46 protein-coding genes, 1 tRNA gene and 2 pseudogenes (1 of these 49 running past the window's edge) are annotated in these 57,671 nt (G+C 58.5%); 18 read left to right on the plus strand and 31 right to left on the minus strand.

Going from position 1 to position 57,671, the window contains the following annotated elements; all coding sequences use genetic code 11:
• Nucleotides 1–58: 58 nt before the first annotated feature.
• On the plus strand, nt 59–289 hold the full coding sequence (locus tag QYH43_RS16945; RefSeq protein WP_095056216.1) for a hypothetical protein: 231 nt from the start codon (nt 59–61) through the stop codon (nt 287–289).
• 444 nt (nt 290–733) lie between these two features.
• The gene (locus QYH43_RS16950; RefSeq protein WP_301157508.1) at nt 734–1,348 is read left to right on the plus strand and encodes a LysE family translocator; all 615 of its coding nucleotides are present in this window, start codon (nt 734–736) and stop codon (nt 1,346–1,348) included.
• A gap of 144 nt (nt 1,349–1,492) precedes the next feature.
• Here the strand turns inward: QYH43_RS16950 and QYH43_RS16955 are convergent, their stop codons facing one another.
• A complete protein-coding gene (locus QYH43_RS16955; protein ID WP_301157509.1) occupies nt 1,493–1,822 on the minus strand; it encodes a DHCW motif cupin fold protein in 330 nt (109 codons plus the stop codon).
• A gap of 240 nt (nt 1,823–2,062) precedes the next feature.
• Nucleotides 2,063–2,209: a hypothetical protein gene (locus QYH43_RS16960; RefSeq protein ID WP_301157511.1), complete on the minus strand. Its 147-nt coding sequence runs from the start codon at nt 2,207–2,209 to the stop codon at nt 2,063–2,065.
• Between the two features lie 367 nt (nt 2,210–2,576).
• Between QYH43_RS16960 and QYH43_RS16965 the strand changes: the two genes are divergently transcribed.
• The 3 genes from QYH43_RS16965 (at nt 2,577) to QYH43_RS16975 (ending at nt 6,024) form a co-directional block, all read left to right on the plus strand.
• Nucleotides 2,577–3,911: an MFS transporter gene (locus tag QYH43_RS16965; protein ID WP_095056185.1), complete on the plus strand. Its 1,335-nt coding sequence runs from the start codon at nt 2,577–2,579 to the stop codon at nt 3,909–3,911.
• 66 nt (nt 3,912–3,977) lie between these two features.
• Nucleotides 3,978–5,225 (plus strand): OprD family porin, encoded by a 1,248-nt coding sequence (locus tag QYH43_RS16970; RefSeq protein ID WP_095056184.1) that lies wholly within the window; start codon nt 3,978–3,980, stop codon nt 5,223–5,225.
• A gap of 85 nt (nt 5,226–5,310) precedes the next feature.
• Nucleotides 5,311–6,024 (plus strand): GntR family transcriptional regulator, encoded by a 714-nt coding sequence (locus QYH43_RS16975; RefSeq protein ID WP_007945095.1) that lies wholly within the window; start codon nt 5,311–5,313, stop codon nt 6,022–6,024.
• A 9-nt stretch (nt 6,025–6,033) separates the two neighbouring features.
• Here QYH43_RS16975 and QYH43_RS16980 read toward each other — a convergent pair whose 3' ends face one another.
• Nucleotides 6,034–6,984 carry a PDR/VanB family oxidoreductase gene (locus tag QYH43_RS16980; RefSeq protein WP_095056183.1) on the minus strand — a complete coding sequence of 317 codons (951 nt, stop codon included), beginning with the start codon at nt 6,982–6,984 and terminating at the stop codon, nt 6,034–6,036.
• 87 nt (nt 6,985–7,071) lie between these two features.
• Complete coding sequence (locus QYH43_RS16985; RefSeq protein WP_301157514.1) at nt 7,072–8,130, minus strand: aromatic ring-hydroxylating dioxygenase subunit alpha; 1,059 nt, start codon at nt 8,128–8,130, stop codon at nt 7,072–7,074.
• Between the two features lie 413 nt (nt 8,131–8,543).
• Here QYH43_RS16985 and QYH43_RS16990 point away from each other — a divergent pair, with 413 nt between their 5' ends.
• Together QYH43_RS16990 and QYH43_RS16995 are read left to right on the plus strand one after the other, a co-directional pair.
• On the plus strand, nt 8,544–8,999 hold the full coding sequence (locus tag QYH43_RS16990; protein ID WP_301157516.1) for a hypothetical protein: 456 nt from the start codon (nt 8,544–8,546) through the stop codon (nt 8,997–8,999).
• 81 nt (nt 9,000–9,080) lie between these two features.
• Nucleotides 9,081–9,176 (plus strand): annotated as a pseudogene (locus QYH43_RS16995) (alpha/beta hydrolase); the annotation flags it as partial.
• Between the two features lie 165 nt (nt 9,177–9,341).
• On the opposite strand, the gene QYH43_RS17000 reads toward QYH43_RS16995, so the two are convergent.
• The 5 genes from QYH43_RS17000 to QYH43_RS17020 form a co-directional block, all read right to left on the minus strand.
• Nucleotides 9,342–10,415: an NAD(P)-dependent alcohol dehydrogenase gene (locus QYH43_RS17000; RefSeq protein ID WP_301157517.1), complete on the minus strand. Its 1,074-nt coding sequence runs from the start codon at nt 10,413–10,415 to the stop codon at nt 9,342–9,344.
• Between the two features lie 313 nt (nt 10,416–10,728).
• On the minus strand, nt 10,729–11,667 hold the full coding sequence (locus QYH43_RS17005; RefSeq protein WP_095152204.1) for a sulfonate ABC transporter substrate-binding protein: 939 nt from the start codon (nt 11,665–11,667) through the stop codon (nt 10,729–10,731).
• A 50-nt stretch (nt 11,668–11,717) separates the two neighbouring features.
• A complete protein-coding gene (gene mgrA, locus QYH43_RS17010; protein WP_301157519.1) occupies nt 11,718–12,755 on the minus strand; it encodes an L-glyceraldehyde 3-phosphate reductase in 1,038 nt (345 codons plus the stop codon).
• On the minus strand, nt 12,752–14,113 hold the full coding sequence (locus QYH43_RS17015; RefSeq protein ID WP_095152206.1) for an LLM class flavin-dependent oxidoreductase: 1,362 nt from the start codon (nt 14,111–14,113) through the stop codon (nt 12,752–12,754). The genes mgrA and QYH43_RS17015 overlap by 4 nt, the downstream gene beginning before the upstream one ends.
• Before the next feature lie 2 nt (nt 14,114–14,115).
• Nucleotides 14,116–16,335 (minus strand): TonB-dependent receptor, encoded by a 2,220-nt coding sequence (locus tag QYH43_RS17020; RefSeq protein WP_301157521.1) that lies wholly within the window; start codon nt 16,333–16,335, stop codon nt 14,116–14,118.
• A gap of 205 nt (nt 16,336–16,540) precedes the next feature.
• Here QYH43_RS17020 and QYH43_RS17025 point away from each other — a divergent pair, with 205 nt between their 5' ends.
• Together QYH43_RS17025 and QYH43_RS17030 are read left to right on the plus strand one after the other, a co-directional pair.
• A complete protein-coding gene (locus tag QYH43_RS17025) occupies nt 16,541–17,581 on the plus strand; it encodes a LacI family DNA-binding transcriptional regulator (protein ID WP_301157523.1) in 1,041 nt (346 codons plus the stop codon).
• A gap of 101 nt (nt 17,582–17,682) precedes the next feature.
• A pseudogene (locus tag QYH43_RS17030) lies at nt 17,683–18,054 on the plus strand (oligopeptide/dipeptide ABC transporter ATP-binding protein); the annotation flags it as partial.
• A 104-nt stretch (nt 18,055–18,158) separates the two neighbouring features.
• Here the strand turns inward: QYH43_RS17030 and QYH43_RS17035 are convergent.
• Both QYH43_RS17035 and QYH43_RS17040 read right to left on the minus strand, forming a co-directional pair.
• The gene (locus tag QYH43_RS17035; protein ID WP_095056174.1) at nt 18,159–18,599 is read right to left on the minus strand and encodes a CBS domain-containing protein; all 441 of its coding nucleotides are present in this window, start codon (nt 18,597–18,599) and stop codon (nt 18,159–18,161) included.
• Between the two features lie 439 nt (nt 18,600–19,038).
• A complete protein-coding gene (locus QYH43_RS17040; protein WP_301157675.1) occupies nt 19,039–20,598 on the minus strand; it encodes a diguanylate cyclase in 1,560 nt (519 codons plus the stop codon).
• Between the two features lie 458 nt (nt 20,599–21,056).
• Here QYH43_RS17040 and QYH43_RS17045 point away from each other — a divergent pair, with 458 nt between their 5' ends.
• Nucleotides 21,057–25,109, plus strand: a complete 4,053-nt coding sequence (locus QYH43_RS17045; RefSeq protein WP_301157525.1) for a glycosyl hydrolase family 28-related protein — start codon at nt 21,057–21,059, stop codon at nt 25,107–25,109.
• Nucleotides 25,110–25,245: 136 nt separating this feature from the next.
• Here QYH43_RS17045 and QYH43_RS17050 read toward each other — a convergent pair whose 3' ends face one another.
• From QYH43_RS17050 to QYH43_RS17060, 3 genes are all read right to left on the minus strand, one after another.
• The gene (locus QYH43_RS17050; protein WP_301157526.1) at nt 25,246–25,521 is read right to left on the minus strand and encodes a type II toxin-antitoxin system RelE/ParE family toxin; all 276 of its coding nucleotides are present in this window, start codon (nt 25,519–25,521) and stop codon (nt 25,246–25,248) included.
• Entirely contained in the window at nt 25,521–25,793 is a 273-nt protein-coding gene (locus QYH43_RS17055) for a CopG family ribbon-helix-helix protein (protein ID WP_095056248.1), read from the minus strand. Before QYH43_RS17055 ends, QYH43_RS17050 begins: the two co-directional genes overlap by 1 nt.
• A gap of 262 nt (nt 25,794–26,055) precedes the next feature.
• Complete coding sequence (locus tag QYH43_RS17060; protein ID WP_301157527.1) at nt 26,056–27,666, minus strand: mechanosensitive ion channel family protein; 1,611 nt, start codon at nt 27,664–27,666, stop codon at nt 26,056–26,058.
• 290 nt (nt 27,667–27,956) lie between these two features.
• Between QYH43_RS17060 and gltS the strand changes: the two genes are divergently transcribed.
• Nucleotides 27,957–29,171: a sodium/glutamate symporter gene (gene gltS / locus QYH43_RS17065; RefSeq protein WP_095152211.1), complete on the plus strand. Its 1,215-nt coding sequence runs from the start codon at nt 27,957–27,959 to the stop codon at nt 29,169–29,171.
• Between the two features lie 63 nt (nt 29,172–29,234).
• Here the strand turns inward: gltS and QYH43_RS17070 are convergent, their stop codons facing one another.
• From QYH43_RS17070 to fdnG, 8 genes are all read right to left on the minus strand, one after another.
• Nucleotides 29,235–29,450 carry a hypothetical protein gene (locus QYH43_RS17070; RefSeq protein ID WP_095056168.1) on the minus strand — a complete coding sequence of 72 codons (216 nt, stop codon included), beginning with the start codon at nt 29,448–29,450 and terminating at the stop codon, nt 29,235–29,237.
• A gap of 152 nt (nt 29,451–29,602) precedes the next feature.
• Nucleotides 29,603–29,698 (minus strand) — tRNA-Sec (locus tag QYH43_RS17075).
• A gap of 6 nt (nt 29,699–29,704) precedes the next feature.
• Nucleotides 29,705–31,612 carry a selenocysteine-specific translation elongation factor gene (gene selB, locus QYH43_RS17080; protein ID WP_301157531.1) on the minus strand — a complete coding sequence of 636 codons (1,908 nt, stop codon included), beginning with the start codon at nt 31,610–31,612 and terminating at the stop codon, nt 29,705–29,707.
• On the minus strand, nt 31,609–33,039 hold the full coding sequence (gene selA, locus QYH43_RS17085; RefSeq protein WP_301157533.1) for an L-seryl-tRNA(Sec) selenium transferase: 1,431 nt from the start codon (nt 33,037–33,039) through the stop codon (nt 31,609–31,611). The genes selB and selA overlap by 4 nt, the downstream gene beginning before the upstream one ends.
• Before the next feature lie 51 nt (nt 33,040–33,090).
• A complete protein-coding gene (gene fdhE, locus QYH43_RS17090) occupies nt 33,091–34,017 on the minus strand; it encodes a formate dehydrogenase accessory protein FdhE (protein WP_301157534.1) in 927 nt (308 codons plus the stop codon).
• A 3-nt stretch (nt 34,018–34,020) separates the two neighbouring features.
• The gene (locus tag QYH43_RS17095) at nt 34,021–34,674 is read right to left on the minus strand and encodes a formate dehydrogenase subunit gamma (protein WP_095152215.1); all 654 of its coding nucleotides are present in this window, start codon (nt 34,672–34,674) and stop codon (nt 34,021–34,023) included.
• Complete coding sequence (gene fdxH / locus QYH43_RS17100) at nt 34,671–35,606, minus strand: formate dehydrogenase subunit beta (RefSeq protein ID WP_301157536.1); 936 nt, start codon at nt 35,604–35,606, stop codon at nt 34,671–34,673. Before fdxH ends, QYH43_RS17095 begins: the two co-directional genes overlap by 4 nt.
• Entirely contained in the window at nt 35,607–38,672 is a 3,066-nt protein-coding gene (gene fdnG / locus QYH43_RS17105; protein ID WP_143498433.1) for a formate dehydrogenase-N subunit alpha, read from the minus strand.
• 295 nt (nt 38,673–38,967) lie between these two features.
• Between fdnG and QYH43_RS17110 the strand changes: the two genes are divergently transcribed.
• The 3 genes from QYH43_RS17110 (at nt 38,968) to QYH43_RS17120 (ending at nt 41,894) form a co-directional block, all read left to right on the plus strand.
• A complete protein-coding gene (locus QYH43_RS17110) occupies nt 38,968–40,122 on the plus strand; it encodes a MalY/PatB family protein (protein ID WP_301157538.1) in 1,155 nt (384 codons plus the stop codon).
• Nucleotides 40,123–40,347: 225 nt separating this feature from the next.
• Complete coding sequence (locus QYH43_RS17115; RefSeq protein ID WP_301157540.1) at nt 40,348–40,533, plus strand: hypothetical protein; 186 nt, start codon at nt 40,348–40,350, stop codon at nt 40,531–40,533.
• Entirely contained in the window at nt 40,533–41,894 is a 1,362-nt protein-coding gene (locus QYH43_RS17120; RefSeq protein WP_301157541.1) for a sodium:proton antiporter, read from the plus strand. Before QYH43_RS17115 ends, QYH43_RS17120 begins: the two co-directional genes overlap by 1 nt.
• On the opposite strand, the gene QYH43_RS17125 is transcribed toward QYH43_RS17120, so the two are convergent.
• From QYH43_RS17125 to QYH43_RS17135, 3 genes are all read right to left on the minus strand, one after another.
• On the minus strand, nt 41,872–43,791 hold the full coding sequence (locus tag QYH43_RS17125; protein ID WP_301157542.1) for a PAS domain-containing sensor histidine kinase: 1,920 nt from the start codon (nt 43,789–43,791) through the stop codon (nt 41,872–41,874). The genes QYH43_RS17120 and QYH43_RS17125 overlap by 23 nt on opposite strands.
• Nucleotides 43,792–43,933: 142 nt before the next feature.
• Nucleotides 43,934–46,213 carry an ATP-dependent DNA helicase gene (locus QYH43_RS17130; protein ID WP_301157544.1) on the minus strand — a complete coding sequence of 760 codons (2,280 nt, stop codon included), beginning with the start codon at nt 46,211–46,213 and terminating at the stop codon, nt 43,934–43,936.
• Nucleotides 46,210–47,862 (minus strand): VRR-NUC domain-containing protein, encoded by a 1,653-nt coding sequence (locus QYH43_RS17135; RefSeq protein WP_301157545.1) that lies wholly within the window; start codon nt 47,860–47,862, stop codon nt 46,210–46,212. Before QYH43_RS17135 ends, QYH43_RS17130 begins: the two co-directional genes overlap by 4 nt.
• A 209-nt stretch (nt 47,863–48,071) precedes the next feature.
• Between QYH43_RS17135 and QYH43_RS17140 the strand changes: the two genes are divergently transcribed.
• Complete coding sequence (locus QYH43_RS17140) at nt 48,072–48,296, plus strand: YgdI/YgdR family lipoprotein (RefSeq protein WP_095056155.1); 225 nt, start codon at nt 48,072–48,074, stop codon at nt 48,294–48,296.
• A gap of 26 nt (nt 48,297–48,322) precedes the next feature.
• On the plus strand, nt 48,323–48,982 hold the full coding sequence (locus QYH43_RS17145) for an MliC family protein (RefSeq protein WP_301157547.1): 660 nt from the start codon (nt 48,323–48,325) through the stop codon (nt 48,980–48,982).
• A gap of 60 nt (nt 48,983–49,042) precedes the next feature.
• On the opposite strand, the gene QYH43_RS17150 is transcribed toward QYH43_RS17145, so the two are convergent.
• From QYH43_RS17150 to QYH43_RS17165, 4 genes are all read right to left on the minus strand, one after another.
• Nucleotides 49,043–50,128, minus strand: coding sequence for a polyamine ABC transporter substrate-binding protein (locus QYH43_RS17150; protein ID WP_301157549.1), 1,086 nt, complete (start codon nt 50,126–50,128; stop codon nt 49,043–49,045).
• 61 nt (nt 50,129–50,189) lie between these two features.
• Nucleotides 50,190–50,531, minus strand: coding sequence for a cupin domain-containing protein (locus QYH43_RS17155; protein WP_095152225.1), 342 nt, complete (start codon nt 50,529–50,531; stop codon nt 50,190–50,192).
• 27 nt (nt 50,532–50,558) lie between these two features.
• Nucleotides 50,559–51,965: an FAD-binding oxidoreductase gene (locus tag QYH43_RS17160; protein ID WP_301157551.1), complete on the minus strand. Its 1,407-nt coding sequence runs from the start codon at nt 51,963–51,965 to the stop codon at nt 50,559–50,561.
• Between the two features lie 51 nt (nt 51,966–52,016).
• Nucleotides 52,017–52,832: an AraC family transcriptional regulator gene (locus QYH43_RS17165; RefSeq protein ID WP_095056150.1), complete on the minus strand. Its 816-nt coding sequence runs from the start codon at nt 52,830–52,832 to the stop codon at nt 52,017–52,019.
• A 262-nt stretch (nt 52,833–53,094) separates the two neighbouring features.
• On the opposite strand from QYH43_RS17165, the gene QYH43_RS17170 reads away from it, so the two are divergent.
• Nucleotides 53,095–53,367, plus strand: coding sequence for a DUF1652 domain-containing protein (locus QYH43_RS17170; protein ID WP_034148820.1), 273 nt, complete (start codon nt 53,095–53,097; stop codon nt 53,365–53,367).
• A 117-nt stretch (nt 53,368–53,484) separates the two neighbouring features.
• Here QYH43_RS17170 and QYH43_RS17175 read toward each other — a convergent pair whose 3' ends face one another.
• A complete protein-coding gene (locus tag QYH43_RS17175; RefSeq protein ID WP_301157553.1) occupies nt 53,485–55,959 on the minus strand; it encodes a UvrD-helicase domain-containing protein in 2,475 nt (824 codons plus the stop codon).
• 278 nt (nt 55,960–56,237) lie between these two features.
• Between QYH43_RS17175 and QYH43_RS17180 the strand changes: the two genes are divergently transcribed.
• A complete protein-coding gene (locus tag QYH43_RS17180) occupies nt 56,238–56,933 on the plus strand; it encodes a pirin family protein (RefSeq protein WP_095056148.1) in 696 nt (231 codons plus the stop codon).
• Nucleotides 56,934–57,142: 209 nt separating this feature from the next.
• Here QYH43_RS17180 and pgm read toward each other — a convergent pair whose 3' ends face one another.
• Nucleotides 57,143–57,671: the end of a phosphoglucomutase (alpha-D-glucose-1,6-bisphosphate-dependent) gene (gene pgm / locus QYH43_RS17185; RefSeq protein WP_301157555.1), read on the minus strand. The gene runs 1,118 nt beyond the window's last position; 529 of the gene's 1,647 nt are visible here — the last part of the coding sequence; its start codon lies beyond the right edge, outside the window; its stop codon occupies nt 57,143–57,145.

Here is a 57,671-nt window from a genome sequence, read left to right on the forward strand (position 1 = left end):
CTGGCGGGCATACACTGAAAATAGATAATTTTGAGAGCGCGCGTAGCGTGGTGACGATATGAATCGTAAAACTGTGAAAACCAAACATGCCGAAGGCGTGACCTTCGACTCCCATGTGATCGCGAACCCGACCAACCCCAAGGAGTGGATTGTGTTCTTCAAGAAGGACGCGGGCAGGAGTTTCTTCTTGGTTGATGACAACGAGGAGGTCGAGTCTTTCGGGCATCTGGATGACTTGATTGCCGAGCTTCGAGACCTAGGCCTCAAAACCGCTGAAATCCACTTTTAACCCTTGGCTCACACCTAGGAGACATGATCATGTCAGTGAAGGTCGAGTATGTTGGCGCCAACGTCGAATTGAGCCAATTGCCGAGATGTCACTGAACCAGTCTGTTCCTCTCGAACCAATTGCCTACGCGAGATTTTTACAGATTTATAGGTGGGGCAATCTTGCTTCACCACGTGGGGATGCGGCGGAAATCTTGGACTACCTGGAGGCAGCACACATCCGCCCTTATCGCGAAGTATTCCTCGCCTGGCCATAGCGATCCCTGACCGCCTCATCGCCGGGCAGGACTTACTCAGCATAAAAGGTCACTGTATCGGAGTTTATTGTGGAATCTGTGTCTGACTGTCGGCCCCTTCGGCCGCTAGCATTGATGCTCTCGCGGCGAAAAACGTGATGAAATCTTCAACCAGACGCTGATACCGATCAGCGCTAAGAGGGATCGAAATGTTCGACAGTTCCGCGGTGCTCACTGTTTTCTGGGTTTATCTGGCAGGCGTAGTGGTTCCGGGGCCGAATTTCGTCGCCGTTGTTCACAAGGCAGTAGCCGCGACACGTGCCGAGGCGCTGGCCTTAGTCGCCGGTATAGTGATCGTGAACCTGCTCTGGTCTGGTTGTGCGATCACAGGCCTAGGCCTTGTGTTTGCAGCCTTCCCATGGGCGGTACTGGTTGTGAAGATAATGGGTGCGGCGTACCTGATGTGGTTTGGCATACGCCTGATCATTAAAGCAGGCAAGCATCCCGCCTTACGGCCTTGCGAGGGCCCGGCTGGCAGCGTCCGGAAATCTTTCTTTCAGGGTGTCGTCACCAACATCGGCAATCCTAAATCCATAGCCTTCTACGCCGCCGTCTTTTCAGCAGCAGCCCCCACCCACCCCTCGGTCAGCACCTTCGTCTCAATGCTGGCGGTTGTGGTGGTCGTTTCGCTGACCTGGTATGGACTGGTTGCGGTGGCTTTGTCGCAACCAACGATTTCCTCTGAGTATCAGAAGGCTCGGAAAGTGATTGATCGCCTGTGCGGTAGTCTGATTCTGGGCCTGGGAGTACGACAGCTGACCTGAGTATTGAATCGACCGCGAGACGTGGGGTGACTCCGCTATCGGCCAGGAGCAGTCATCCGCACAGGAGTATTTCAGACCCCAGATTGCGGACGCATCAGCTGCCAACGGATTGGGGGGGGGGCGTTTTACAGGTCGCCCCCACGACTAATCCACAATGAACAACTTCGCCCCGATCGTAGTGAATGACCGATGTCCCTCAGCATTATTGCCCACCTGATAGCTCATGCCTGGCGTCAGTGTGAACTGACGACCATCTTCCAGTTCTGTATGCAACTGACCCTCCAGGCACAACAGGATGTGCCCCCTCCAACACCAGTGATCGGCCAGATATCCAGGGCTGTATTCGACCATCCGCACACGCGCTGAACCAAACTGGCAGGTACGCCAATAGGCTGTGCCTGTCTGACCGGCATGTGCCACCGGCTCTATCGTTGACCAATCGGTGGTACCAAATGGGATTGCAGTGAGATCCATTGTTGCCTCATCGAAATGCAATAAATGCAGACCGTATCATTCGGGCGATGGTACCGATAGACACAGAGGGCCCGCATTTATGGGATACAGGCGCGGTGAGAGAAACTGCCTTCACCCTGCCACTGGATAACCACTCGGTGCTGCTATCGCGGGTAACTCATTGACCGCTTTGGGTCGACTTCTGCCGGTCACGACATACTGAAACTGGCCAAGCAAGAAACATCGCTAAGGCCCAATGTTTTACGCTGAAAGGTCTGCTACCGATCGCGCGTTGGCCGCCGTTGCAATCTCAATCAATGTGTTGCGCTCTGATCTATCAATAATCCCTCGGCATCGATAATCGTCAGCAACCTTCAGCAACTCATCATAACGCGCTTCCGTATCCATCAGGATTTCGGTATCTACATAGCCCCCTACTAGCCGACTCAGCCGATAGCAATGGATCCTTTATTTGACCACCCCTCATCCATGTTCGATTATCGAACAATTTAAAAAATGTTAACGTATTGTTTTTAAAGGTTTTATTACTTTTATAAAAAAATCAGACAAAAATACATGTAATGACTCTTCACAGTGGATCCATAAATTGATTGACTGGCCCCGCACGGTGTCAGGTACTGCGCCTGTCCCGCTCATAAAAATAATAGGGTGTCGTGATGAATCACTTCTCAATCGGGCACAAGCTTCGGCTTGCACCCACCTTCGTGTGCCTCCCTCGCTTTAACTTTACGCAGCCTCATCTCGAGGGGCAGCCATGAGTGTCGATCTGAAGAGCGTGGTAGATGAGCGTCCCATGGCGCGGTTCCAATGGTTGGCCGTGGGCATCTGTATTGTTCTGAACATGATCGATGGTTTCGACGTGCTGGTAATGGCCTTCACGGCTTCCTCGGTGTCTGCCGAATGGAGCTTGAATGGCGCGCAGATCGGGCTGCTGTTGAGTGCCGGGCTGTTTGGCATGGCAGCAGGTTCTTTGTTTATTGCGCCGTGGGCGGATCGCTATGGTCGTCGGCCATTGATCCTGTTTTGCCTGCTGCTCTCCGGGGCCGGCATGCTGTTGTCGGCACTGAGCCAGACACCGGTGCAGCTGGCGTTGTTGCGTGGGTTGACTGGCTTGGGTATCGGCGGAATCCTGGCCAGCAGCAACGTGATTGCCAGTGAATATGCCAACAAACGCTGGCGAGGCCTGGCGGTGAGCCTGCAATCCACCGGTTATGCCTTGGGTGCGACCTTGGGCGGGCTGTTGTCGGTGTGGCTGCTGACGCACTTTGGCTGGCGTTCGGTTTTCCTATTCGGTGGAGCCGTGACCCTGGCGGTGATTCCACTGGTATTGATGTACTTGCCTGAGTCGTTGGACTTTCTGATCGCCCGCCGCCCCGAGAATGCCTTGGCACGCATCAATCGACTGGCCGCCCGCCTCGGCCAGCCAGCACTGCGCGAACTGCCCGTCGCCATCTCCGCGCCGATTTCAGGCCGTGGGCGCCTGGCGCAGTTGCTCTCGCCTGATTCACGGCGCACCACCCTGCTGATCTGGCTGCTGTTCTTCCTGGTGATGTTCGGCTTCTACTTCGTGATGAGCTGGACGCCGAAACTGCTGGTTTCAGCAGGGCTATCGGCACAGCAAGGCATCAGCGGCGGCGTGCTGTTGAGCGTCGGCGGTATCTTCGGCGCGGCGCTGATTGGTGGCATGGCCTCGCGCTGGCGGCTGACCCGGGTGCTGTCGCTGTTCATGCTGATTACCGCGGGCCTGCTGGTACTGTTCGTCGGTTCCGCTTCATCCGTATCAATGGCTCTCGGCCTGGGCCTGTTGATCGGGCTCTTTGCCAACGGTTGCGTGGCTGGCTTGTACGCGCTTTCGCCGATTGTCTACGACGCTTCAGTTCGGACAACAGGGGTCGGTTGGGGCATCGGTATCGGACGCATCGGCGCGATCCTTTCGCCGACCGTCGCCGGCCTGTTGCTGGACAGCGGTTGGCAGCCACTGCACCTGTACGGGGTTTTTGCCGTGGTTTTCGTGATTGCCGCCGCCGTGTTGCTGCTACTCAAGCTCAACACCCAAGTGCAACCTGCTGCCGAGCTCAGCCACGCCTGACGCAATGCAAAGAGGTAGCGAGGCCTTGCCTCGCTACTGACTACTACCCCCAGGAATACAACAATAATGACTTACCTTCCTCTCCCCCGGGCCCTGCTCGGCGGTGCAATAGCGCTTGCCTTATTACCTTCAGCGTATGCCGAGAGCAGCGGCTTTTTCGAGAATTCCAAGACCAGTCTGTTGCTGCGAAATTACTATTTCAATCGTGACTACAACGATCCCGGCGCCAGCAAGAGCAAGGTAGAAGAATGGGCCCAGGGCGCTATCCTCAAGTTCAATTCCGGTTACACCCCTGGCGTTCTAGGCTTTGGCCTTGACGGTATAGCGATGCTGGGTATCAAGCTCGACAGCAGCCGTCAGACCAGCGGTTCCGACTTGCTGCCGGTGCATGCAGATGGTCACTCCGCCGACAGCTATGGGCGTGCAGGGGTGGCCGCAAAAATGCGCTTTTCTGACACTGAGCTATTTCTGGGCGAGCTCATGCCCGATGTTCCGCTGCTGCGCTACGATGACGGACGCCTACTGCCACAGACCTTCCAAGGCACCATGCTGGTGTCCCGAGAGCTACCCGGCTTGAGCCTGCAGGGTGGGCAATACACCGCCACGAGCCTGCGTAATTCCTCAAACATGCAAGACCTCTCTGCCTGGGCTGCGCCCACCGTTACGTCAGACAGTTTCAACTATGCGGGTGCTGAATATCGTTTCAACGAGCAACAAACCCTGATTGGCGCTTGGCACTCGCAACTCGAAGACATTTATCAACAAAGCTATCTGAACCTGCTACATAAGCAGAAGTTTGGTGACTGGACTCTCGGCGCGAATCTGGGCTACTTCATCGATAACGATGACGGCAGCGCCCGTATTGGTAACGTGCAAAGTACTACTGGCTACGGGCTGTTCTCGGCCAACCTGGGTGGCCATACGTTGTATCTGGGACTGCAAAAGGTCAGCGGCGATACCAGCTGGATGTCCGTGTATGGCAGTAGTGGGCGCACCTTGGGCAACGACATGTTCAACGGCAACTTCAGTAACGCCGACGAGCGCTCCTGGCAGGCTCGCTATGATTACAACTTCGTAGCCGCCGGCATCCCCGGCTTGCTGCTGATGACCCGCTATGGTCACGGCGAGAACGCCACCACCAAGGCGGGTAGCAATGGCAAGGAATGGGAACGTGACACCGAGGTCAGCTACACCTTGCAAAGTGGCCCGATGAAAAACCTTAGCGTGCGGGTCAACAACGCCACCAACCGTCGCAGCTTCAACAGTGATTTCGATCAGACCCGCGTGATCGTCAGCTACCCACTGTCTCTCTGATCCTCCCGCCAGGGGCGCTAGTCGCCCCTGCATCCCCCCCCTTCCTTGCGTTACTATGGCGAACCACTTTCTGGAAGTCGCCTGCATGAGCAAACCGGGTCAAATGGTGCTAGTCGCACTGCGCAAAATGATCGCTTCGGGAGAGCTGGCGGCTGGCGAGCGGCTGATGGAGATTCCGACGGCGGAACGCTTCGGCGTCTCGCGCATGCCGGTGCGCATGGCCTTCCTTACTCTGGAACAGGAAGGTCTACTGGTGCGCCATGGCGGACGGGGCTATCAGGTGCGTTCGGTGAGCGCCGACGATATCGCCGGAGCCGTTGAAGTGCGCGGGGTACTGGAGGGGCTGGCAGCGCGGCAGAGCGCCGAACGCGGATTGAGCGAGCAAGCACAGGCGGCGCTTCAGGAATGCCTGGTACAAGGCGATGCGTTGTTCGACAAAGGCTATGTGACAGAAGAAGACCTTGAGGCCTTCCATGACCTCAACATGCGCTTTCATCAGGTGATCGTCGAAAGTAGCGCCAACCCTGCCATTGCCGAAGCCCTGTCACGAAACGACCATCGGCCCTTCGCTTCAGTCTCAGCGCTCGCTATCGATCGTGAAGACATGGCACGCGAATACCGGCGCTTCAACTTCGCTCACATGCAACACCACTCGGTCTTCGACGCGCTGATCAGTCGCCAGGGCGCACGCGCTGAGGCCATTATGCGTGAACACGCCAATGCGACCCTGCGTTACGCCGAGGTATTCGGCGCGATCAGCAATAGCGAACGGATGAAAGTGATCGCGCGCGGCGAATAACCGGCTTGGTCAAAGATTCAGCACTAATAGCGCCGATTTAGCCCTTGAACAGCAGGGTGTGAACTGATCGTTTGCCGCCTGCTCTTCTTCGGTGAGGAACAGGTCACGGTGATCCGGCACCCCCTCCAGCACACGGGTCAAGCAGGTTCCACAGACGCCCTGCTCACAGGAAATTGCAATCTCGACACCGTGGCTTTCCAGCACCTGAACCACCGTCTTGTCGACTGGAATGTCGAACACCTGCCCGCTACTGGCAAGCTTGACTTGGAACGTCCCATCGCCACGGGTATCCACCGGCGCTGCGGCGAAGTATTCACGGTGCAACTGCCCATCGCTCCAACCTTGGGCCTTGGCGCTGTCGAGCACAAACTGCATGAACCCTGAAGGGCCACAGACATACAGGTGCAAGTCCGGGCCCGGATTAGCCAGGATCTTGGCGGCATCCAGACGCGAATCGGCCTCTTCATCGAAATGCAGGTGCACGCGATCGGAAAAGGAGGCCCCTTTGAGTCGGTCGGCAAATGCCGCACGCTCACTGGAGCGAGCACAGTAATGCAGCTCGAAATCGTCACCGCTGTGGGCCAGTTGCTCGGCCATGCAGAGAATCGGAGTGATGCCTATGCCGCCAGCGAACAACAGGCTGCGCCGAGCCTCACCCACCAGCGGGAAGAGGTTCCGCGGTTCACTGATGAACAGCCGATCGCCACTGTTGATCTGCTCATGCATGCTCTGAGAACCACCGCGCGAGTCAGCGTCCTTGAGCACACCGATCAGATAGCGATGGCGCTCTTGCGGGTGATTGCACAGTGAGTACTGGCGGATCAGTCCGCTGGGCAGGTGCACGTCGATATGAGCCCCGGCACTGAAGCTGGGCAATGCCCCGCCCTGTGCACAGGTCAACTCGTAGCTGCAAATATCCAACGCTTCGTTGTTGCGGGATGTCACGACGACTTCAATCATGGCGAACCTTCAAGTCCGGCCACCGCAGTGGCCGCGAACAGATCAATGGGAGTGGACTGGCGTATTGCTCAAGGGCGCTCCCTTTCGCTATTTCACCGCAGCAATCAGCTCGACAGCCGGTGCTCGCTCACGGGCAATGAGGCGTTCCAGCACGCGCCTGGACTGCACGCCACCGGCATCAATATTGAGCTTGAGCAAGTTACGCTCAGGATTGGCCAGCAGGTTTTGCTGCTGCTGTTCGAGCATGTCGAGGTCTTCGCTGAAAATCTTCCCCTGGCCCTCGCGGATGGTGTCGGTCAGGGCTTTGTCGTGCGGATTGAAGTTGCGTGCCATACCCCAGAAGTACCAGATCGAGGTCTCGGTTTCCGGTGTAATGAAGTCGACCACTATGCTCGCGGCTTTGTGTTGCGGCTCAGCGTTGTAACCGCCCTTGCCAGCATGAGCCACGCCCACTTCGATCAAGACGTGACTAGGCGGACTGAAGCGGCAGATCTGCCAACGGTCTACCGGCACGTCGTCGGCCAGGTTGTTGCCACGCAGGGCCATGCGCCAGAACGGTGGTGCCATGATGTTTTCCATGTGCCGTGCGGTGACCACTTCGTCACCCTGAACGGTTGTGACCGGCGGCGCTTCATCGATCTCTTTCTGGCCAATGCTGGAGGCGTGCACGTAGGTTTCGTGGGTGAGATCCATCAGGTTATCGATCATCAGTCGATAGTCGCAGTTGATATGGAAAAGCCCACCGCCATAGGCCCACTCATCGCTGACAGCCCATTCCAGATGATGGATCAGGTCTGGGTCAGCCTTGCCCTGCTCCCCAGGCCAGACCCAGATAAAACCGTAACGCTCTTCAACCGCGTAGGTCTTGTTGCACGGAAAGCCCCGGACGCGCTGACCTGGCATTTCGACGGTTTTGCCGTCACAGCCCATTACCAGGCCGTGATACCCACAGACCAGGTTGCCATTCTCGACATACCCAAGCGAAAGGGGGGCGCCTCGATGTGGGCAAAAATTCTCGACGGCGGCAACGCGCCCTTCATGGCCTCGATAGAAAACGATTTTCTCACCGCATATTTGCCGCCCAAGGGGCTTGCTAGCGATCTCGTCGGGGGTGCAGGCGACATACCAGGTGTTTTTCGGATACATGCGAATCTCCGGAGCAGGCTTGTTGTTATGGATCCATTTGATCGGATTAGTCGGATTTTAGTCAAGGTTTATGTGATAAATAACGATCAATGGATCCATTAATCCAATTCATCAATATTCAACCTTTCGAGCACCTTATATATGCGAAGGCGCTTCCATCCCGATCCTGCCGTGGCATCCAAATCCGATTCGACGTAAATCGCCCACAGGGCACTCTCCTGCTGGTCACTGGTGAGGCCGCATTGTGCATTTGTAAGGCGGGTCGCGGCGCACATTCAGCCAACGCATTGCGGATAAATCCGCTCCTACAACAGCGCGTGCGACTGCCGATCAAGCAGAGTAGCTGTCTTGCGACTAGCTTTACCTCGAACACTAAAGCCTCCGCCCACAACTCAACCAGGTAAAGGTTCGTTATGACTAAAAAAATCGACCTGACGATCACCCACGATTACCTCAATCCGTTTGCCTCGCCGGACAACCCCAAGCTAAGCCCCGAACTGGTGGATTACCTGTCGGATAGCGCCTGGTACCACCACGAATTGTGCCTGCAGATTCGCTGCCCGGAAGATGAGCGAGAACGCCTGCAGCAAGCCATCAGCAATACCTTTGCGGAAAAGAGCGAACAACTCAGAGTGGATATTCGCTCCCAGCGGCTGGTAGCGCTGACACTCTTGGGCTTGGCACTAGCCTTGGCGCTGGCAGGCACGGCTCTGGGTATTGAAGGCACCATCCCCGTGGGCGTCGTTACCGTCACCGCGTGGATGCTGCTCTGGCGTAGCGGAGAGATACTGTTTCTGGATATCCGCAGCGCTAACCGGCAGCTGCGTAAGTACCAGCGCATCGCCAACGCATCAAAGCAGTTTGATTGAGGTTGATCGTTCCCACTTCGTGTGGGACTGCAGCCTTCGTTGCATCAGTGCCCACCGACCAGCCATTGCGCCCGGGAAACCATTCCATCGTTGTTTGTTTATGGCGACAAAGACAAAAACATCCCACCCCAGGCTATAGCTTTCATGGCGGAACGTGCGCACGCTGGTCAAGTCGAGTGCAATCGATGGGGCAGCACTTGTGCAATTGACTGGCCAGTGGCAATGCAAATGCGGGGGCGAACTCCATGCAATTACGCAAGATGGCGCGGCCGGACGATTGCCAATTTGGTGCAGGGCATGAAATCCCTAACGCTCGTACAAACCGCCTGCGCCCAAAGATCCTCACGGGGTAATTGCAACTTTCATCACCCCGTCGCGTTGATGCGCAAACAGGTCATACGCCTCTTCGATGTCATCGAGTTTGTAGCGATGCGTCACGAGCGGCGACAAGTCCACCCCGCCATTTTCCACCACCGCCATCAAGCGTCGCATGCGTTCCTTACCGCCGGGACATAGGGTGGTGATGATGCTGTAATCCCCTAGACCAGCGGCGAAAGCGTCTAGCGGGATTTTCAGGTCACTGGAGTAAACCCCGAGGCTGGAAAGTCGACCGCCCGGACGCAGAACCCGCAATGCCGACTCAAAAGTCCCCTGAGTCCCCAATGCTTCGATGGACACATCGACACCACGCCCCTGCGTCAGGGCCATGATTTGTTCAACCACATCACCGTCCTTGAAGTTGACGACATGCGTCGCCCCCAGTTTTTTAGCGACGTTCATACGTTCGGTGACTGCATCGACTCCAATAATCGTGGTTGCGCCTTTAAGCCGTGCACCGGCCACCGCGCAGAGCCCAATTGGCCCCAAGGCGAATACCGCCACGGTATCGCCGATTTCCACCCCTCCTCGCTCGGCTCCAGAAAAGCCGGTGGACATGATGTCCGGGCACATCAGCACCTGTTCGTCGCTGAGACCGTCCGGTATCGGACATAGATTGGCCAACGCATCTGGCACCAATACATATTCAGCCTGGCAACCATCAATGATATTGCCGAACTTCCAGCCACCGGTGGCCCGAAAGCCATGCCGGGTATCCGGGCCATCCTGTGAGCCACAGCCGCACAGGCAAGCATAACTCTGTCCACTGGGGGTAATCGCGCCCGCGATCACCCGCTGGCCTTCGACAAAACCGAGTACCTGCGAACCGAGCCGCTCGATGATGCCGACTGGCTCATGACCGACTGTCAGGCCTTTGGCTACAGGGTATTCGCCACGCAGTATATGCACGTCGGTACCACAGATCGTGGTGGTTGTTATGCGAATCAACGCATCGAGGGGCCCGACTTCAGGAATGGGTTTGTCGTCGAGCACGATCCGGTTTTTTTCGACGAAAATTGCCGCTTTCATCGTGGCCATGATGATCCCTCCTGATCAATATGCGATTGAGTTCAGCACGAAATCCAGACTCTGCCGGATTGCCGGATCAAAGGTTAATTGCGTATTGGGCACGGCATCGATGGTGCCAAGTGACGATGTACGGAGCTGTTCGGCGAGGTTTTTTCGAGTTGGCGAAATTCGGACCGCGTCGTGAAGCTCTGGCTAATCATCTCTCGGCGCATTCCCCATTTGCGCAAGACCTGACCAAGATCGAGCAATTAGCCGCCACGCAGCGGATGTCGGAACACTTCGAAAGCAGTGTTGGAGTTCTGGAGATTGGCCATATTCGTGCTCAATTGGACTCGTTCCATACCGCGTCACGCACATCTACTTTCTTGGGCAGAAGCTTGTTTTGATAAAACAGATCGGCCGTCATTTGCTGCGCATTGATGATGTTTTCATCAATGCGCAGTATTGGAGAAGGCGGCCGATTATCGAGGTAGCTGGCAATCACACTGTCGGGCAGTCCCATGTATTTTTTTACCACCTTCAGGCTTTCTTCCCGTTGGCTGCGGGTCAGCTCTTCGGCGGCAGTAAGCTCATCGAGCAGCGCGTGGACAAAAGAGCCATTGGCTTGCGCGTAGGCGCGTCGTGCGGTGTACACAGGGCCTGACAGGTTCAAACCTTCGCCGTTGGCAAGCACGCGCACATTGCCCTGACTCAAGGCAAGCGAGGAGTAAGGCTCCCAAATTGCCCAGGCATCTACGCTGCCCTGTTCGAAGGCTGCACGCGCATTAGCGGGAGGCAGGTTCATAGGCTGGATGTCCTGGTAGCTCAAACCGGCCTTATTCAACGCCCTAAGTATCAGGTTGTGTGAACTGGATCCGCGCTGAAATGCCACCTTTTTGCCTTTTAGGTCGGCAATGTCTTTTAGCGGGCTGTCAGCGCGTACCAATATGGTTTCCGCTTGTGGTTTTGGCGGCTCGGTTCCGATGTAGACCAGATCGGCTCCCGCCGCTTGCGCGAATAACGGCGGGATGTCCCCGGTGGAGCCAATGTCCAGCGCATTGACGTTGATCGCTTCCAGCATCTGCGGCCCGGCAGGAAATTCAATCCACTGCACTGCCGTTTGAGGAAAACGCTTCTCCAAAAGCCCGTGCTCTTTAGCGAGTAATAAGGCAATCGAGCCTTTCTGGTAGCCGATTCTCAGGGTTGCAGGGTCTGCTGCCATTACGGAGTTTGTCAGACTGAACAGTGCTAACCCCGTAAAAAAAACTTTTAGAAATGTCATCTTTGTCTCGCTGTTTGAAATCTGGGAGAACGCCTGAGTTGGGCTTTTATTTATTCAGCAGTCGACGGCCTTTCCCAAAGATTGATCCCGCCCTCTCGGGCAAATCGGTCAATCTCTGCCAGTTCCTCCGTACTAAAGCGCAGATTCTTCAACGCTCCTACGTTCTCTATGATCTGCTCCGGTCGACTTGCACCGATTAGCGCTGACGTCACCCGTGGATCTCGAAGCGTCCAGGCCAATGCCAGCTGCGCCAGGGTCTGACCGCGACGCTTGGCGATTTCGTTGAGGGCCCGCACCTGGGCAATGTTGGCTTCGGACAAGTGCGACGCCTGCAACGAAGCGCCGCCCGGACGGTTGACCCGCGCATCCGCCGGTACGCCGTTGAGGTACTTGTCGGTCAGCAACCCCTGCGCCAGCGGCGTGAAGGCAATCACCCCGGCGCCAAGTCCGTCGGTGATGTCCAGCAAGTCCTTTTCCACCCAGCGATTGAGCAGGTTGTACGCCGGTTGGTGTATCAGCAATGGGACTTTCCACTCTTTGAGCAACGCCGCGATTTCGCGGGTTTTCACTCCTGAATATGAGGAGATGCCGATGTACAACGCCTTGCCCTGCTGCACCGCCGTGGCCAGGGCGCTGGCGGTTTCTTCCAGCGGGGTGTCCGGGTCGAAACGGTGGGAGTAGAAGATGTCCACATAATCCAGGCCCAGGCGTTGCAGGCTTTGATCGAGGCTGGCCAGCACGTACTTGCGCGAGCCGCCGCCCTGACCGTATGGGCCGGGCCACATGTCCCAACCGGCCTTGCTGGAAATGATCAACTCGTCGCGATACTGCTTGAAGTCTTCACGCAGCAATCGACCGAAATTGATCTCGGCGCTGCCGTACGGCGGGCCGTAGTTGTTGGCCAGGTCAAAGTGGTTGATGCCCAAGTCGAATGCCGTGCGCAACAACGCGCGCTGGGTGTGGATCGGCGTGCTGTCGCCAAAGTTGTGCCACAGGCCCAGGGACAGCGCTGGCAGCACCAGGCCGCTGCGACCCACGCGACGATAAGGGATGGAGTCGTAGCGGTTTTCGGCAGCGATGTAAGTCATTGAGCTATTTCCTGGTTGTCTGGAAATGGGGGGCGAGGCTGGATAAATTTGTTTGAAGGCCTAACCAGCCCCAGGTTCTGGCGCAAAGTACGGCCTTCGTACTCGGTTCTGAAAAGTCCTCGACGTTGCAGCTCCGGCACTACCTCGTTGGCGAAATCTTCCAGACCACCAGGAAGGTGCGGCACCAACACGTTGAATCCATCGGCCGCGCCTTGTTCGAACCATTCCTGCAGTCGGTCGGCGATCTGCACCGGTGTGCCCACCAGACTGTAATGCCCGCGACCACCGGCAATTTTTCTGCCCAGTTCGGCGAGGCTGAGGTTTTCCCGGCCTGCCAACTCTGTCAGCAGTTTCTGCCGGCTCTGCTGGCCGCTTTCTGTGAGCGGCAAGTCCGGGAGCGGCCCGTCCAGTGGATATTTCGACAGGTCGAAGTTGCCCAGCATGCGCCCAAGCAAAGCAACGCCAACTTCAGGCTCGACCAATCGCTGAAATGTTTGAAATTTTTCCTGCGCTTGCTCTTCCGTTGACCCGACCACTACAAAAACGCCGGGCATGATTTTCAGGGAGTCATGGCTGCGGCCGTACTGGCTCAAACGGCCTTTGAGATCGGCGTAAAACGCCTGGGCATTGGCCAACGAAGTTTGTGCCGTGAATACCAGCTCCGCCGTTTGCGCCGCCAGGTCGCGGCCGACCTCAGAGGAGCCGGCCTGCACAATCACCGGTTGTCCTTGCGGGGAGCGCGCAACGTTCAGCGGCCCCTTGACCCGGAAGTGTTCACCCACGTGATCCAGCACATGCAACTTGGCCGGGTCGTAATAGCCGCCGCTCGTCTTGTCGCGGATAAACGCGTCGTCTTCCCAACTGTCCCACAGCCCCGTGACGACCTGACAAAACTCACGGGCGCGGCTGTAGCGATCAGCGTGCCCAATGTGTTCGTACCGGCCGAAATTTTGTGCTTCGGCAGCGTTATCCGAGGTCACCAAATTCCACCCCGCTCGCCCGCCGGACAGGTGATCCAAGGAAGCGAATTTGCGCGCTACGTGGTACGGCTCGTTGTAGCTGGTGGTGGTCGTGGCGATCAGACCGATATTTTCGGTCACCACACTCAAGGCTGAAAGCAACGTCAGCGGCTCAAAGTAAGCCGAGCGTGCCATGCGGCTGGCAATTTCATCCCTCGGCGCGGCGACGCTATCGGCGACGAACAAGGCGTCAAACTTCGCGGCTTCAGCAATCTGCGCCAGGCGTTTGTAATGGGTGAAATCCAGCCCGGCGTCGGCCGGCACTTCGGGGTGTCGCCATGCGGCGATGTGATGCCCGCCGGCCATGAGAAAGGCCCCCAGTTTCAGCTGTCGAGTCATGTTCAGAAGTCCTTGTGCAGTTGCACACCAAAATAGCGTTCGTCGTCCCGTGGCACGGCGCGGTAGATGTAGTTGCCGCCAGTGGCCAGCATTGGTGAATAGGACTTGTCCGCGAGGTTTTTGCCGAGCAGCGCTACTCGCCAACCGTTGTTGTAGTCAGCCAGAGCGATGCTGGCATTCCAGATCCCGTAGGCGCCCTGTTTGGTGTCGGGATTCTGACTGATGTCGTACTGCACTTCGCTCTGCCAGCTGAAGTCGGTACCCAGTTCGACATCCAGACCGTTATCCAGCGGGATGCTGTAGTCGGCGCGCACGTAGCTCTTCCAGTCCGGACTGTACGGAAGCGGCTTGCCATTGACGTTGCACGACGCTGCAGCACCCGGTGGGCAGGTAAACTCGTCAATGCGTGCATGGGTGTAAGCCAGCGCGCCGGAAAACTTCAATTGCTGGGTGGCCTGCAAGGCGTAGTCGAGTTCGACGCCTTCGGTGCTGACACTGCCGGCGTTGACCAGACGGGTCACCACTTGCCCTGCCACGGTGTCGAAGAAGTTCGCCTGGTAGTTGTCGTACTCGCTGTGGAATACCGCGACGTTCGTGATCAGGCGATTGTTCCAGGACGTGGCCTTGATCCCCAGCTCCCAGTTGTTGGACGTTTCCGGCTTCAGTGCGTCGGTATCACGCGGCTGCATGTTGAAGAACACGTTGTAGGCCGGGCCTTTGTAGCCCCGCGAATAGGTCAGATAAGTGGTTACTGTATCGGTCAGGTCGTATTGCAGGCCAAGCCGACCTGACCAGCCGTCTTCGTCCACTGACCCGGAACTGCTGGTGCCCGGTTGGATGCCGGTGACGGCGGTCGCCGAAGTGGAAACCCGGCGGTGATCGTATTCCAGATCGTCATGCGTCCAGCGCAGACCGGCGATGCCACGAACGGCCGATGTGAAGTTCAGCGTGCTTTCGCCGAAGACCGCGTAGCTATCGTTGCTGGTGCTGTAATCGGCGATACCACGGTTGACGCTTGTGGGAGTGGTCAACGTGCGCTGATAGGTTTCATCGTCCTTGCCGTGCATGTAGAACAGGCCACCAACGTACTCCAGGAACTCGCCCTTCGGTGACGCCAGGCGCAGCTCTTGCGAATACTGATCGAACGCCAGATCGCCTATGTCGGCTGAGCCTGGAAAAGCGGCGGTGATGGTGCTTAGACGATCACCATCCTGATATTGGGTGTTATCCCAGCCACGCCACGCGGTGATCGAGGTCAGTGTGTAATCGCCAAGACTCCAGTCGAGTTGGCCAGAGAGGCCCTTGTTGATGTCATCGACGTGGCTGCGCGTGTCAGTATTGATCTTGCGGTTGTCGCTGGACGCCCGCACCGGGCTCAACGCATTTGCAAAGGCCGGCGTCAGTGACTCGCTGACCACACCATTCGGTGCATCGTCATGGGACTGCATGTAGTCCGCGATAAAGGTGAGCTTGAGGTCATCGTTAGGCGTGAACTCAAGTTTGCCGCGTGCGCCTTTGTGGTTGTAGCCATTGACCTCCTGACCGTTGTGCTCGTTATCGACGTTGCCGTCATAGCTGCCGAACAAGGTGGTGATCGAGCCCTTCAAAGTGTCAGGAATCAGACTGCCACCGAGACCGAAACGGGTACGGCTTTCGTTGCCACTGTAGTTCGATTGGTCGATGTAACCTTGGGTTTCGGCGGTCGGTGCCCGGCTGATGATATTGAGTACGCCGGCCGAAGCGTTCTTGCCGAACAGCGTGCCTTGCGGGCCACGCAGGACTTCGATCCGTTCCAGATCCAGCAGGTCAAGGGTCGTTTGACCTGGGCGAGCGTAGACCACGCCATCGATCACCGTAGCCACGGTCGGTTCAACGCCAGGGGAAGTGGATATCGTCCCCACGCCACGCACAAACAACGAGGTGTCCTTGTTCGAGGCACCGGTACGAAAATTCAGCGACGGTACTTGCTGGACGATGCTCGATACGCTGTTACGGTTGTCTCGCTCCAGCTGTTCGCCATCGACGACTGACACCGCCACCGGGATTTTTTGCAGCGATTCTTCGCGACGAGTTGCGGTGACTGTGACGGATGTAAGCGTCGGCTCACTGTTGTCGGCGGCGAACGCATTACCAGACGGCAACACGGCTAAGCCGGTAAATAACCACCCCGCAGCGCGAATCGAATGCGCCAATGTGTTTCTTGCCCCAGGAAAATTGCCCATGGTCTACCCGCTCGAAAGTGTGCCCTGAACCGCTGCCGTTCTGCGACGACAGCGTCTGAAATATGTCTTGGGCATTCGCTCGAGCGAGTAGCAGACAAAACGCATTGGTAGCGCTAACATCGACAGTATCAACAACCGCTACATAGATCGTCAAATACTAATAAATTAGTTTTATATATCATTTAGTTTTTAAAAGGATTGCGAGTTGAGCGAAAATTTACCTCGTAAACGCCGAGGCGCCGGCCGCGTTACCCTCAACACCGTGGCGCGACAGGCCGGAGTCTCGGCCATCACCGTTTCGCGCTTCTTCAACCAGCCGGAGCAGGTATCGCCTGAGCGACGCGAGCGCATCGCTGCCGTGGTTGCGCAATTGGGCTACGTGCCAAACCTGGTCGCCGGAGGGTTGGCCTCGGCGCGCGGCAAAATCGTCGGCATGGTGATCCCGAACATTTCCGGGCCGATCTTCGCCAACACTATTCAGGGTTTCAGCGACACGCTCAGTCGCAACGGTTATCAGCTGCTTTTGGCGTCGAGTTATTTCAGTGTCGAACAGGAAGAAAGTGCGGTGCGGGCGTTCCTTGGCTGGTCGCCGGCGGCGTTGGTATTGACCAGTCACTTCCACAGCGTTGGCACCGAAAAAATGATCGCTGAAGCGGACATCCCGGTGATTGAAACCTGGGACTACCAACCGGAGCGCGGGCCGATGCAGATCGGGTTTTCGCACTTTGACGTGGGTGTGGCAGCCGCGCGTTACCTGCATGACAAAGGCTATCGGCGAATTGCCTTCGTGCAGAACAGTGCCGCCGGTGATTTCAGTGCGCTGGAGCGCCGCGATGGCTACATCACCTGTGTTCGTGAACTGGGACTGGAACCGTGGGTATTTGCGCCGGAGGTGGGTCTGGCGCCGTTTGAAGCCGGAAAACAGGCGATGGAAGCACTCATGCAGGCCTCTGCCCCTCCCGATGCAATCATCTTCGCCAACGACAACCTCGCAGCCGGCGGGTTGCTGGCCGGGCAACGCACGGGGCTTAATATTCCCGGAGATTGCGCGGTGCTTGGGTTTGGCGATTACCCGTTTGCCGAAATGCTGCTCCCGAGTTTAAGCACTATCAAACCACCTGCCTTGGAGATCGGTGTAATGGCGGCGACACGAGTGCTGGAAAGCCTGGGAGTGCTGCCGGTGGAGGGCAAGGTGCAGCGGATAAATCTGCTGGATTGCCTGGTGATCGAGCGTGAAAGTACTTGAAAGCTGAATTGCAAACACGACCTGAGGACTCTGAATTATCTACCGCCGCGAGATACTCTCTGTCGCACCATCGTGCCTCTTCGACTCCGGCGGAGTCGACGCAATAGTTCAACACGGCCTACGTGTTCATCTCGCACAACCTGGCGGTGGTGCGTCACGTCGCTGATCACGTGATGGTGATGTACCTCGGTCGCCCGGTGGAAATGGGCCCGAAAGAGGACATCTACACCCGTCCTCTGCACCCGTACACCCAGGCCCTGTTGTCGGCGACGCCGACCATCCACCCGGATCCGGACAAGCCGAAAATCAAGATCGTCGGCGAGTTGCCCAACCCGCTGAACCCACCGTCCGGCTGCGCCTTCCACAAGCGCTGCCCGTACGCCACCGAGCGTTGCAGCACTGAAGAACCGGCCCTGCGCCTGCTCGACAGCCGGCAGGTGGCTTGCCACTACGCGGCAGACATCAACTACTGAGGCACAGGGGTTGACGGGCCGCGTCCTTGTCAAACCCCACGCCCGCCACCGGACGATCAGGCCTTTACTCGTGGGGAGGGAGAATTCACTTACCCTTGGTCGCTTTAATCTCCGCGAATGTAGTGCTCCAACTGCCGGATCAGATTGGCTTGCTCGACGATGGCTTCTTTCACCAGATCACCAATCGATAAAAGGCCAATCAGTTGATCACCCTCCAGCACCGGTAAATGACGTAGGTGACTGTCGGTCATGACCACCATGCAGCGCTCTATGCTCTGCCGACTGTCTGCCGTCACGACGGGCGCGCTCATGATGGCCCTGACCGGCGTACCCACCGAAGATCGGCCCTGTAGAACGACTTTGCGCGCATAGTCGCGTTCACTGATAACACCGATAACCAAACCCTTCTCGATGACAGGTAAAGCACCCACGTTCTTCTCAGCCATCATCTTCAGTGCGTCGAGCACCGTCTGATCCGGCGCGATGCTATGCACCTGCTGGTTTTGCAAGACCTTCAGTTTCAGCAACTGTGCGACTGTTTTCATAAGTGCCTACCCTGCGAATCACGGTTAAAAAATCAAAAAAAAACGCCTGAAACCTTTTGGTTTCAGGCGCCTTTGCCTGTTCTTTTGTGGTGTTGAAGCCTGCCTTACATACCCGATATCACTCCGGACATGTCAGCCCATTCGATCGTCATTGACCGGGCTGCCCAGGAAAATATGTACAGATAAATCCGATGCGGGTCTTGCAGCCTTTGTGCCAGTCGGCAGCCGCGGTCCAGGCAAACGTCAGTTGGAGGTAACCAGACGTCCAGGAAAGCGAACTGGCATGGAAAACACATCGAGACGACTGAGGTAGTGGACGCAAAGCCCGCTGCGCCGCCTTCGATTGGTGCACGGACTCATGCATGGCGCGTTACAAAAGCGCATGTTTCGGTCCGTTACGCAGCACAGCCGGCAAGCAGTCCATCATCTCTGCGTCAGATCAGGCCTCTAGCGTTTCAGTCATTGCGATGCCTTTGCGACCTAATTGTTTGACGCCATACATGGACTGATCCGCCGTTTTAAGCAGCGTGTCGAGACTCTGGCCGTGAACAGGAAACAGCGAAACCCCGATGCTGCACGAGAGCGCTCGCTCGCCAGCGGTTGTCATGACCGGCTGAGCGATGGCTCCAAACAACCTCTCCGCCTTTTTTTCCGCACTCTCGGCGCTGGTAATGTCCGTGAGCAGAATGACGAATTCATCCCCTCCATAACGTGCGACGGTGTCACGCGAGCGGGTCGCCTGAAGCATGCGACTTGCGACCGTTCGAAGCACTTGATCGCCGACTTCATGGCCGCATTCGTCGTTGATTTCCTTGAAGTGATCCAGGTCGATCAACAACACGGCAAACTGCGTCCCATCCATTTTCCAGTGGCCGATGGCCTGCTCAAAACGATCGGCAAAGAGGTAGCGGTTGGGCAGTTCTGTGAGTACGTCATGGGTTGCCAGATACGTTGCTCGTTCGTGCTCGACTTCAGCCCTTTCTATTGCCTTGAAATGCCGGATCAACACAAGTGGCATGAGGACAAGTGCCCCGGCCAGAACGGCAAGAATCACCCATGTTTCGGCGGTCAGAACATCCCCGAAACGCAGTTGACGCTCAAATAGCAACGTCATGGGTTGTGATGCGTTTCTGATGTCGACCCGATCAGACAGGCACGGCAAGAAAAACTGATCCAGGACGCCAGCCTGCTCTGTCTCTGTAGAAAACACGTTGTTTTCTGTACCCGCCCCGGTTTTCAGAACAGCGCTGATATGGACGAAAGGATCGACGTTCGCATCGTTGACGGCCTGCAATAGCGAGTCCGTTTTGATCAAAAGCAACGACAACATCGTGCTGCCGAAAAAGTTGGGGCGCGTGCTCTCTCTTGCATCCTCGGTACGACTGACAGACTGCATCAGAATGTAGGCATTACCCCCTTCGTACATCGAGAAAACGGGTGATACGACGGGTTTCTGATTGCTGCGGGTTCGCGCCAGTGCATATGAAAGATGCCCAACGGTTTCCAGCCGAACGCCATAGATCGAACTGGATTCCGGGGCTGGCGGGTACATGAACAACACGGGCCAGGTCTCATTGAGATTGACCTGATGCTGGGCAGGTTGCTGAGCCAGGCTCGGGAAATCCTTGAGTGCAAAATCCGGACGCCAGGTGCGTCTCAACAGTTTTTCAAAGGCTGCCTGCTCGGCGACGGGTACCGCCCTCGCCGCCTCGAGCATGTAAATATGAGGGTACGCGGATAAAACCGCTGCCGCATAGCGAGCGGCTGCTTCCGTATCGCTCTGGTCGACGGCCTGAAGAAATGCAGAAAAACCCGACAATACCGCTTCATTGGTATCGAGCTGGTTGCGCACGATGCCGGAAATGTTCTGTACGTACTCTGAAAAACGCGTTTTCCGGCGTTCAGTCTCGGACGTCAGCAGTAGCAACGTCGAAAACCCCACCAAACCGACCGCCAAAAGCATGAACCCCACCAAAGAGCTGCGCCGTTTGGTAAGCATCATTCGGGCTTCTCGACTTGCAGAGCGTACGGGGTGCCGAGGGGCATAACTAGAGCAAAGGCAAGCGCTATGGTTTTCAAACGAGGTGCAATCCATGCAGTAAAAAGGGAAGTCCAAAGTGTCACAGTGCCAGTATCTCACTAAACCGCACGGTAGACGTAGAGCCGATTAAGCGTACTGATCCCCATCTTGCTGCCGTTGTTCTTGAAGTTCTCTGCGACTCCAGACAATTTTCCGCCAACTCTTTGGCTGGTTCACTGCGACTTCGCTCCCCGAGCGGTCGTCAACAAAACGTTATTTTTCCGAAATGTTTTATAACCGTTAATCAGTAAAATCTGTTTTTTGACGCCTGACCGATGTGCGGTCACAACTTTTGAGCTCCTCCGGGTCATAAAACGGTAACTGCAGATGGAATATTGGCATTTACCGAGGTTTTCGCCTGATACGGAGATAAACTCATGATTTTCAATGTACGAGATTTTGGCGCCAAGGGAGATGGCATCACTGACGACACGGCGGCGATACAACGCGCAATTGATGCGGCGGCCGCTGCAGGCGGGGGGCAAGTGTATGCGCCGACCGGAACTTATATCGTTTCGGGGGGTGAGGAGCCTTCCGACGGCTGCCTGATGCTCAAGAGTAACGTCTACCTGTACGGCGATGGCATGGGCGCAACCACTGTCAAAGTGGCTGACGGTTCCGACACCAAGATCACCGGCGTCATCCGCTCCGCCTATGGCGAGCAAACCCACGACTTTGGCGTCAGCAATCTCACCATCGACGGCAACCGTGACAACACCACGGGCAAGATCGACGGTTGGTTCAACGGCTACATTCCCGGCGAAGCGGGCTACGACTCCAACGTCACCCTCGACAGCGTCGAGATCAAGGATTGCTCCGGGTACGGTTTTGACCCTCACGAGCAAACCGTCAACATGGTCATCAAGAACAGCGTCTCCCACGGCAACGGCCTGGACGGATTCGTTGCCGACTTCCTCAGCGACAGCACCTTCGAAAACAATGTTGCCTACGACAACGACCGGCACGGTTTCAACATCGTTACCAGCACCCACGACTTCACGCTCACCAATAACGTTGCCTACAGCAACGGCGGTAATGGCATCGTGGTGCAGCGCGGCAGCGAGGACATCCCCTCCCCCAGCAACATCACCATCACCGGCGGCGAGGTGTACGGCAACGGCGCCGAAGGGGTGTTGATCAAACTGTCCAGCGAGGTGACCGTCAGCGGCGTCGACATTCACGACAACGCCAGCGCCGGGATTCGCATCTACGGCAGCAACCACGTCGAGATCATCGACAACACGCTCAACAACAATTCCCTGGGCAGCCCCGTCCCGGAGATCATCATTCAGTCGTACAACGACACCCTGGGCGTGTCCGGCAAGTACTTCAACGGCAGCGATAACACCCTCCAGGGCAACGTCATCATCGGCAGCAACCTGTCGACCTACGGCATTGCAGAGCGCAATGAAGACGGCACTGATCGCAACGCCATTATTGGCAACACCATCAGCCACACCAGCAACGGCGCCACGCTGATCTATGGCGACGGCAGCTACGTCAGTGCCACGGTGCCGATGACCATCGTGCAAGGTACGGCTGGCAACGACACCCTGCTGGGCAGTTCCGCGACCGAGATCTTCTACGGCGGGGCCGGCAACGACACGATCAACGGCGGTGCCGGTGGCGACATTCTGGTGGGTGGTGCGGGCCTCGACAAACTCACCGGCGGTACCGGCGCCGACACGTTCCGTTTTGTCACTCAGTCCGACAGTTACCGCAACGCAACCACAAGCTTCGATGACACCCTCACCGACTTCGACGTCACCCAGGACAAGATCGATCTCGCCGGCCTCGGATTCACCGGGCTGGGCAATGGCCGTGGCGGCACTCTGCAAGTCAGCTACAGTGCCAGCAGCAATCGCACTTACATCAAGGACTACGATGCCGACGCCAGCGGTAACCGCTTCGAGCTGATTCTCTCAGGCAACTTCGCCAGCACCCTGACCGCCAGCAACTTCATCTTCAATAGCGTGATCACCGGCACCAGCGCCAGCGACTCGCTGCTGGGTAGCGATTCGGCTGATACCCTGCTCGGCCTTGCGGGTAACGACAGCCTCAGTGGCGGCGCGGGCGACGACATGCTCGACGGCGGCGCCGGGCGCGATTCGCTGTACGGCGGCGCGGGTGCCGACACCTTCCGCTACAGCAACGTGCTCGACAGCTACCGCGACTACGACACTGGTGGTATCACGGCCAGCGACTCGATTTATGACTTCACCGTGGGTGTCGACAAGATCGATGTTTCGGGCCTGGGCTTTCTCGGCCTCGGCGATGGCCACAATGGCACGTTGTACATCACCCTCAACGCGGCCGGTGACAAGACCTACATCAAGTCCGCCGAAGCGGATGCCGACGGCAATCGATTTGAAATTGCCCTCAGCGGTAACTACCTCAACACCCTGACCGCCAGCGACTTCGTGTTCGGCGAGCGCGCCCAGCAGGACATCCTCTACCTGCCCACCCTCGGCCAATCCAATGCGCGCCTACTGCGCATGACGGAGGACGACAATCAGTCCGGCACCTCGATGCTGGTCAACGACCTGGACCGCTACACCCCCTACGACGTTCGCAACCAGTTCACCGATGGCAATGGCAACGGCATCGACATTGCGGTGGGCGGCAGCACAGTCACCGGCCTGTCGACGCTGAGCGCCGAGGAACTCAAGTTGTGCTGGTGGCTGACCGACACCAATCAACCCGGGGCTGCGCTGTTGCGCGCCGTGACGCTACTGCGGGACCAGCTCACCGAACTTCAATCGATCAGTAACGTCACCATGGGCATCATTTGGGGCCAGGGCGAGGAACCGGCCCAGGAGATCGGCCGCGCCACGGACAAAGCAGCGGCCGCCGCGGCCTACAAGGCCGCGACCCTCAAGGTGTTTGATTACCTGCATGCCCAACTCGGCAACTTCAACGTGTACTTGATGGAAACCGGTCACTACGAGCAGGACGCGGCGCGTGCCCGTGGTTATTCGGAGGAGAAGATTGCTTCCATCGTCGAGGGCGTTGGCTATGTCCGGACCGCCCAGGAAGCCATCGCCGCCGAGCGTGCCGACGTCAAGCTGGCGGCGGACTACACCGACCTCCCCTTGCGCTATGAAGTCGAGCCGCTGGCGTATCCCGACGACGTCTGGCACCTGCACGAAGAGTCGGCAGAGATCGTTGGCCAGCGGCTGGCCGACTACATCGCCTATGACCTTGGCTTCCAGGGCAACCCCAACGACAACAACGGCGTGCAGGACATTTTCGACAACGCCCGGACCATGATTTCCGGTACTGTTCAGGCGGATACCCTGGTGGGCAGTTCGGGCAACGACACGCTGGATGGAAACCTGGGCGCCGACACCATGACCGGTGGCGATGGCAACGACATTTATGTGGTCGATAACGCATCAGACCGCGAGGTGGAAACCAACACCTCGACCTCACAGATCGATGCGGTGCAGGCCTCGGTCAGTTGGTCCCTGGGCGCCAATCTCGAGAACCTGGTGCTGACCGGCGTGTCGTCCATCAACGGCACCGGCAATGAGCGGCAAAACTTCATCACCGGCAACGCCGCCAACAACGTGCTTGATGGTGCAGCAGGAGCCGACAGCCTGAGCGGCGGCGATGGCAACGACACCTATTACGTCGACAATGCCGATGACGCCGTGATCGAGACCAACAGCAATGCAACGCCTGGTGGGATCGACAGCGTGCACAGCAGCCTGGCGGCCTTTACCCTCAGCAATAACGTCGAACATCTGTATGTCGATAGCACTGGCGCCGCCAATGGTACGGGCAATGCGCTGGACAACACGCTGTTCGCCGGAGCTGGCAACAACGTGCTGGACGGGCGCGATGGCATTGACACGGTGTCCTATGACCGCGCCTTGTCCGGCGTGACCGTAAACCTCTCAACGTCTGCGCAACAAAACACCGTGGGTTCCGGGCTAGATACCGTGAAATCCTGCGAAAACCTGACGGGAAGCGCCTACGCCGACAGCCTGTCGGGCAACAGCGCCGCGAACGTTCTGAACGGTGGCGCGGGCAACGATGCGCTGGTGGGTGGTTCGGGCGATGACCGGCTGATCGGCGGTGCAGGCACCGACAACCTCACCGGAGGTACTGGCGCGGATACCTTCGCGTTCAGTGCGCTGTCGGACATGGGTGTCGGGGCTTTGCGTGATGTGATCAACGGTTTCAAGAGCACCGAGGGCGATCACCTGGATTTCACCGGCCTGGACGCCAACCCGCTGACCGTCGCTGTCGACGCCTTCACCTTCATCGGCAGTAACGCCTTCGACCCTGCCAACGCCACCGGCCAACTGCGTTTTGCCGATGGCATTCTTCAGGGCAGTGTGAATGCGGGGGCCACACCCGAGATCGAAATCCAACTGGTGGGCGTTCAGGACCTGCACGCCAACGATTTCACAACTTTGGGTTAAACCCCGGATCCAAGCAAAGTCGCGGCCACCTGAAGATCGAAGGCGAACGCCGGGGTTTGCTGGGGGATGGTGCGACCCATTTGATGGCGGTGTTTATGCGGGAGAGCGGGTTTTGAGAGCGACAGACTTCAAATCGCTATCGATTCTCGCGTGTGTGCCACAAGCGAAGCAGATAGAGGGTTGTACCCTGGATTTCGTAACGTAGTTCGTAGTGACCAACCAGGATTCGACGCACATCACGCGGGTCAAACTCCTCGATGCGCTCACCAATGCGAGGATTGGCAAGCAAAATACCTGGTGTCGAAGTAAGTTGCCGGACCGTATGAATGGCGGCGGTTTTGTTTACTGTTGCCAAAAACTCGTAAAGACGGGAGATATCGGTAAGTGCCTTGCCAGTCCACTTCACCTCCATCAGTGTGGCACCGGTAACGGCGTGTCTGTTCCCAAACTGTCAGCCCAGGCCTGGACAGCCTGATGGTCAATCACGCGATCTGCGTCTACATCAGCAAGGGCTTCACGGGTTAGACGACTGCGCTCCTCTTCCAGGTCGATCCAGGCGCATAGAGCTTGCTTGACGATCCAGTTTTTGGATCGTTCCAGACGCTCGGCCATTTCATCGACCTTCTCGGCTAGATCTACAGGTACGTGAGCCGTTACAGATCGGGTTTTGACGGATGTAGCCATAATCATTACTCCTTTGCCAACCAATGCAGTCAGCTCAAGCATGCGCAACCTTGATTCAAAGCGAATCTCTTTGAATCGAATTAAATCATAATTAGTAAGCCAGGAAGGTCGCGCGCGACACGTGGTCAGAAAAAGCCATGACTACCCCGCCATCAACGCCGCTTCGGTTTGTGCCCCGGCCAGGAACACCGCGATTTCCGGGTCGGTCCGCAAGGCGTGGAGCAGAAACTCAAGCATGCTGCGAATTCCCTTTCAGTGGTGGTCAACGATCTTTGGGTTCTTGCGCTGGAGCCGTAAACCACTTGTCCTTGGGCACCCACTTTTCTTGTTGCGGATCACCCAGATAGTGCGGCGACATGATCTGCACGCCGTACTCGTTGAACACATCCTGAATGTTGGCGTGCAACATGCTGAGCAACACCGCGCGCGGCCGAGGCTGGCTTGGAATGGCCTGGGCCACCAGACGGTACTCCGGGTAGAAATCTGACAATGCCGTTTGAAACACTTGTGCGGGTGGGTTTTCGAGAATCCCGGGCGTGCGCCTTGCAGCTTCCAGCAACATCCCTTCGACCTGTCGCCACGGAGTGTCGTAGCCGATGGTCACCACGGTATCGACCACGTAACCGGGGCCTTGTACGACCCGTGAATAGTTCTTGGTGACCGTGCCGGTGATCATCGAGTTGGGCAACGTCAACACCTCGCCCAGACCGGTGCGAATACTGGTGGTGAACATACCCAGTTCGGTGACTGTCCCTTCGTGATCGCCAATGCGCACGAACTCACCGGGGCGCAAGGTTCGGGTGTACGTCAGGATCAACCCGGCCGCAGCCTGCCCGACCACGCTGGAAGCACCCAGTGAAATCATCAGACCGACCAGTACCGACAAGCCTTTGAACGCATCGGTACCCGCTCCCGGCAGGTACGGATACGCCATGGCCAACGCAAACAGCCAGATGGCCAGGGACGTCAGGCGTTGGGTCGGTTGCAGGGTTTCATGGTTCAGCCAGCTGAAGGTGCCGGGCATGGCCATGCGGCGCAGAATCCGGCGCATGAACGCCGTGGCGCCGCGAGCGATGAAAAAGATCGCCAACGCCACGCCCAGGCCGGGTATCGCGCCGAGGATGCCTTGCAATAAATAATCGCCGACTTCCAACAGATAGTTGTTGAGGCTTTCACCCCATGGCCGGGTATAGGGAAAACGCGACAGGACAAACCCCAGCCACTCATACGTCAGCAACAACACGATGACCCAACGCAGAAACTCGAGCAGGCGGCTGACCAGCGGATAGAGAAACTTGGCGTCGAACAACGGCACCCGTCCGACCTTGATCGCCTGGGTGTGCTTGTGCATCAGTTCGGGCAGTCGCTTGAGCACCCGGCGACGCAGAAACACCATGCACAGCAGTAGCCCGAGGTAGATCCCCGTGGCGAGCAACGCCGCAGCCACCGACCGCAGTATCAACCGCAGGCTGCGGCCTTCCTGGATTTCGGCCACTACCTGTCGCAGTTTTGCAGCCGCCGCTTCGGCTGCCTGTTGCGCCGATTCGTACTCGGTTTCATCGTAATCCTTGGGCGACACGATAAAGGCACGGCGACTGCCCAACAGCACCATGTAGCTTTTCAGCACAGGGTCAACGGTGACACTCAGGTCATCCGCTTCATCCAGGGCTTCGCCGATGACCCCTTTCGCCCGTTTGACCCGCGACGCCGGCGCTTCGCCGAGGATCGTCGCTCGAAACACCATGATGCTGCGGTTGGCCACTTTCAGTTCAGCGGGCGCATCGATCACCTTGGGTGTTTCATCAGCCCATGACAACGCTGACCAGAACAGACCGAATACAGTCAACAATACAGCGAGCACCCTGCTCCGCATGGGTCATTTCCTTACTTCACAAAAAATTCAGATAGAGGCTTGTTTCGCAGCGTAGTTCACCGATAAATGGTTGTCAGATTTCGGCTGCCTCCCCTTTGCGAGCCGCTGGGTGATGGTCCCGAGATTCGGGCACTAGCCGAGTTCTGCGACTCGCAATCATGATCCTTGGGGGAAAACAGGAAGGCTCCGGCTTTCCTGCTATGTTCCAATCACCGTTCATTGACGCAGGTCTGAACATTGGACGGCTATATCCTGATAATGCACTTTTCAGATTTCCAGGCGGGCTTTCGATGACCTCCCAGCTCTTTGAAGTTCACGGACTCGTGAGTTTTACCCTTGCGATACTCCTGCTGTTCCTCGGTAAAACCATCGTTCAACACAACACGTTTCTACGCCAATACTGCATTCCCGAATCGGTAGTCGGCGGGTTCGTCTGTGCGGCGGTAACGTCGCTCCTGTACTTCGGCCTCAATATTCAGATCGAATTCGATTTGCAGATCCGCGACACGTTGCTGCTCTACTTCTTTGCCGGTATTGGTTTGCGATCGGACATGCGCCAACTCATCAAAGGCGGACGCCCGCTGCTGATCCTGCTGGTGCTCGCCAGCGTATTCATTGTTTTGCAAAACACGCTGGGCATGGGTGTGGCCGAAGCCTTTGGGTTCGATCCCAAGGCGGGTTTGATGGTGGGCTCGATTTCCCTTACCGGCGGGGTCGGCACCACCCTGGCCTGGGCACCGATCTTCGTCGAAAAACTGGGCATCAGTAACGCCCATGAACTGGGGATCGCCAGCAACACCGTGGGTCTGATCGCCGCTTGCGTGATTGGCGGCCCTATCGCCAATCGTTTGATCAATCGTCATGGCCTGACGCCTTCCCGGGATGCGGAGCTGGAAGTCGGCATTCTCGAGCAACAACCGAGCAAGGCACTGGACTACTACGACGTGCTCTGGGCATGGATGTGGCTCAACCTGACCCTGATGCTCGGCTATGGACTCAACCTGCTGCTGGTCGATGCCGGCATCACCCTGCCCAAGTTCGTCAGCTGCCTGTTCGCGGGCATCGTCATTCACCACATCGTTCTGGCCGTGCTGGGTGATTCGCGATTGAAAACCTGGAGCGGCGCGAGCCTGGGTCTGGCACTGATCTCGGATATCTGCCTGGGCATGTTTTTGACCATGGCCCTGATGGGGCTTCAGTTATGGCAGCTCAGCGGCGCCTTGATGTTCATAATGTGCGCGTTGACCCTGCAAATTCTGTTGACCGTCGTCTACACGTATTTTGTGGTCTTCCGCTTCATGGGGCGCGATTACGAAGCCAGCGTGATCGCTTCCGGGTTCGGCGGCATAACCCTCGGCTCCACCGCAACGGCCATTGTCAACATGACGACCGTGACGCAAAAGTACGGCGCAGCCCACCAGGCCTTCCTGATCGTGCCGTTGGTGTGTGGCTTTTTCATTGACCTGGTCAACGCCGTGATCATCGGCATGTTCAGCGGTATTTAATCCCGGCCAAAAACAAAGAAGCCACTCGATTGAGTGGCTTCTTTTGAAGTTTTTTTCGCTCGTCTAGGCCAGTTTGATGGTTCCGCCCTGGATCTCATCCCGCGCCATCCGCAAATCATAGGCGTCCTGATGGAGCTGGTGGATCAGGTTGAGCAACCGTTGGCGCAACACCTCGTCCTTGAGTTGCTCAGCTGCACGCATCACATCGAGCGCCGCTGCCTCATTGTTGGAGGCGACGGAGTCGAGCAGTTTGCGCACGCTTCTTGATGGCCGATTCATCTCTTCCTTGCCCTCTGTTTTCGATGACGCGAATCATAGGGCTTGAATGTTTCGTCCATGTTTCAAATACGGTGAAATCAAAAAGTGCATCATCCATCCAGTTCGACTGCCGTGGAGAGCGCCGGGCGGGATATCGACCCGGAGCAGAGAATTGGCGGAAGGCAGCCGGAGTCGAACCTGCCCGGGAACGGATGCCGTCCCCAACCGGGTTTGAAGCCCGGCCGCGCCACCGGGCGCGATTGCCTTCCTTGAAATCAGGGCTCGGGGTGTTGAGCCAATGCATTGTCCAGACGAATCTGCCGACGATCACCGAAGCGCCGGGTCAAGCCTATGCGGTCGAAGTATTCCAGAATCTGAATGCTGCGCTTGCGCCCCAAACCGACGGCATCGCGAAACGCCGTCACCTGAATCACCGGGTCGACGGCCGCCAGTTGCACAAGCATAGCTGCCAATCGACGGATCATGCTGTCGGTGTAGAACAGGTCACGCACCACTTGATGCAACAGGCCCAGACGCGCCATTTTGCGCAACAGCGCGCGCACGGTCGCTTCGTCATGCCCCAGGTTGCGCACCCACGGCGGATCGAAACCGGCTTGTTCGAACAGCGGTTGCAAGCGTTGCCACAGCGCTTCGTCTTCTTCACTCAAGCGCACCTGATGGTCGGGAAGATGCAGCCACGGACCGCTGCTGGCGATGTCGCCACTGGCCAATAACTCGTCGAGCAGGCTGATGAAGGTCGGGCGGTCGAGCGCGGTGCCGGTAAAGCGCCGCAAGCGGTCGCGGTCCGGGCCCATCTGGTCGGGTTCCAGTTCATGAAAGCGTGCGAGGTGCGCAAGCAATGGAGCTTTCAGAGCTTCCCAACGGGCGGTGCTGTACAGCAACGGGCCTTGCCGGGTGTCGATCATTCGAATGTCGTCGGGCAACGCCCAGGTGTTGCGAGGTCGATTGAACTGACGCTCCACGCGTTGCGGGTCCAGTCCGACATCACTGAGGGACAGCAACGCCGGCAGGATCTCTTCCAGTTTCTCGCTGTTGGCCAAAGCGTGTAATTGCGCCAGGCGTTCGGGGCTGCGCCGTTGGCGACTGGGGGCAAACGGGTCGAGCACCCGACCGCCACCGAGCGTTCTCTGAGCGCTTTGGTCGCGCAGGATCAGCCGGTCACCCTTCACGGCGTGCACGGGTGAATTGAGCAAGACTTGCGCAAACATGCGCTCGCCCGGTGGCAGGCTGGCGCCTTCGAGCAAGGCCACTCGCCCGGTCACGTCCTGCGTGCCGAGGTGAACGTGAACCGGTTGGAAGTGTTCGAAAGCGCGAGACTCGCTCGCCAGCAGTTGCAGGTCGATATCCAGGCGCTCGGTGGGTGCGTGAAGCCAGTCGGCAAGCAACCAGTGACCACGATGAATCTGCTCCAGCGCCAGGCGATCCGCGCTCAGGTTCAGGGCCACGCGTTGACCGGCAAAAGTGCTGTCTGCCGTCTGGTTCTGTGCATGCAACCCGCGAATGCGCACCGGTTTGCCCTGCGGTCCCAGCAACAACGTATCGCCCACCGCCACTTGCCCCGACAACGCCGTGCCGGTGACCACGATGCCCGCACCGGCAATGCTGAATCCCCGATCGATCGCCAGGCGAAAGCCGCCTTCGGTACTGCGTTGCTGCACTTCGCGCTGGGTTTGCAACAGCTGTTGGCGCAAGCTTTCGACGCCTTCGCCGGTGATACTCGACACTGCAATCAGCGGTGCATCGACATAGGGTCCGGGGGCCAGCAAGGCGCGGATTTGCTGGTGTACGGTTTCGATCCTGGCGCTATCGACCCGGTCACATTTGTTGATCGCAACGATTGCCCGGGGAATGCCCAGCAGTTCGACAATCGCCAGATGTTCGCGGGTCTGCGGCATCACCCCATCATCGGCAGCCACCACCAGCAACACCAGATCAATGCCTTGAGCCCCGGCCAGCATGTTGTGAGTGAAGCGCTCGTGACCGGGCACATCGATGAAACCGGTCAGGCCCGCTCTCGGCTCCAGCGCCGCATAGAGATAACCGAGGTCGATGGTCATGCCGCGTTCGCGTTCTTCCCGGCGTCGGTCACCTGCCTGGCCCGTGAGCGCCTGGAGTAAGGCCGTCTTGCCGTGGTCGATGTGCCCTGCGGTGCCGACAATCACCCTGCCCGGCCCTCCATGTGCAATTGATCGAGCTGCGCCAGCCACGCCGGTTCGTCATCCAGTTGCCGCAAGTCCAGCCACAGGGCGTCATCGTCAATGCGACCGAGCACGGCAATCGGCAAACGTCGAAAGGCTTCCTCCAGATTCAACAAGGCACGCCCACGCAAACGCTTCGACGTGAGCGGCCGCAGACACAATGCGGCGCTGGGCAACCGCGCCACCGGTTGGCTGCCGCTGCCGATCATGCCCAGGGCCGGTAACGCACTGACGGTCCACTCCTCGCCCACTACCGTGGCCAGCGTCGGGCGCAGGCGTTCAGCCTGGGCCAGAATTTCGTTTTGCGGCCGGGTCAGCAGGCGCAGGCTCGGCAACCGCTCGGCCAGACGGTCCGGGTTGCGGTACAGGTTCAACACCGCTTCGAGGGCGGCGAGGGTCAGTTTATCGACACGCAAGGCGCGCTTGAGCGGGTTCTTCTTGATCTTGGCAATCAGCGCTTTGCTTCCGACAATCAGCCCGGCCTGCGGGCCACCAAGCAGTTTGTCGCCGCTGAAGGTGACAATGTCCGCACCATCCTGCAGCGCCTGCCGCACCGTCGGTTCGGCGGGCAAGCCCCAACGGGTCAGATCCAGCAAGCTGCCGCTGCCGAGGTCTTCGAGCAACGGCAACCCATGTTGATGGGCCAATTGCGCCAACTCGGCGGTCGGCACACTCGTGGTGAAACCCTGAATGCTGTAGTTGCTCGCGTGCACGCGCATGATCAAGCCGCTGCGCGGGCTGATGGCCGCTTCGTAGTCGCGGGCGTGGGTGCGGTTGGTGGTGCCGACTTCATGCAGCTTTACCCCGGCGCGGGCCATGATGTCGGGGATACGAAAAGCGCCGCCGATTTCGATCAACTCGCCTCGGGAGATGATGCCTTCCTTGCGCGCCCCCAGGCTGTTGAGGGTCAGCAGCACAGCGGCGGCATTGTTGTTGACCACGGTCACGGCTTCGGCGCCGGTCAATTCGCGGATCAGGCCTTCGATCAAATCGTCGCGGTCGCCGCGCTTGCCGGTTTGCAGGTCAAATTCCAGATTGAGCGGATAGCGAGCGGCCATTTGTACGGCCTCTATCGCTTCTTCGGGCAACAACGCCCGGCCGAGGTTGGTGTGCAGAACGGTGCCGGTGAGGTTGAATACCCGCCGCACATGGCTGCGGTGTTGGCTGGCCAACCGCTCGCCGACTCTACCCGCCAGCACCTCGGGGCTGACCTCAACCGGCGCGAGCAAACGCTGCTGAACATCGTCGCGCAACTCGTCGAGCAATTGACGCAGGGCGGCAAGTAACGCGTCGCGTCCAAAGCGCTCGGCCAACGGCTGGTACGCCGCATGACGCAACAGACTGTCAACGGAAGGCAAACGCAGGTGATGGCTGGCACCGCTGGCGGACATCTGGCACTCCTGAAATCGAAAGACCGTCGCGCCAGAGTGTAGACGCTGTGGTCATTCGTCTCCCGGTGCCAGCAACAGATTCGGCGCCAGACGCTGGTAGCCGTCCTGGGCCAGGCGCATGTCGAGCATCAGGCTGGACAGGTCCGCCGACAGCGCTTCGGCATGGGCGTCGTTTTCCAGGTACAACAATTTCAGATACGTGTTGCAGCTCGGGCACATCTCGGCGCGCAACGGTGCCTGATTGGCGGCGTGGCGATCGTCCTCAAGGCTGAGGTAGTCCAGCCCCTTGCTCTGTTCGCAGTACACGCATTTGACCCGCACCACATGCCACTCGCAGGCACACAAGGAACAGGCCAGATAGCGTAAGCCGTTGTGTTTGCCACGATTGCGGATCACCCCGGCCATGGCCGGTGAACCGCAGGCCGGGCATTGGCTGAGGCTGTCGCCGGGCTTGAGTTGCAGGTTGGGCGTGCTCAACAGCCAGTGGCTCCAGGCCGTTTGCAGGGCCGCACCGAGAAACGGCACCAACGCTGCCGGCACCAGCGAAAACTGGCCGCTAACCAGTGCCACCGCCCAGGCGCGTCGCTGACCGGGGCTGGCCTGGTTCAACGCTGCCAGTGCGTCGGTCACAGCCGGTTGCGACGGTGCCGGGTAGCTTTCCAGCAATGCATCGAGATACGGCTGCCAGTCGTCTTCGCGCACCAGGCTGTCGGCCGCGAAGGGCGGCAAGCCGTGTTGCTGGCAGACCTCAATGCGTTGTAGATCCAGCGGTTCGCACAGCGGCGGGTTGTCCAGCACATGCTGTTGCACCCGGCACAACCCGGCGATGAGGCGCAGATAATCGGCCAGCGGATGCCCCTCGGCCAGCTGTTCCAGGCGCTGGGCGCGCAGATCAAAAAGTGTGTGCGGCGGCAGGTGCAGAAACGGCGGCGAACTGGCCGCCGCTTCGATTTGTCCGGGTTCGAGGATGGTTGGCAACGGTCAGCCCTTTTTGGTGATCGGTGGTTTAGGTGCCTCGTCACGGGTCACCTCGCGGTACCAGAGTTCATGGTGTTTCTTCGCCCAGGGACGGCTGACCCAGCCATGCAGCATGGCGCCGACCGAACCCTTGATCCAGAGTCCGGCGTAGATGTGCACGATGATGCTCAGGATCAGCACGAACCCGGCCAGCGCATGCAGCAACATCGCCCAACGAATCGAGGTGATGCCGAAGTACTCGCTGAAATACGCCCGCCAGATCACCAGACCGCTGAACAACAGCACCAGCATGCACAGCAGTAAAGTCCAGAACAGCAGCTTCTGCCCGGCGTTGTATTTGCCCACCGCAGGCACATCCTCCTCGTCATTGGCCATCACCCGATCGATGCGCCTGAGCCACAGGCGATCATTGGCAATGAAGAAGTTGGCGCGCCAGAAGCTCAACACCAGACCGAGGAAAAACACGAACATCAGCACGCCCATGAACGGGTGCAGGATCCTCGTCCATGGCCCGCCGCCGAACAGGTTGCTCAGCCAGAACAGCGCCGGATGGAACAACGCCAGCCCGGACAACCCGGCCATCAGGAACAGAATCGCCACCAGCCAGTGATTGGTACGCTGGTTGCTGGTGTAGCGCAGGATGGTCTTGTTGCTCATGGCCTGCCCTCCCCGCGTGGATCGAAGGTATGGACCGCCGGATCAACCTCATGCACCGAGGTGTCCGGTGGACTGGGGTGCTCATCTTCCTCGACACGGTTCGGTCCGATGCGCACGTAATGGAAGAACCCGGCCAGCACCGCCGCCCCCATGGCCAACAACGCCAGAGGTTTGCTGATGCCCTTCCACAGTCCTACCAACGGGCTGATCGCGGGATGATCAGGTAACCCGGCATAAATCCGCGGCGTGTCGGCGTGGTGCAACACATACATCACGTGGGTACCGCCAACGCCTTCGGGGTCGTACAGACCGGCGTTTTCAAAGCCACGACTCTTGAGGTCGACGATGCGCTCGGCGGCATGTTCCTTCATGTCGTCCTTGGTGCCGAACACGATGGCGCCGGTTGGACAGGTCTTCACGCAGGCCGGTTCCAGCCCCACCGCCACCCGGTCCGAACACAACGTGCATTTGTAAGCTTTGTGATCCTTTTGCGAGATGCGCGGAATGTTGAACGGGCAACCGGTGATGCAGTAGCCGCAACCGATGCAATGATCCTGATCGAAATCGACGATGCCATTAGCGTGCTTGATGATCGCACCGGGGCTGGGGCACGCCGCCAGGCAACCGGGTTCGGCGCAGTGCATGCAACCGTCCTTGCGGATCAGCCACTCCAGGTTGCCGGCGTCGGTTTCGTGCTCGGTGAAGCGCATCAACGTCCAGGTTTCCGCGGTGAGGTCTTGCGGGTTGTCGTAGGTGCCATGGTTATGGCCGACCTCGTCGCGCAACTCGTTCCATTCCGAGCAGGCGACCTGGCAAGCCTTGCAGCCGATGCATTTGGTGGTGTCGATCAGCTTGGCGACTTCATCCACGCCGCGCACCGAGGGCGCGGGTGTGGTGGTGGCCGAGCGGGCGATGATGTCTTGGCTGGCCATTTAGACTTTCTCCACGTTGACCAGGAATGACTTGGATTCCGGGGTCTGTGTGTTGCCATCGCCGAGGAACGGCACCAGGGTGTTGGTCAGGTAGCCGTGTCGCGTGAGGCCCGTGAAACCCCAGTGCAACGGGATACCGATCTGGTGCACCACCTGATTGTTGACCTGCAGCGGACGAATCCGCTTGGTCACCACCGCCACCGCTTCAATGAAACCGCGCTTGCTGCTGACCCGCACCCGGTCACCGGCGACGATGCCTTTCTCCTTGGCCAGCACTTCGCCAATTTCAACGAATTGCTCCGGTTGGGTAATCGCGTTGAGCTTGCAGTGCTTGCTCCAGAAGTGGAAATGCTCGGTCAACCGGTAGCTGGTGGCGGCGTACGGGTAATCCTTGGCCACGCCGAGGGTTTCCCATACCGAATCGAAGATTCGCGCGGCCGGGTTGCTGGTGGCTTTCTTGTTTTGCGGATGCAGCGGGTTGATACCAATTGGCGTCTCGAACGGCTCGTAGTGTTCGGGGAACGGGCCTTCGTTCATCTTGTCGACGGCGAAGAACCGTGCCACGCCTTCGGGGTTCATGATGAACGGATTCATCCCCGCTTCCGGCGCCACGTCGGCCTTGTAGTCCGGCACATCGGTGCCGCCCCAGGCCTTGCCGTTCCACCACACCAGGCGTTTTTTCGGATCCCACGGCTTGCCGGACAAATCCGCCGAAGCGCGGTTATAGAGAATCCGTCGGTTCGCCGGCCAGGCCCACGCCCAACCTTGATGCTGATGCATGCCGAACGGATCGTTGTTGTCACGGCGCGCCATCTGGTTGCCCGCCTCGGTCCAGCTGCCGCAGAAAATCCAGCACCCGGATGCCGTACTGCCGTCGTCCTTGAGTTGACCGAACCCGGCCAATTGCGCGTTGCCCTTGATCGCCGCGCCCGTCGCGTCGGTGAAATCCGTGGTGGCGTAGCCGTTGATTTCCTTGGCCAGTTCTTCCGGTGAAGGCTCGTGAGCAATCTTGTACGGCCACGACAGTTTCAGCATCGGATCGGGGTATTTGCCGCCCTCTTTCTCGTATCGCTGGCGCAGACGCAGGAACAGTTCACACATGATCCGTATGTCGGTGCGCGCTTCGCCGGGGCCATCGGCGCCCTTCCAGTGCCATTGCAACCAGCGGCTGCTGTTGACCAGAGAGCCGTCTTCCTCGGCGAAACAGGTCGTGGGCAAGCGAATGACTTCGGTCTGGATCTCGGCGCTGTTGACGTCGTTATACGGCCCGACCTTTTGCCAGAACTCCGAGGTCTCGGTGGCCAGCGGGTCCATCACCACCAGCCATTTCAGCTTGGCCAGTGCCGCCATCACCCGGTTTTTATCGGGCAGCGCGGCGATGGGGTTAAAGCCCTGGCACATGTAGCCGTTGACCTTGCCCTGGCCCATCAGGTCGAACACCTTGAGGATGTCGTAGTTGGGAATGTCCAGCTTCGGCAGGTGGTCGTAGGCCCAGTTGTTCTCGACCGTGGCATTGGCGCCGTACCAGGCTTTCATCAGGCTGACATGGAACTTGCCGTAGTTCTGCCAGTAGGACAGCTGCCCTGGGCGCAACGGTTTTTGCGTGCGCTTGACGATGTAGGCGTTGTAATCCTGCTCGGCATCGGTGGGCAGCGTGAGGTAGCCCGGCAGCGAGTTCGACAGCAGGCCCAGATCGGTCAGGCCCTGGATATTGGAGTGCCCGCGCAAGGCATTCACGCCCCCGCCCGGCATGCCGACGTTGCCCAACAGCAGTTGCACCATCGCCGCGCTGCGGATGATCTGCGCGCCAATCGAGTGCTGAGTCCAGCCCAGGGCATAGAGAATCGTCATGGTCTTGCCCGGTTGCGAGCACGTGGCGATCTCTTCCCAGATTTTTTGCATCGCATCGACCGGCATGCCACAGATCTGGCTCGCCAACTGGATGTTGTAGCGGCTGTAGTGCTGCTTCATCAGTTGATAGACGCAACGCGGGTCTTGCAGGGTCGGGTCGACTTTGGCGAAGCCGTCTTCACCTAGCTCATAACCCCAGCCGGACTTGTCGGTGTACGTCCGTTTGGCCGCGTCGTAACCGCTGAAAATCCCGTCCTCGAAGCCATACCCGGCTTTGACGATGAACGACACGTCAGTGTAATTGCGCACGTATTCGTGCTGGATCTTGTCCTCGGTCAGCAGGTAATTGATCAGCCCGCCCATGAAGGCGATGTCGGTGCCGGTGCGGATCGGCGCGTAAAAATCGGCCACCGAAGCGGTCCGTGTAAAACGCGGATCGACCACGATCAGCCGGGCGTTGTTGTGCGCCTTGGCTTCGGTCACCCATTTGAAGCCGCACGGATGCGCTTCTGCTGCGTTGCCGCCCATCACCAGAACCAGATTCGCGTTAGCGATATCGGTCCAGTGGTTGGTCATGGCACCACGGCCGTACGTCGGGGCAAGACTTGCCACCGTCGGGCCGTGTCAGACACGCGCCTGGTTATCAAACCCCAGTATGCCGAGACTGCGAATGACCTTGTGGGTGATGTAGCCCGCTTCGTTGGACGCCGCCGAGGCCGCGAGGAACCCGGTGGTGAGCCAGCGGTTCACCGTTTGGCCCTGGGCGTTTTTCTCGACGAAGTTGGCGTCGCGGTCGGCCTTCATCAGGTCGGCCACGCGGTCCAGTGCTTCATCCCAGGAAATGCGCGTCCACTCGGTGCTGCCGGGCTTGCGCATCTGCGGGTATTGCAGGCGTCCGGGGCTGTGAATGAAGTCCAGCAGGCCTGCGCCTTTGGGGCAAAGGGTGCCGCGGTTGACCGGGTGGTCGGCGTCACCTTCTATATGGATGATGTTTTGCGCGACATTCTTCGCATGATCGCCCTGGCTGTACATGATCAAACCGCAACCGACCGAGCAATACGGGCAGGTGTTGCGGGTTTCATGGGTGTGGGCGAGCTTGAAATGACGCACCTGTTCGGCAAAGGCAGCCGTTGGGGCCATGCCCAACGCGCCAAGGCTAGAGCCTGCAAGGCCGATACCGGCGACCTTGAAGAACTGACGACGGCTGAGATCCATCGTGCACTCCTGATCAGGTGGAACCCGGTACATGGCCGGGTCTTTTTGAACAACCACGGTGGCGGCAGTCTGAGTGCCGACACTTCAACTTTAGCCAATGCTGTCGAATTCACCATGACAACCGACCGTCGGACAAAATCAGCTTGCTGCGAAGACCCTTGTGGGAGCGAGCCTGCTCGCGATGGTGTGTCAGCTGACATCAGCGTATCTGACCCACCATCGCGAGCAGGCTCGCTCCTGCAGTAGGTTGGCGCTTATCATTGGCGCATGTTCAACCCCGCTTACGAGACCGCGCATGACTTTCGATTTTGATCAGGTGTTCGACCGCCACAACACCGGCAGCACCAAATGGAGCCGCTACCCGGCCGATGTGTTGCCGATGTGGGTCGCCGACATGGACTTCGCCGCGCCGCCGGTGATTGTCCAGGCCCTGCAAAAACGCCTGGAGCACCCGATGGTCGGCTACAGCGTTGCCCAGGACGACTTGCGCGAAGCGATCGTCGCCGATCTCTGGACCAAGTACGCCTGGCGCGTCGAGCCGCAAGAGCTGATCTTCCTGCCGGGGGTCGAGTCGGGCTTCAACATGGCGCTCAAGGCGCTGGTACAGGCACAACAGAATGTCGTCGTGCAGGTTCCAAACTATCCGCCGCTGCGCCATGCGCCGGGGCATTGGGGGCTGAACAAGGTAGAGCTGAGTTTCGATTCGCTGCCGGACGGCACCTATGCCACGCCGCTCGCAACTTTGAGCGAATCCTTGCAGGGCGGCGGCGCGCTGCTGCTGAGCAACCCGCACAACCCGTTGGGTAAAGCCTTTCCCCGGGAAGAGCTGCAAGCCATAGCCGATATCTGCATGGAGCACGACGCCTGGATCATCTCCGACGAGATCCACGCCGAGCTGTGCTTCGACGGCCGCACGCACATTCCGATGGCCACCCTGAGCCCGCAAATCGCCCAACGCACCATCACGCTGATGTCGGCGAGCAAGGCCTACAACATCGCGGGCCTGAAAACCTCGTTCATGATCATTCAGGACCGCCACGTGTGCGAGCGCGTCAACCACGCCCGTTGCGGCATGGTCGACAGCGTCAACCCGCTGGGCATGGAAGCCACTCGCGTGGCCTACAGCGAAGCGGCACCGTGGCTCGCCGAGTTGAAGGTTTACCTGCAAGGCAACCGCGATTACCTGGTCGACGCCGTGCGCACCCGTTTGCCGGGCATCACCATGAACGTGCCGCAAAGTACTTACCTGGCCTGGCTGGATTGCTCGGCGCTGGGGCTGGACAATCCGCAGCAGTTCTTCCTTGAACAGGCCAAGGTCGGCCTGAGCGCCGGACTGGATTTTGGCGATGACTGCAAGCAATTCGTGCGCCTGAACTTCGGCTGCCCACGCTCGCTGCTGGAAGAAGGCCTGGCGCGGATGGAGCGCAGCTTGCGCAACCTGAAGGCCTGATTCTCCCCGAAGCCCCCCGCTCCCCCCTGTAGGAGCAAGCTTGCTCGCGATGGCGGTATCACAGTCAACATTTTTGTTGATTGACACACCACTTTCGCGAGCAAGCTTGCTCCTACAGGTTCTTGTGTGTGTCATTAAATCGATGCTGTGATACGGCGGAATAATTGAACCCGTGGCGACCTCCAGGGCTCAACACCCTATAGGTCTTGATACCTGGAGGTTGTCATGTCCGCGCCCGTCTTCAAGCTGTTCACTCAACCGAACTTCGCCTGGACGGATATTCGCCAGGAAGAGGAAGCTCATCGCTGGATGTCATGTACCTTTGAGTCCATGCCCACGGTCAATCAATGCATCGGGTTTACCGCGTTCAACGTGCTTACCCCTGAGTACCTACGCGCTACAGTCAGTTGATGGACTTCACCGCCTGGGTGGCGGTGTTGGGTGCGGTGTTGCTGACACTGGCACTGACATCGTCTTACCTGCGCTGGCTGCCGGTGACCACTTCCGCGGTCTGTCTGGTGCTGGGTGTGGTCATCGGGCCGGCGGGACTGGGATTGCTCAGGCTCGATATCAAGGAAGCGGCGTTCTGGATGGAGCATCTGTCCGAAGTCGCCGTGCTTTTTTCACTGTTTGTCTGCGGCTTGAAACTGCGTTTGCCCCTTCGCGACCTTCGATGGCGAGTGGCATTCACCCTGGCGGGACCGGTGATGGTCCTGACCATTATCGGTGTCGGCTTATTGCTGCACTTCGGTTTTGCATTACCGTGGGGGCCGTCGCTGTTGATCGGGGCGATCCTGGCGCCCACCGACCCGGTGCTGGCGTCACTGGTGCAGGTCAACGATGCCAAGGACTACGATACGGTACGGTTCGGGCTGACGGGCGAGGCTGGTCTCAACGACGGGATCGCCTTCCCCTTTGTCATCCTCGGGTTGCTGCTGATGCAGCACAGCGGCGACACGTACGCCTGGCTTGATGACTGGGCATTGAAGCAACTGTTGTGGGCATTGCCCGCAGGTTTGCTGACCGGGTACTGGATGGGGCGCGGCATTGGCCGTCTGACGCTGTTCATGCGCATCAGGAATGCCGAAAGCACCTTCTCGCCCAATGATTACCTGGCCCTTGCCCTGATTGCCTTGGCCTATGTCGTGGCCGAAGCGATTCAGGGCTACGGTTTTCTCTCGGTGTTTGCCGCTGGCCTGGGGTTGCGTCAGGCCGAGGTCAGGACAGCGGGCGATGCCCACACACCGGCGGAACATCTGGTTAAAGCCGTGGTAGGCCATCAGAACGTCGAACCCGAGGACGCGGTGCACGGTGACGTCGACAACCTTGAGGAATCTCAGGTTGCGGCCGGGATCATGATGGGCGATATGCTTTCATTTGGCAGCTTGGTGGAGCGCGCCATGGAAGTGTTTCTGGTGACGCTGCTGGGGGTGGTGCTGATCACCCACTGGGACTGGCGAGCCCTGGTGATTGCGCTGGTGTTGTTCGGGATAATCCGCCCCCTGAGCGTCGCGCTGATGCCGTGGGGCCGGTTGATCGATGGCCCGCAACGCCTGCTGATCGGCTGGTTCGGTATCCGCGGCATCGGTAGTTTTTACTACCTGTTCTATGCCTTGAACCATGACTTGATGCCGTCGGTCGCGACGTTATGCGCCGATATCACGCTCTCGGTCGTGGCGCTGAGCATTCTGGTGCATGGCATCAGCACCCAGCCGATGCTGGCCCGCTACGAGCGGCGCAAGCGCCGTGTCACTTCATCGCCCGGGCGATGATTTCCACCAGGTTGAGCTGGGTAAACGGTTTGGACAGCCGGGGTAAATGAGCCGCAAACCCCTCAAGGCGCTCGGCATAACCGGTAGCGAGGATGATTGGCAACGCAGGATTCATCAGGCGGATGGCGTGGGCCAGTTGCGCACCACTCATCTGCGGCATGGCCATGTCGGTGATGACCAGATTGATATCCGGTTCGCTGTCGAACAACTCCAGAGCCCTGGCCCCGGAGGCGGCACTGACGACCCGGTGTCCCAAGTCCTCCAGCAACAGGCTCGTACTGGTCAGTACCAGGCTGTCATCGTCCACCACCAGCACACACAGGCGAGGCACCGTAATGGCCGCCTCCTGCACCGCCGGTTTGGCGGCAGAGCCGTTGGTGGCAACCGGCAACCAGAGCTCGGCGGTCGTGCCAAAGTCCTTCTGGCTGTTGAGGATAAAGCGCCCGCCCAGTTGCTCAATGAACCCATGCACCATCGACAGTCCGAGCCCTGTGCCTTTGCCGACACCCTTGGTGGTAAAGAACGGATCCATCGCAGAGGCCAGCGTGACTTCGTCCATGCCCTCCCCGGTATCGGTCACATCCAGGCAGACATAGCGCCCAACTGCCAGGGATGAACGGCTGCTTTCAGCGACCTCCTCTGTTCTTGCACTGATCAGGATTTTCCCGCCGAGGGGCATCGCATCCCGGGCGTTGGTCGCCAGATTGAGCACGGCCAGTTCCAACTGATTGACGTCAGCCAGCACGGGCTCCAGATCCCTTGGAAAACGGATCTCGACTTCCACAGAAGGTCCCAGCGAACTGCGCAACAGTCCGGAAATACCTTCGATCAGCTTTGGCAGCTGTACCGGTTCGGATTTGAGTTCCTGTCGCCTGGCAAAGGCCAGCATTCGCTGGGTCAGGGAAACGCCTCGCAAGGCGCCTTGGGTTGCGTTGTCGATCAGGCGGATGAGTTTCGAATCGTCCGTCACGCGTTTGCGCACGATTTCCAGATTGCCGAGGATCACCGTCAGCAGATTATTGAAGTCATGGGCGATCCCGCCGCTGAGCTGACCGATTGCCTGCATTTTCTGCGCCTGGAACAGCGCTTCGCGAGTGGTTTCGAGTGCTTGTTGGGCTTGCGTGACTTCGGTGATATCCCGGGTAATCTTGGCAAACCCGAGCAAGGTCCCGGTGTCGCCCCAGATCGGGTCCACGACCACATGGGCGAGGAACCGCGTACCGTCCTTGCGCACCCGCCAGCCTTTGTTTTCAAAGCGCCCCTCTCGAACAGCGACCTCCAGCGTGCGTTGCGGCTCGCCGGCAGCGCGGTCCTCGGGGGTGTAGAACATCGAAAAATGCTGGCCGATGACCTCCTCGGGAAAATAGCCCTTGATGCGCTGAGCCCCCGGATTCCAGTTGGTCAGCCGTCCATCCGGGGCAAGCATGTAGATCGCATAGTCCGTCACGCTTTGCACCAGCAGGCGAAACTGTTGCTCGCTTTGCTTGAGCACTTCTTCGGCCATTTTGCGGTCGGTCAGGTCCCGAGTGATCTTGGCGAACCCCAGCAAGGTGCCCGACGAGTCGCGAATCGGGTCGATCACCACATGGGACCAAAAGTGCGTGCCGTCCTTGCGCACCCGCCAGCCCTCACCTTCGAAACGCCCTTCAGTGAGCGCCGTGTCAAGCGCCCGCTGGGGCAACCCGGCACGGCGATCGTCTTCGGTATAGAAACGCGAGAAATGCTGGCCGAGAATCTCGGCTTCTTCATAACCCTTGAAACGCCTGGCGCCAGCGTTCCAGCTGGTGATGATGCCATCGGGATCAATCATGTAGATCGCGTAGTCGATCACTGCATCGATCAGCAGTCGAAAGCGACTGTCGTCGATTGCGTTGGACCTGGTTCGATCTTCACTCATGGATGCGCCACCTGATTGTTTCTGTGGAGTATGCGACAAACCACCAAATTGGAAAGCTCGATTAACCGCGAGCGGTAACTCGCATGAAAGTCTTCACCTGGTTGTCGCGGTCAATCGGAGTGTAGACAGGCCATGGGATCGCTCACATCGCAGGGTAAAGAGGCGAAGTAGAAATCGACCACCAACGGGGCAACAACTGCCTGACCTTGCCCTCGCCAAAGCGGTCATCAATCAACATCACCACCCCTTGATCCTGCTGGGTGCGAATCACCCGCCCCGCCGCCTGAACCACTTTCTGCACACCGGGAAACAGGTAGGTGTAGTCGTAACCGGCACCGAAGATCGCCGCCATACGATGTTTCAACTGTTCATTGACCGGGTTGAGTTGTGCCAGCCCCAAGGTGGCAATGAACGCACCGATCAGCCTCGCACCGGGCAAATCAATACCTTCACCGAACGCCCCGCCGAGCACCGCGAAACCGACGCCTTGACCGTCGGCGCTGAACTGGTCGAGAAACTGCTGGCGTTGCTCTTCCGCCATGCCTCGGGACTGCGACCATAACTTGATATGCGGATGGCTCTCGCCCAGCAACTGCGCCACCTGCTGCAAATAATCGAAGCTGCTGAAAAACGCCAGGTAATTGCCGGGACGTTCGGTGAACTGCCTGGCGATCAGCGCCACTATCGGTTCAAGGGATGACTGGCGGTGAACGAACCGCGTGGAGATCTGGCTGACGATGTGTACTTGCAGTTGGTCGGCGTGAAACGGTGATTCAACGTCGATGCACACCGTGTCTGCCGGGGTACCCAGCAAATCGGCGTAATAGTGTCGGGGGCTGAGGGTCGCGGAAAACAGCACGGTACTGCGGGCAGCGGTCAGGCGGGGACGGATAAACCCCGCAGGCACCACGTTGCGTAAACACAACTGCGAGAGCGGGCGTTTGCGGTCGAGATCGCGCTTGCTGATATCGAACAGAAACTGCTCATCGAACAACTCGGCCACCCGGCCAAATTGCAGGATGTCGAAATAGAAGCTTTGCAGTGCGCTATCGAGTCCCAGGGGGTGATCGTTCAGATAGTCGCCAATGCTGGCGCTGCACGAAGACAATGCCTGAAGCAGTTTTTCCGGGGCCTTGTCATAGGCCTGATAGATGCCGGTTTGCAGGTTATGCAGCGCATTCCATTCACGATTGACCCGTTGCAAAGGCTTTTTCAGTGCTTCGGGTGCCGATTTTCGCACGTCATTGAGTGCTGCTTGATCAAGGCTGGCGCTGTACATCTGGCGACCACGCTCCACCAGGTTGTGAGCCTCGTCGACCAGCACCGCGACTTTCCAGTTATTGGCCTGCGCCAATCCGAACAGCAATGCGCTGAAATCGAAGTAGTAGTTGTAGTCGGCAACCACGACGTCCGCCCATCGCGCCATTTCCTGACTCAGATAATACGGGCAGACATCGTGCGCCAGGGCGACTTCGCGCAAGGCCCCCTGGTTCAACAGGCTCAACTGGCTGGCGGCCTGACGCGCCGCCGGCAGACGATCATAGAAGCCGCGAGCCAGCGGACAGGATTCGCCATGACAGGCCTTGTCCGGGTGTTCACAGGCCTTGTCCCGGGCGATCATTTCCAAAACCCGCAAGGGTGGCGCATCGACGCCTTCAAGAATCACCTGGGCGGCATCCAGTGCCAATTTTCGCCCCGGGGTCTTCGCCGTGAGAAAAAACACCTTGTCCAGTTCCTGCGGCGCCATAGCCTTGAGCATGGGAAATAACGTGCCAAGGGTTTTGCCGATTCCTGTTGGAGCCTGGGCCATCAGGCAGCGGCCGGTGCTGACGGCCTTGTACACCGACTCGGCGAGGTGACGCTGCCCCGGTCGAAAGTCGGCATGGGGAAAGGTCAACTGTTGCGCCGCCCGATTGCGCCTTTCGCGATGGGCCATCTCCTGCTCGGCCCAATGCAGGAACCGCGCGCAATGCGCCTCGAAAAACGCTTGCAGCTCATCGGCGCCAAACGCTTCGGCCAGACAGGTTTCCTTCTCGCTGACGATATCGAAATACACCAGCGCCAGATTGATGTGTGCCAGATCGAGTTTTCGGCACATCAGCCAACCGTAGATTTTCACCTGGGCCCAGTGCAACTCCCGGTGGTTGGCGGGTTGCTTGCTCAAGTCGCCACGGTAGGTCTTGACCTCTTCCAGGCAGTTTTGCGCCGGGTCATAGCCGTCCGCCCTGCCCTTGACGGTCAACGTCTGAAAGCATCCTTCAAGGGGCACTTCGCTTTGATAGCTATCACTGCGACGAGACGCCACCGTGCGATGCCCGACAATGCCTTCCAGCGCTGTCGGTGACGGAGTGAAACGCAGATCGAGGTCGCCGACCTTGGCTGTGAACTCACACAGCGCCCGTACCGCAATGCTGTAGCTCAAGTGTCCGGCTCCGCCCATTGCACATAGCAGACGGCAATCGGCATCTGGTGTTCATGGCAGAATTCGAGCCAGCGAACCTGGTTGTCCTGAAGTCGATCCCCCGGCCCCTTGACCTCGATCATGCGGTAGGTCTTTTCCTGCGGCCAGAACTGGATCAGGTCCGGCATGCCGGCACGGTTGGCCTTGATGTCCAGCAACAGGCGGTTGAACCAGTGTTTGAGGTGCTCGGCAGGCAAGCAGTCCAGAGCCTGTTCGAGCAGTTCTTCGCTGAGCACGCTCCAGAACACGAACGGCGACTGCACGCCCCATTTGCTGGCATAGCGTTCACGAATGGTCTGGCGGTAACGCCCGTCGTCGAGTTCATCAAGGCACGCCTGAAACAACGCTGCCCGACGGCCATGGAAGTCTTCGTTCAGCAGATCCACGGGCCCGCGCTGGAACGGGTTGAAAAAGGCCCCCGGCAACGGCGCAAAAATCGCCGGCCAGCACAGCAGCCCGAACAGCGAATTGATCAGGCTGTTTTCGACGTAATGCACCGGCGCCGTTTCTTCCGACAAATGCGCCTGAACATGAAACTCCACCGACAACGCCGGTTCGCCTCTGGGCAATTGCAGATCCAACCGCTGCATGGACCGAGGCGACGCGCGTTTTATCGGCGGCCCGCCGAGCTTGCGACGTAACCTGGGCAACACGCGGAGCAATTGCTGTTGTTCGGCGGCACTTTCCGGCGCCTGTTCGGCTCGCGTCGCCAGTTCCAGGGCCAACTGGAATTCACCGCAGCGTTCCAGCACCCGAATCAACCGAGCGCGTGCGCCGGGATAGCTACATTGGCGGTACAGGTTCAGGGCCGTGGAGAAATCCGCAATGCGTTCACAGTGTTGGGCCATCTGGAACAGCAGCTTGCCACGTCGTCGTTGCAACCAGGGGTTGTCCAAAACCAAACCCGCAATCCGTTCAACCACTTCGTCCAGCGCCTCTGCGGCCTCGAACTGTTGCTGATAGTCGTGCAGCAGCAGGCACGCATCCACATCGTCACGGCTGCGCAAGCCCCGTGAATCTGCGCAGAACTCGACTTTTTCGTAGGTGTAGACACCGAGGTCGGCCAGTACGAACTCCGACCAGTCCTGATAAAGATTGCCGAAAAACATCAAGCGCAGTCGATCGCACAGGCCCATGATGGTCAGGCTGAACAAGCGCTCCTCCAGCGACGGGCACCAGTCGTTGAAGCTTTGCGTTTGCGGGAACTGTTCGCGCAATGCAGGCAGCCAATCGTTTTTTTTGCCCTTGGGCTGGTCGATGGCAGCGCTGAAACACTGGAGGATTTCCGCCTTGAGCAGCACCTCGAACAGCGTATCGATCGACAACGGCATGTGTTCATCGACCCACCCCAGTTCAAGCAGTGGTCCGGCTGCGGTGTCGATATCACCGATTTCGTCGTAATGCAGTTTGCTCGCCCTGAAGTGAATGCCTTTGCGCATCACCATCCTGACCAGGAGTGCCTTCGATTCACGGGGCAAGCGTTTGAAATCGCCAATGAAGGACTGCTCCTCGACGCTCAGCACATCGGCGTAGCGAAGCTCAAGCCAATCAAGCACTTGCATGAAGTTGTTGAGGTAATAGAACGGATCGTCAAGAGGGGTTGCAGTCACGGGTCATCGGGCCAAGGCTATCGAATACTGGTTATGCATACAGATACCAGTTTCACTCAGTCCGGTGCAAACGGAAAAGGATCAATGGCAGCACAGTCCGCTATATTTTCAGGATGGGAGAACTTTCATCCGATCCACGACACCAATCGCGATAGCGCTGCAGCGGATCGGACTGGCCGCGCTGTTTCCATTACGCAGGAGAAATGAACATGAACATCAAGACTCTGGGTCTACCCTTGGCAATAGCCGCTATTCTGGCGTTGGCCGGTTGCTCGACGCCAACCGTCGTAACCCTGCAGAACGGCACCCAGTATTTGACCAAGGACATGCCGAAAACCAAGACCAAAGACGGCTTCTACGAGTTCGAGGATATTTCCGGAGCGACGGTAAAGGTCAGGTCCGATGAAGTGGCTACGATTCGTCAGGAAGACTGATTTTATGGGCCGCGAGTAAAACCGACATGTTAAAGGTCACGCCATTGCTGGTCTCCCTCCTCGTCGCCGCTGCATGCGCGACGGTGAGCCTAAGTGCGGTTGCCGCCAAGCGTACCCCCACCTTCAAGACCAGCTTCGACTGCGCGACAGCCCGTTTGCCGGTCGAGAAGCTTGTCTGCCAGGACGCTCGACTGGCACAGATGGATCTGGAACTGTCGCGGTTGTATCAGCTGGCGCTCACGGACCAACGCTCTGTTCCGCCCCCGGACAAGGTCGAAATCGACCAACGGTTCTGGATTGCCACCCGAAACCAGTGCGGCACCCAGGCAGACATAAAGACGTGTACGATCCGCAGTTATGCCGAGCGCGCCCATCAACTGCGCCAGGGCTCGGCCATTGCGAGGACCAAGGATCCAAGCCGGCAGACCGAGGGTCCGCTGGCCTTCCGTTGCGCAGGCTTGAACGCGCTCGTTGCAGCGACCTTCTTTACCGTCGAGCCGGGCGTGGTGTTCCTGGCATGGGCGAACAACTCGGTCGCCCTTACCCAGGCCCCCGGCAATCCGGGAGGCCAGTACGCGGGTAAAGATGTCAGGGGCAGTTACAGGTTTTGGCAGAACGGTAGCGACGTACTGTTCCAGGTCCCCGGTTCGGGGCAGATGAGTTGTGCGGCTGAACCCACGAGTTGATTGTCGAATACCACAGCAATGGCAGCGGGACGTCCTGTCCCGGCTGCCTGATCAACAGTTTCAGCTACCGGTGCGAATCTTGTTCCACACCCGCGTCCGAACCCGGTCAATATTCAGCGGCATCGCCTCAAGCGCAAACAACTTGCCCATCATTTCCGGACTCGGATACACCTTGGTGTCGTTCTTGATCGCCGGGTCGATCAGGCTGTCCGCCTGTTCGTTGCCATTGGCGTAGTGCACGTAGTTGCTGACACCGGCCATGACGTCCGGGCGCAGCAGGTAGTTCATGAATGCGTAGCCGGCCTTCTCGTCCGGCGCGTCGACCGGCATGGCGACCATGTCGAACCAGATGGCGGCGCCTTCCTTGGGAATCGCGTAGCCGATGTCGATGCCGTTCCTGGCTTCCTTGGCACGGTTTTCCGCTTGCAGGATGTCGCCGGAGAAACCGACCGCCACGCAGATATCACCGTTGGCCAGGTCACTGGTGTACTTGGACGAGTGGAAGTAGCTGACATACGGCCGCACTTTCATCAGCAGGGCTTCGGCCTTTTTGTAGTCGTCCGGATTTCTGCTGTGAGGCGGCAACCCGAGGTAGTTCAGTGCGGCGGGCAGCAGTTCCGGGCCGTTGTCCAGGATCGCTACGCCACACTTCTGCAACTTCTCCATGTACTCGGGTTTGAAGATCAGGTCCCACGAATCCACCGGCGCGTTGTCGCCCAGCACCGCTTTGACTTTGGCAATGTTGTAGCCGATGCCGGTGCTGCCCCACAGGTACGGGAAGCCGTGTTCGTTGCCCGGATCGTTGGTCTGCAAGGCCTTGAGCAACACAGGATTAAGGTTTTTCCAGTTCGGCAATTGGCTCTTGTCGAGTTTCTTCAGCGCCCCGCCTTCAATCTGCCGGGCCATGAAGTGGTTGGACGGGAACACCACGTCGTAACCGGATTTGCCAGTCATCAACTTGCCATCGAGGGTTTCGTTGCTGTCGTAGACGTCGTAGGTGAAGGCGATGCCGGTTTCTTTCTGGAAGTTTTTCGTGGTGTCCGGCGCGATGTAGTCCGACCAGTTGTAGATTTTGACGTTTTCGGCCGCCTGGCTGATGGAGGCGACCAGCATCAATGGGGCCAGGGCGAGTGTCTTTCGGATCATGAGTCGATTCCTGAGGGTTGTTGTTATTGGCAGGCAATCAAAGGATCAAAAACCAGGCTTTTTAAAAAATCAGCACGTAGGTTTTGCGCACGGTTTCCTGGATATCCCAGATGCCGAGGCTATTGGCAGGCATCATCAGTGCATCGCCGGCTTCGATGTGCAGCGGTTCGCCGCCATCGGGGGTGAAGGTGCAGCGACCCTGGATGAAGTGGCAGAACTCCTGGGCAACGATCTGCCGCCGCCAACGTCCCGGGGTGCATTCCCAGACGCCGGTTTCAACGCCGTCGTCGCGCTCGACGCTGGTGGTCGATGCCACGGCCACGGGTGTCCCCAGCGGCACGGCGACGGGGTTCGACTCTTCCAGCTTCAGGGTGGCGGTGTTCTTGAATTGCGTAATGCTCATGGGAATACCTGTCGAGAATAAAAGCCGTTAGTGCATGAAACCTTCCATGAAACCCGCGACCCCGCTGGCCAGCTTGCGCCGCCAGGGTGCGGTGGCCGGATTGGCCAGCGTCTGGTCTTCATGGACAAAGCTGCGGATGATCGCGTTGTAGCCGAGCCAGCGGACGGGCTCTGGCTCCCAGGTCCTGAGTGAGTCGAGACCGCCCTCGGGGATAACCCATGGCTGACGGACCCGTTCACTGTCCTGTTCAAGAATCAGGTCGGCCAAGGTGCGTCCACCGAGGTGGCTGGCCCCGACACCCTCCCCGCCATAACCGCCGGACAGCGCGATGCCATTGGCCCGATCACAGAGCATGTGTGGCTGGAACCGGCGAGACATGCCCAGATTGCCGCCCCAGGCATGGGTGATCTGCACGTTTTTCAATTGCGGGAACAACTCACCGAACAGATAGCGACGCAGCTCCTTTTCGTCGGTACTCAGGTCAAAATCGTGACGCAACTGACCCGCGAATTGGTAGCCGCCCCTGGCGCCGAAAATCAGTCGGTTGTCCGCGGTGCGCTGGCCGTAGGTCACTTGGCGGCTGGCTTCGCTGAACGCCTGGCCACGACTCAGACCGATTTCGTCCCAGGTGGCGGCCGACAGCGGCTCAGTCGCGACAATCAGGCTTTGCACCGGCAACTGATAGCGCCCCAGCGGCCGCAAGGTGACGGAGTAACCTTCCACTGCCGGCACTGTCCAGCGGCTGCGCACCGAGGCTTTCGCCGTGCGCAGGCTGCCGGACTGCCAATGGCTGACCGGGCTGTTTTCGTAGATTTTGACGCCCATGCGCTCAACGGTGCGGGCCAGCCCGCGCACCAGTTTGGCGGGGTGAATGGTCGCCACGTGTGGCGCGTAGATGCCGCCATAGGGTTTGGCTACGCGAATCTGTTGCGCCAGTTGCTCGGGGCTGAGCCAGCGGTAATCGCTTTCGTTGAGGCCTTGGCGGTAGAGGTCGTCCAGATAGGTGCGCAGGCTGGCTTCCTGCTCGGGATAGCGGGCAGCGCAATACAGCGCCCCGCCTTTGCGATAATCGCAGTCGATGCCTTCACGTTCGATGACAATTTCCACTTCATCGGGAATGCTGTGCAGCAAATCGTAGGAAGCCCGGCGATCCTCCGGCGACAAACCGGCAAGCAGGCGATCCTCACCCAGCAGGTTACCCATCAGCCAGCCGCCGTTGCGACCGGACGCGCCAAACCCGGCGGTTTGCGCTTCAACGATGGCAATGCTCAGGCCGGGGGCCTGGCGCTTGAGGTAGTAAGCCGTCCAAAGTCCGGTGTAACCCGCGCCGATGATCGCGACGTCGACATCCAGATCCTGTTCCAGCGATGGGCGCGCCAACAGGGGCTCGTCGAGCTGGTCCATCCACAAACTGATAGTGCGCCACGCCGACATGCAAGACTCCGCCACTCAAAACTTCGATGGCGTTGATCCTAGTGCGTGGCTTCAGTCGCTGTCTTGCGCGCGTGCACGCAAAGAAATTTGTTTGACGTAGGCCTTCGGTGACTGGCCGGTGTGCTGGCGGAAGCAACTGTAGAACGCGGACAGCGAATTGAAACCGGCAGCGAAGGCCAGATCGTCGATACGCAGCGGCGGCGTGGCGGCATCCAGCGCCGCGAGCAAATGCTGCAAACGGGCCTGGTTGACGTAACGGTAGAAGCTCTGGCCCAGCACTTGATTCAGCAGATAGGAAATCTGATTACGGCTGTACCCGCACTCCTTCGCCACCCGCTGCAGGTCGAGCTCCGGATCAAGATAGGGTTGCTGGCGCTGGAAATACTGTTGCAGGTCGTCCGCCATAAAGCTCAATTGACGCGGCGACAGGCCGAGCCGGCTGACGGCCGGGCGCTGATTGCCGGCGGTCTTGCTGACCGGTTGCTCACGCACCAGCGAGGCGTACTCATTGACGCGCCAGATCAGCCCGTCCTTGACGGTAATCGCCTCGCTGGCACGGAACGACACCAGCCCCTCGCCGCCGCGCAGGGTAATGCGGTATTGAATGAACGCGGTGTTGCCATCCAGGCGAATGCGATCGGAGTGTTCCAGCGCTTCGTCCGGGTCGCGCGGCATGCTGCTGCGCACGTATTCGCGCAACTCGCCCAGGCCCATGACGCGATTCTGGAAAAAGTCGTTGTACTGGACGTCAGGATGATAAAGCGCCATGACGCCATCCAGATCCCGGTGCTTCCAGCGCAGGTGATAGCGCATGACCGTCTCGCCTGTCGCCTGGGTTTGCAGCGGGCCATCATCATCGGCGTGCATAACGGTCTCGACGAAAAAACGTCGAGCTTGCCCAAGTTCTGCCGAGGCATCAATGACTAAACCGGGGCTCATGTCCGTTCAACTGTCGGCATAACGTGACCTGCATCAAAAAAGTCGCAGCAATCGCTAAACGGTTTGAAGATTCCACATTTATTTCACACTGCGGTGCTACTTTTAAAGACTGTCACTGGTTGAACCAATGAAGGTTCTTCCCCCCTGGCATGAGCTAAAGGAAGCGCTCGATGAAGAAGGTGGGCAACACATGAATAAAGGGTTCAGTAAGGTCACGTTTCCAAACGCCTGCCAGCTGATGCGCTGGCATTTTCATCCCATGGGTTTCGAGGCGAGCATGGATGCGCCGGGCAGCATGATTGCCCGTCTATTTGACCGTGCCACTGGCGAGACCATGATCGCCATAGCCGGCATTCCTTGCGCGACGGTCATGAATGCTGCGGATGTAGAGCGAATAATCGAAGCGGTGGAGGATGAGCTTGAAGCGTTCATTCCACCGGTGGCCCTCAGGAGCTATGCCTGAAGGCTGACTTCTCAATAAAAAACCCACTCATGTGGGTTTTTTATTGTCCAGTGCAAGGATCGTAGCCTGCGGCGTGCCTACCCGGTAGGCGCTGCCGAAGGCTGCGATCTTTTCGATTCACCCCGACACGTTGCCCAGCCGATGGTCGGCAAAGAAAGCCTTGCCCTTACCTATCCGGTCAGACGCCTTGGGCATGTTCGCCGCCTGGTTGTCCTGTGAATCGACATACCAATAGCAATGGCTGACAGCCCGGGTAATGCCTACGTAGGCCAATCGCAGGATCTCGTCTTTTTGAGCGCTGTCGTAAGGCTCACTGTCGCCAGCCTTGCCCAGGCCCGCCATGCGATACACCTGATTCTTGTAGGGTGAACTGGTCAGGTGCTGGCAATCGCCGAGCAGAAACACCGCATCGGCCTGAAGGCCTTTGGAGCTATGGTAGGTCAGCTGTTTCAACCGTCGCGACTCATACGGCAAGCTAGAATCAACATTAACTACAGACTGAATATGCTCTTCAATCAATGACTTATCGCTACTTTTTCGATAAAGCATCAAGATTGAATCGCCCTTCCTGTAGTGCTCCATCAGACGCTGAGCCATGCCTTGATCATCCCGATCAAGCACGTTCACCGGCAGCAACGCCTTCGGCTCCCCACTGGCTTTGGCCTTTTTGCCGGCAATTGCGGGCGCCGCACGCACGATGTGCTCGGCCGCATCAATGATGTGCTGGTGACTGCGATAGTTGTCGCTGAGCATGACCTTGGTGGTACTCGGCGACGGGAACTCCTTGTTGAACTCCATGAAGTACGTCGGCGAACTGCCGCGCCAGCCGTAGATGGACTGCCAATCGTCCCCCACGCACAGCAAGGATGAACGCTGGGCACCGCGACCGACGTACATGGCTGGCCCTCGACTGCGAATTTCCGCAAGACTGGCCCTGATCCAGGAAACGATTTGCGGCGATACGTCCTGAAACTCGTCGATCATCAGGTGCGATAACGGCCGAAGCAGGTCATCGCTCAAAAGCTTGAGGTTTTCCGGGGAATGCTCGCTGAACAACGCGAACATGCGGTTGTAGGTCATGACTGGCGGTTTCTGGTCAAGCAAATGATCTTCCAGGGCCCGCCAGTAAATGCTCAAGGCCTCGAAGAAAAACCGGTCTGGGTCGTCCTTGGCAAAGCTCATCTGCCCCACAGCAGCAGGTACGTCCAGGCCGAGGTTTTCGATAAACCCGGCGGCGGTGACGAAACAATCCAGCAAGGGTGCGGAACCGAGTTCGCCCTTGACCTTGTAATCGAAGCCCGGCCCCGCACTGGCATCACCGGCAAGCGAAGCTAAAACGCGCTTTGATGACTCGTAACTATCTAGCCAAATCAGTGGTTTACGACAGAAAGCTTGAAACAGGGTGCGCTTTACAGCCCACTCCGCGCGCACTGTCAGCTTGGCGTTTGGCCGCGTCACCTGGGGATTTTCCCGAGGATCGAAGCCCAGCACCACCCAGGCATCCAGCGACGGGATGTAGCCATGGCAATGAAATTTCGCGCCGTTGATCTCGAACGACTGACGGTTGGGCTCGATCCCTTTGATCGGCCACGCACCTGCACGCAACCACAGATCCTCGACAACATCGCACAGTTCTTCATCACGCTTGGCGGCCAATTCGGTCACGCCAATCCGCTTTTGCACATCCGGGTGATCACGCTCCAGCTCTTTGAGCTGCAAGGCATGGCGCGACAATGGCTTGATCAGCTCGCGGAAATGCTCATCCCGACTGTGCAGCTGGTGATAGCAGGCATTGAGTTGTTGGCGCTGCGCGTCATTGATGCGCAAGTCGAACGGGTTGCTGTCGACCTCTTCATCGCCGTTTTGCGTTCGAAAGCTGAGGTTCTCGAAGGCTTGCAACCGTTCGAAACCCGGCAAGCTGCGCACCATCGGCAAAATCCGCGAGTGGAAGGTGCGCACCAGATCACGCGCTTCCTTGAAGCTGATCGCCCGCCCCCAAAGCGCAAACAGTTCGATCAATTTATTGATGAAATCCTTGCGCGACTCACGGGTGAACGTCACGACCGTCATCGAACTCAGCTCGAACCCCAGGTATTGCGTCAGCAGCAAAATACGCAGCACCAGCGTGGTCGATTTACCTGCCCCGGCTCCGGCAATGACCGAAGTGGATGGCGTATCGCTGAAGATCATTTTCCACTGTGCGGCGCTGGGCTGGGCATGCGGCGGCAGCCATCGGGCGACGTCTGCTTTCATGCGTTTCTTCAACTCGGCGCTCAACGGCAGGCGCCAATCGTCAAACAACAAGTCATCGACGTTCGGTGGACGGTGCTCGGTGCAGCGCGAATCGCGGATCAGCAAGACTTGCCGGCCTTCCTCCAGACCTTCGAGCTTGCCTTCCTTGTAGCCGTAATCCACACCGGCGCTGTGGCCACTGCGAAACCCGTCGGCCTGACCGTGCAACCACGACGCCCGGTGCTGTGCATGCAAGCGCGTGAGGCTGTAGCCGAAGAACCGGGCCAGCAGGCGCTTGATCAGCGGCATCTCGGCCAAGGGGCGAAGCTCGGGAGGAAGATCGGGGGTGTGTTGCGGCACGCGGACTGACTCCAGGGTGTGAGGCTGTTGAGCGCTATGGTGTCTGCATTTGCCGATGAGTTCTAGTGAAATGCTTATGACTCATTGGCTTATGCGATGAAGTGAAAGCTGTGTGAGAGTTTTTCGAGCCCGTTTAATATCAATATATTAGATAAGAATGCTGCATTTTTTACGCTTTTTATCGATGTTTGCCTGATGGATGATGGCCGTCATCAACCACCGGTCTTGCTTCGTGGCTCAGGCGCTTTGCCCCATGACGGACCTTTCAGGAGACGATCATGCTTGAACTCAGACCTTTCAATTCGCTCGGCGGTGCTCACCATGGCTGGTTGGATGCCCACCACCATTTTTCGTTCGCCGAGTACTACGATCCAAAGCGCATGAACTGGGGCAACCTGCGGGTATGGAACGACGACGTGATTGCCCCGGGCACTGGCTTCCCGCAGCACCCGCACCGGGACATGGAAATCATTACCTATGTCCGTGAAGGCGCCATCACCCACCAGGACAACTTGGGCAACAAGGGACGCACCGAAGCGGGTGATGTTCAGGTCATGAGCGCCGGCACCGGGATCGCCCACAGCGAGTACAACCTGGAAGCAACCGAGACGCGGATCTTTCAGATCTGGATCATCCCCAACGAATCCGGCCTGGCGCCGTCCTGGGGTGCCAAGCCGTTCCCGAAAGGCGAGCGCGAAGGTTTTGTGACATTGGCCAGTGGCAAGGAAGGTGACGATCAGAGCCTGCGGATTCGTGCCGATGCGCGCCTGGTGGCGGCGAACCTGAAGGCTGGCGAGTCGGCCGAGTACCGGCTGGACACTGGCCGTCGCGCCTATCTGGTGCCGGCGACGGGCGTGATTGAAGTCAATGGCTTGCGTGCTCAAGCTCGAGACGGTGTTGCGATTGCCGATGAACAGGTTCTGCGCGTTACGGCCTTCGAGGACAGCGAGATCGTTCTGGTGGACCTGGCGTGATTCGGTAAATGCGAAAAAAGGGGCAACCGTGATGGTTGCCCCTTTTTTTCGATTAACTTGTGGCGAGGGAGCTTGCTCCCGCTCGGCTGCGCTGCAGCCGCAATTTGGTGAATGCGGTGCCGTCAATAAATCGCTATCACTGAGATGGGGTCGCTTCGCGACCCAGCGGGAGCAAGCTCCCTCGCCACAACAGCTACATCAGTCACGGATCACTTCGCGGAAATGGCGCTATCCACAAGCGTCTGCGCTTCGGCCACCAACTGTTTGAGGTGATCATCGCTGACAAAGCTTTCGGCGTAGATCTTGTAGATGTCTTCCGTGCCCGAAGGACGCGCCGCGAACCAGCCGTTTTCGGTCATGACCTTCAGCCCGCCAATCGCCTGGTCGTTACCTGGCGCATGGCTGAGGATGCTCTGGATCGTTTCGCCGGCCAGCTCGGTCGAGGTCACCTGTTGCGGTGACAACTTGCTCAACAGGGCTTTCTGCTCAGGATTGGCCTTGGCATCGACCCGTACCGAGAACGGTTCGCCCAGTTCATCGGTCAAGGCCCGGTAGGCCTGACTTGGATCGCGACCAGTGCGAGCCGTCATTTCAGCGGCCAGCAATGCCGGGATCAACCCGTCCTTGTCGGTGCACCAGACACTGCCGTCCTTGCGCAGGAACGACGCGCCGGCGCTTTCTTCACCGCCAAAACCCAGAGAACCGTCAAACAGACCATCGGCAAACCACTTGAAGCCA

The organism is Pseudomonas sp. C32, from assembly GCF_030417915.1.
Taxonomy (GTDB): domain Bacteria; phylum Pseudomonadota; class Gammaproteobacteria; order Pseudomonadales; family Pseudomonadaceae; genus Aquipseudomonas.

Excerpts from the sequence above, each read along its gene's own strand:
- QYH43_RS17000 (WP_301157517.1), bottom strand. The coding sequence starts at position 10,415 with ATGGCCACGATGAAAGCGGCAATTTTCGTCGAAAAAAACCGGATCGTG.
- QYH43_RS17060 (WP_301157527.1), bottom strand. The coding sequence starts at position 27,666 with ATGCGGAGCAGGGTGCTCGCTGTATTGTTGACTGTATTCGGTCTGTTC.
- QYH43_RS17120 (WP_301157541.1), top strand. The coding sequence starts at position 40,533 with ATGGACTTCACCGCCTGGGTGGCGGTGTTGGGTGCGGTGTTGCTGACA.
- QYH43_RS17005 (WP_095152204.1), bottom strand. The coding sequence starts at position 11,667 with ATGACATTTCTAAAAGTTTTTTTTACGGGGTTAGCACTGTTCAGTCTG.
- QYH43_RS17045 (WP_301157525.1), top strand. The coding sequence starts at position 21,057 with ATGATTTTCAATGTACGAGATTTTGGCGCCAAGGGAGATGGCATCACT.
- QYH43_RS17070 (WP_095056168.1), bottom strand. The coding sequence starts at position 29,450 with ATGAATCGGCCATCAAGAAGCGTGCGCAAACTGCTCGACTCCGTCGCC.
- QYH43_RS16980 (WP_095056183.1), bottom strand. The coding sequence starts at position 6,984 with ATGATTGAAGTCGTCGTGACATCCCGCAACAACGAAGCGTTGGATATT.
- selA (WP_301157533.1), bottom strand. The coding sequence starts at position 33,039 with ATGTCCGCCAGCGGTGCCAGCCATCACCTGCGTTTGCCTTCCGTTGAC.
- QYH43_RS16970 (WP_095056184.1), top strand. The coding sequence starts at position 3,978 with ATGACTTACCTTCCTCTCCCCCGGGCCCTGCTCGGCGGTGCAATAGCG.
- QYH43_RS17035 (WP_095056174.1), bottom strand. The coding sequence starts at position 18,599 with ATGAAAACAGTCGCACAGTTGCTGAAACTGAAGGTCTTGCAAAACCAG.
- QYH43_RS17145 (WP_301157547.1), top strand. The coding sequence starts at position 48,323 with ATGTTAAAGGTCACGCCATTGCTGGTCTCCCTCCTCGTCGCCGCTGCA.
- QYH43_RS16950 (WP_301157508.1), top strand. The coding sequence starts at position 734 with ATGTTCGACAGTTCCGCGGTGCTCACTGTTTTCTGGGTTTATCTGGCA.
- gltS (WP_095152211.1), top strand. The coding sequence starts at position 27,957 with ATGACCTCCCAGCTCTTTGAAGTTCACGGACTCGTGAGTTTTACCCTT.
- QYH43_RS17015 (WP_095152206.1), bottom strand. The coding sequence starts at position 14,113 with ATGACTCGACAGCTGAAACTGGGGGCCTTTCTCATGGCCGGCGGGCAT.
- QYH43_RS17170 (WP_034148820.1), top strand. The coding sequence starts at position 53,095 with ATGAATAAAGGGTTCAGTAAGGTCACGTTTCCAAACGCCTGCCAGCTG.
- QYH43_RS17040 (WP_301157675.1), bottom strand. The coding sequence starts at position 20,598 with ATGCTTACCAAACGGCGCAGCTCTTTGGTGGGGTTCATGCTTTTGGCG.
- QYH43_RS17150 (WP_301157549.1), bottom strand. The coding sequence starts at position 50,128 with ATGATCCGAAAGACACTCGCCCTGGCCCCATTGATGCTGGTCGCCTCC.
- mgrA (WP_301157519.1), bottom strand. The coding sequence starts at position 12,755 with ATGACTTACATCGCTGCCGAAAACCGCTACGACTCCATCCCTTATCGT.
- QYH43_RS16990 (WP_301157516.1), top strand. The coding sequence starts at position 8,544 with ATGACTAAAAAAATCGACCTGACGATCACCCACGATTACCTCAATCCG.
- QYH43_RS16955 (WP_301157509.1), bottom strand. The coding sequence starts at position 1,822 with ATGGATCTCACTGCAATCCCATTTGGTACCACCGATTGGTCAACGATA.
- QYH43_RS17180 (WP_095056148.1), top strand. The coding sequence starts at position 56,238 with ATGCTTGAACTCAGACCTTTCAATTCGCTCGGCGGTGCTCACCATGGC.
- QYH43_RS17095 (WP_095152215.1), bottom strand. The coding sequence starts at position 34,674 with ATGAGCAACAAGACCATCCTGCGCTACACCAGCAACCAGCGTACCAAT.
- QYH43_RS16945 (WP_095056216.1), top strand. The coding sequence starts at position 59 with ATGAATCGTAAAACTGTGAAAACCAAACATGCCGAAGGCGTGACCTTC.
- QYH43_RS16960 (WP_301157511.1), bottom strand. The coding sequence starts at position 2,209 with ATGGATACGGAAGCGCGTTATGATGAGTTGCTGAAGGTTGCTGACGAT.
- QYH43_RS17110 (WP_301157538.1), top strand. The coding sequence starts at position 38,968 with ATGACTTTCGATTTTGATCAGGTGTTCGACCGCCACAACACCGGCAGC.
- QYH43_RS17115 (WP_301157540.1), top strand. The coding sequence starts at position 40,348 with ATGTCCGCGCCCGTCTTCAAGCTGTTCACTCAACCGAACTTCGCCTGG.
- QYH43_RS16965 (WP_095056185.1), top strand. The coding sequence starts at position 2,577 with ATGAGTGTCGATCTGAAGAGCGTGGTAGATGAGCGTCCCATGGCGCGG.
- QYH43_RS17050 (WP_301157526.1), bottom strand. The coding sequence starts at position 25,521 with ATGGAGGTGAAGTGGACTGGCAAGGCACTTACCGATATCTCCCGTCTT.
- fdxH (WP_301157536.1), bottom strand. The coding sequence starts at position 35,606 with ATGGCCAGCCAAGACATCATCGCCCGCTCGGCCACCACCACACCCGCG.
- QYH43_RS16975 (WP_007945095.1), top strand. The coding sequence starts at position 5,311 with ATGAGCAAACCGGGTCAAATGGTGCTAGTCGCACTGCGCAAAATGATC.
- QYH43_RS17155 (WP_095152225.1), bottom strand. The coding sequence starts at position 50,531 with ATGAGCATTACGCAATTCAAGAACACCGCCACCCTGAAGCTGGAAGAG.
- QYH43_RS17020 (WP_301157521.1), bottom strand. The coding sequence starts at position 16,335 with ATGGGCAATTTTCCTGGGGCAAGAAACACATTGGCGCATTCGATTCGC.
- QYH43_RS17165 (WP_095056150.1), bottom strand. The coding sequence starts at position 52,832 with ATGCACGCCGATGATGATGGCCCGCTGCAAACCCAGGCGACAGGCGAG.
- QYH43_RS16985 (WP_301157514.1), bottom strand. The coding sequence starts at position 8,130 with ATGTATCCGAAAAACACCTGGTATGTCGCCTGCACCCCCGACGAGATC.
- QYH43_RS17055 (WP_095056248.1), bottom strand. The coding sequence starts at position 25,793 with ATGGCTACATCCGTCAAAACCCGATCTGTAACGGCTCACGTACCTGTA.
- QYH43_RS17140 (WP_095056155.1), top strand. The coding sequence starts at position 48,072 with ATGAACATCAAGACTCTGGGTCTACCCTTGGCAATAGCCGCTATTCTG.
- QYH43_RS17160 (WP_301157551.1), bottom strand. The coding sequence starts at position 51,965 with ATGTCGGCGTGGCGCACTATCAGTTTGTGGATGGACCAGCTCGACGAG.
- QYH43_RS17125 (WP_301157542.1), bottom strand. The coding sequence starts at position 43,791 with ATGAGTGAAGATCGAACCAGGTCCAACGCAATCGACGACAGTCGCTTT.